Raw genomic sequence first — 56,102 nt, forward strand, 5'->3', positions numbered from 1 at the left:
CGGGTGCGTCGCCTCGAATTCCTTGACGTCGGCGTCGAACACGCCGCGTTCGAACGGCTGGCTGGTCGGCGGCTGACCGGTGACCGTGATGGTGACGGCGCCTCCGGCGGAGCTTCCCGGATCGCCTCCGCTCCCGCAGGCGGCGGTTCCGAGGACCAGGCCCGTCGCGGCGAGCACGGCGAACGTCCGGCGGGACACGGAGGGGGACCAGGGTCTGCTCATCTCAAGCCTCATCTCGCGGGAGAGCACAGAAGGTGACGGCGGTCACCCTAAAGCCGCGAGCGGCGGAGGCGCAAGAACTCGACGAAAATCTGAAACTTATGGACAGCAGAGAGGGGACAGTCAGGCAGTCCGGCGGGCAGTCGAGCCGCGCACCACCAGCTCCGGCGCGAACAGCAGTTCCTCCACCGCGACCTCGCCGCCGTTGATCCGCTTGACCAGCAGTTCGACCACCGCCCGGCCCATCGCCTCGATCGGCTGGCGCGTGGTCGTCAGCGGCGGGTCGGTGCAGTTCATCAGGGCCGAATCGTCGTAGCCGACCACCGAGATGTCGCCCGGCACGGACAGGCCTTGCCGCCGGGCCGCGCGGATCGCGCCCAGGGCCAGCGGGTCGCTCGCGCACAGCACCGCGGTGGCGCCGCGCGGGTACAGCCGCGCCGCGGCGGCGTGCCCGCCCTCGATGGAGAACATCCCGTGCTCCACCAGTTCGTCCAGCACCGGAAGGCCGAGCTTCGCGGCGTGCACCCGGAACGCCTCGAGCTTGCGCCGCGACGGCACGTGGTCCTTCGGCCCCAGGACCAGGCCGATCTTCTCGTGGCCGAGCGAGCTCAGATGCCCGACCGCCTGCTCGACGGCCACCGCGTCGTCGCACGAAACCTGCGGCAGGCCGAGGCGGTCGACCGCCGCGTTGATCAGCACCGTCGGCAGCCGCCGCTCCACCAGGCGGTGGTAGTGCGAGTGCACGGCGTCGGCCTGCGCGTACATCCCGCCGGCGAACACCACGCCGGAGACTTGCTGCTGCAGCAGCATCTCGACGTACTCCGCCTCCGACACCCCGCCCGCGGTCCGCGTGCACAGCACCGGCGTGAAGCCCTGCTGGGCCAGCGCGTTGCCCATGACCTCGGCCAGCGCCGGGAAAATCGGGTTCTGCAGCTCCGGCAGCACCAGCCCGACGAGCCGGGCCCGTTCGCCGCGCAGCTGGGTGGGCCGTTCGTAGCCCAGCACGTCCAGCGCGGTGAGCACGGCGGCCCGGGTGCTCGCGGACACCCCGGCCTTCCCGTTGAGCACCCGGCTGACCGTGGCTTCGCTGACCCCGACCTGGCGGGCGACTTCGGCAAGACGACGCGTCATAGGTGAAAGTTACCGCAAACCAGCGCAAAATTTCGACGGGACGCCCGCATGGCTTGCTCTCGCGGAGAAACCGCTGGTCGTGTGGCTGACTGATCGACGAGCGGCGTTGACTTCCCGGCGGCAGTCGGCTGTAATTCTTGAACGAATCAGTGAAAATACCTGACGAGATCCCGGGCAAACCCGGCAGCTGTCCCAGGGATCCGGCCGGCCTCAACGAAGAGGTGCCATGTCGACCGTTCCGCGCTGTTCTCGTGCGCCCCCGGACCGGGGTTCCCGCCGGTCCGCTCCCTGGTCCCTGCCGTCCCGCGCCACGCGGGGCGCTTCCGTTCGAGTCGTCTCCCTCCTCCCTGGATCAGAGGAAACCCATGAGAACGAAGCGACTGCTCGCGCGCGCCGCGATCGCCGCCCTGTCCCTGCTCCTGACCGCACCCGCCTGGCCGGCCAGCGGTGCGCCGGCCGGCCCCGCCGCCGCGCCGGCCGTCCGGCCCGCCGCGCAAGCCGCCACCGCGACGTACACCGCCAGCAGCCAGTTGCCCGGCTATCCCGTCGCCAACGTCGGCGACGGCAACCAGGCCACCTACTGGGAAAGCGCGAACAACCAGTTCCCCCAATGGATTCAGGCCGATCTGGGCGCGCCGGCGGATGTCGCGCAGCTCGTGCTCAAACTGCCCGCGAACTGGGAAGCCCGCACCGAAACCTTCGCCGTGCAGGGCAGCGCGAACGGCGCGAGCTTCAGCGACCTCGTGCCCTCGGCCGGCTACCGGTTCGACCCGGCGACCGGCAATACGGTCACCGTCAACCTCACCGGGAACACTCGCTACGTCCGGCTGAACATCACCGCCAACACCGGCTGGCCCGCCGCGCAGCTGGCGGAGTTCGAGGTGCACGGCCCGGCCGGCGGCGACCCGCAACCGCCGTCCGCGCCGGGCAATCTCGCCTACACCGAGCCCGCGAGCGGCCAGATCCGGCTGACCTGGTCGGCGTCCACCGACAACACCGGGGTCACCGGCTACGACGTGTACGCCAACGGCCAGCTCCGCGGCAGTGTCGCCGGGGATGTGCTGACCTACACCGACAACCAGCCGGCCAGCGCGAGCGTTTCGTACTACGTGCGCGCTCGCGACGCGGCGGGCAACCAGTCGGCGAACAGCAACACCGTGACCCGGAACGGCACCCAGAGCGGCACGAATCTCGCGCTGCACAAGCCGATCACGGCGTCGTCGACCCAGCAGACCTACGTCGCGGCGAACGCCGACGACGATTCGGTGACCACATACTGGGAGGGCAGCGGGGCGTATCCGAACCTGCTGACCGTGGCGCTCGGCTCGCACGCCGACCTCGACCGCGTCGTCGTGAAGCTCAACCCGGACCCAGCGTGGAGCGCGCGGACGCAGACGATCGCCGTCGAGGGCCGCGACCAGGGCGCGACCGACTTCGCCACGCTGGCGCCCGCGCAGACCTACAGTTTCGACCCGGCGAGCGGCAACACCGTGACCATCCCGGTCAGCGGCCGGGCCAGCGACGTCCGCCTGCGCTTCACCGCCAACTCCGGGGCGGGCGGCGGCCAGGCGGCGGAATTCCAGGTCTTCGGCGTGCCCGCGCCGAACCCGGACCTGACGGTTTCGGACGTGTCCTGGTCGCCGCAGAAGCCGGTGGAGACCGACGCGATCACCGTGTCGGCGACCGTCCGCAACGCCGGGACGGCGGCCTCGGGCGCGACCGACGTGAACCTCTACCTGGGCAAGACGAAGGTCGGCACAGCGGCGGTCGGCGCGCTCGCGGCCGGAGCGGCCACGACGGTGTCGGCGACCATCGGCGCCCGGGACGCGGGCAGCTATGACGTGACCGCGAAGGTCGACGAGGCCAACACCGTCATCGAAACGAACGAGGACAACAACTCCTACACCAGTGCGACGCCGCTGGTCGTCAATCCGGTGCAGAGTTCCGACCTCGTCGCGGCCACCGCTTGGTCGCCGAACAACCCCGCCGCGGGCAACACGGTTACCTTCACCGCGACCCTGCGCAACCAAGGCACTGTCGCGTCAGCGGACGGCGCGCACGGCGTCACGGCGACGATCGCCGACCAGAACGGCACAGTCGTCAAAACGCTGAGCGGTTCCGCTGCCGGGGTAATCGCGCCCGGAGCCACCGCCTCGGTGTCTCTCGGCTCCTGGACCGCAGCGAACGGCCGGTACACGGTGAAGACGGTCGTCGCGAACGATGCCAACGAGCTGCCCGCCAAGCAGGGCAACAACACCAGCACGCAATCGCTGTTCGTCGGCCGCGGCGCCAACATGCCGTACGACATGTACGAAGCCGAAGACGGCGTCGTCGCGGGCGGGGCGACGGTGATCGGTCCTAACCGGACGATCGGCGACCTCGCGGGCGAGGCGTCGGGCCGCAAGGCCGTCACGCTGAACTCGACGGGCTCCTCGGTCGAATTCACCACCCGCTCGGCGACCAACACGCTCGTCACCCGGTTCTCCATCCCGGACGCGCCGGGCGGCGGCGGGCAGAACGCGACGCTGAACGTGTACGTCGACGGAACGTTCCTCAAGGCCATCGACCTGACCTCGCACTACGCGTGGCTCTACGGCGCCGAAGCCTCTCCGGGCAACTCGCCGAGCGCCGGACCGGCCCGGCACGTCTACGACGAGGCCAGCATGCTGCTCGGCACGACCGTGCCCGCCGGCCACAAGATCAAATTGCAGAAGGACGCGGCGAACAGCTCGAACTACGCGATCGACTTCGTGAACTTCGAACTGGCCGCGGCGGCCGCGAACCCGGACCCCGCGCACTACGCGGTCCCGGCCGGGTTCAGCCAGCAGGACGTGCAGGCCGCGCTGGACAAGGTGCGCCAGGACCCGAACCTCACCGGCGTCTACCTCCCGGCCGGGCAGTACTCGATGACCGGCAAGGTCACCGTGTACGGCAAGCCGGTCACACTGCTCGGCGCCGGGCCGTGGTTCACCCAGTTCACCGCGCCGGCCGGGCAGGAGAACACCGACATCGGGTTCGACGCGCAGGCCAGCGCGAGCGGGTCGACCTTCAGCGGATTCGCCGTGTTCGGGAACTACACGTCCCGCATCGACGGACCCGGCAAGGTCTTCAACTTCACCGGCGTCACGAACATGACCATCGACAACATCTGGGTGGAGCACCAGGTGTGCCTGCTCTGGGCGACCAATGTGGACAACTCCACGGTGAAGAACTCCCGCATCCGCGACACCTTCGCCGACGGCGTCAACTTCACCAACGGCAGCACCGGCAACCACGTCACCAACAACGAGGCCCGGTCCACCGGTGACGACAGCTTCGCGTTGTTCGCCGCCACCGACATCAACCAGGGCAACCAGTACGACAACGTGTTCGAAAACCTGACCGCGCTGCTTCCGTGGCGGGCGGCGGGCATCGCGGTGTACGGCGGGTACAACAACACCTTCCGGAACCTCTACATCGCGGACACGCTGACGTATTCCGGGATCACGCTCAGCTCGCTCGACTTCGGCTATCCGTTCCTCGGGTTCGGGCCGCAGCCGACGACTGTGCAGAACGCCTCGCTGGTCCGCACCGGCGGCCATTTCTGGGGCAAGCAGACGTTCCCGGCGATCTGGATGTTCTCCGCGTCCAAGGAGTTCCGCGGCATCCGGGTGTCCGATGTGGACATCCAGAGCCCGACCTACAGCGGCGTCATGTTCCAGACCAAATACGACGGGAGCCAGCCGGAGAACCCGGTCCAGGACACGGTGCTGACCAACGTGTCGATCTCCGGGGCGCACCGCAGCGGCGACGAGTTCGACGCCAAGTCCGGGATCGGCGTCTGGGCGAACGAGCTGCCGGAACCCGGTCAGGGCCCGGCGGTCGGGTCGGCGACGTTCACCGGGCTCACGCTGAGCGACAACGACCAGGACATCCGGAACACGACGACCACGTTCACCATCAACCGCACCTGAGCACGCGGGCGCCCGCCGGACTCCCGGCGGGCGCCTCGTCCCCCTTTCCCCGCAGAGAAGAGAAGACGCCGTGACCCGTATGCGTTTGTCCTGTCTCGTCGCCGGTTTCCTCGCCGCCGGGCTTTTCGCGGCCGGCCTCACCCCGGCCGCCGCGGCCGGAGGCCCCTCGCCAGGCCCCGCTCCGAACGCGGCGGACGTGCCGTTGGCCCGAACAGTGTCCGCGAGCAGCGTGCAACCCGGATATCCGGTCGCCAACGCCTTCGACGGCAACCAGGCCACCTACTGGGAATCGGCCAACAACGCCTTCCCGCAATGGATCCAGGCGGACCTCGGCTCGGCCAAGCCGCTGTCGCGCATCGTGCTGAAGCTTCCGGCCGCGTGGGAATCCCGCACTCAGACGTTCACCGTGCGCGGCAGCACCGACGGCACCGCGTTCACCGACCTGGTCCGCTCGACCGGATACCAGTTCGTCGCCGGAACCAATACCGTCACGATCCCGATGACCGCGTCCGCCCGTTACGTGCGGCTGGACGTCACCGCGAACACCCAGTGGCCCGCCGCGCAGCTGTCGGAGTTCGAGCTGTACGGCCCGGACACGGGCGACACCCAGGCCCCGACCGCGCCCACGAACGTCACGCTGACCGAGCCCGCGTCCGGGCAGGTACGGCTGACCTGGTCGCCGTCGACCGACGATGTCGGCGTCACCGGCTACACCGTCTATCGCGACGGCACGCCCGTCACCACGGTCACCGGCACGACGTTCACCGAGAACCGGCCCGCGGGCACGCGGACCGAGTACTTCGTGCGCGCCAAGGACGCGGCCGGGAACGAGTCCGCGGACAGCAACCACGTCGTCCGGGCCGGGACGCAGACCGGCCAGAACCTCGCCGCGGGCAAGCCGATCGAGGCATCCTCGACGGTCGGCGCGTTCGCGGCCGCCAACGCGAACGACAACAACACCGGCACTTATTGGGAGTCCTCCGCGGGCTACCCGAACACCCTGACCGTCAAGCTAGGCGCCGACGCGGACCTCGATTCGGTCGTCGTCAAGCTCAACCCGGACCCGATCTGGAGCGCACGGACCCAGAATTTCGAGATCCTCGGCCGCGCGCAGGGCGCCGCGGAATTCACTCCGCTGTCCGCCCGGGCCGACTACCGCTTCGACCCGGCGGCGAACCAGAACACCGTGACGATCCCGGTCGCCGGCCGTGCCGCGGACGTGTGGCTGCGGTTCTTCGCCAACTCCGGCGCGCCCGGCGGCCAAGCGGCCGAGTTCCAGGTGTTCGGCACCCCCGCGCCCAACCCGGACCTGGTCGTCACCGGCATCGAGTGGACTCCGGCGAACCCGACCGAAGCCAGCGACCTGGCCGTGTCCGCGACAGTGCGAAACGCGGGTTCCGCCCCGGCGGCCGCGACCACAGTCGACGTGAGCGTCGGCGGCGCCGTCGTCGGGTCCGCGCCGGTCGGCGCGCTCGCGGCCGGAGCGTCAGCCAAGGCGACCGTCCCGGCGGGCAAGCGACCACAGGGCGCCTACCGCGTGGCGGCCACCGTCGACCCGGCCAACACTGTGTCCGAACAGGACGAAACCAACAACACGTTCACGTCGCCGACGCAGCTGGTGATCGCGCCGGCACCGGGACCGGACCTCGAGGTCACCGGCATCACGTCGAACCCGCCGAACCCGGCCGTCGGCGCGCCCGTGTCGTTCACCGTCGCCGTGCACAACCGCGGCACGAGCGGCGCGGGCGCCTCAGTGACCCGGCTGTCCGCCGGGAACACGACGCTGAACGCCGACACCCCCGCGATCGCGGCTGGCGCCACGGCGAACGTCGCGCTGCCCGGCACGTGGACCGCAGCGAACGCGACCCTCACCGCGACCGCCGACGCGACCGACGTCGTCGAGGAGACCAACGAAGCCAACAACGCGTTCTCGCAGGCGATGGTGGTCGGCCGAGGCGCCGCGCTGCCGTACGTCGAGTACGAAGCGGAAGCAGCGCAGTACCAAGGCCAGCTGCTGGAGACGGACCCGCTGCGCACCTTCGGGCACACGAACTTCGCGACCGAATCGTCCGGCCGGAAGTCCGTGCGACTGGCGAATCCGGGCCAGTACGTCGAATTCACCTCGGCGAACCAGGCGAACTCGATCGTGGTCCGCAATTCGATTCCGGACGCTCCCGGCGGCGGGGGACAGGACGCGACGATCAGCCTGTACATAAACGGGACCTTCGCACAGAAGCTCACTCTGTCGTCCAAGCACAGCTGGCTCTACGGCACCACCGACGACCCCGAAGGGTTGACGAACACGCCGGGCGCCGACGCGCGGCGGCTGTTCGACGAATCGCACGCGTTGCTCACGCAGTCGTACCCGCCGGGCACGAAGTTCAAGCTGCAGCGCGACAGCGGCGACACCGCGGCGTTCTACGTCATCGACCTGATCGACCTCGAACAGGTCGCGCCGGCCCTGCCGAAACCGCCCGAATGCACGTCGATCACCGACTACGGCGCCGTGCCCGACGACGGGATCGACGATTCGGAGGCGATCCAGCGCGCGGTCACCGACGACCAGAACGGCGTGATCAGCTGCGTCTGGATCCCGCCGGGCCAGTGGCGGCAGGAACGCAAGATCCTCACCGACGACCCGGACGTGCCCAACGGCGGCGGGCAGTACAACCAGGTCGGGATCTCGAACGCGGTGATCCGGGGTGCCGGGATGTGGTATTCGCAGCTGTACTCGCTGATCCAGCCGCAGGACGCGGGCGGCATCAACCATCCGCACGAGGGCAACTTCGGGTTCGACATCGACAAGAACGTCCAGATCTCCGACCTCGCGATCTTCGGCTCCGGCCGGATCCGCGGCGGCGACGGCGGCGCGGAAGGCGGCATCGGCCTCAACGGCCGGTTCGGCGCCGGCACGAAGATCTCGAACGTGTGGATCGAGCACGCGAACGTCGGGGTCTGGGTCGGCCGGGACTACAGCAACATCCCGGCGCGGTGGGGTCCGGCCGACGGACTGGAGTTCAGCGGCATGCGCATCCGCGACACCTACGCCGACGGCATCAACTTCGCCAACGGCACCCGGAATTCGCGGGTGGTGAACTCGTCGTTCCGGACGACCGGCGACGATTCGCTCGCGGTGTGGGCGAATCAGTACGTGAAGGATCCGGCGGTCGACATCGCGCACGACAACGTCTTCCGGAACAACACCGTGCAGCTGCCGTGGCGGGCCAACGGAATCGCGGTCTACGGCGGGTACGGGAACACCATCGAGAACAACCTGGTGTCCGACACGATGAACTACCCGGGCATCATGCTGGCGACCGACCACGACCCGTTGCCGTTCTCCGGGCAGACGCTGATCGCGGGCAACGCCCTCTACCGCTGCGGCGGGGCCTTCTGGGGCGAACAGCAGAAATTCGGCGCGATCACGTTCTTCGCCCAGGGCAAGGACATCCCCGGCATCGTGCTGCGGGACACGGAAATCCGCGATTCGACCTACGACGGAATCCAGTTCAAGACCGGCGGCGGCGCGATGCCGGACGCGAAAATCAGCAACGTGCGGATCGACAAGTCGAACAACGGCGCCGGAATCCTCGCGATGAGCGGCGCCCGCGGAAGCGCGACGCTGTCGGACGTGACGATCACGAACTCGGCGACGGGAGACATCGTCCGCGAGCCGGGATCGCAGTTCGTCGTCGCCGGCGGGCCAGCCCCGGCGGCGGCCGCTCGCGGCCGTCGCGGGACGCGTTAAGGGGAGAGCGGTCCGGTGCCGGGGCGGGTTCCGTCCCGGCACCGGGCTGTCGCCCTGAGCAATCGCCGGCAGGTTTCTCCGGCTGAGGACGGGTACCGTGTCGAAATCCCGCGCCCAGGTTCGTACCTCGAGGTGAAGGTCCACCCGAGACGAAGGAGAGTCCGATGGAGACCGGCGAACTCAACGAGGAATTCACCGCGACGCTGCGCAAGAGCCCGGCCAAGGGCGGCCACACCTACCTGGTCTGGCCCGGGTCGGCGGAGTTCTTCGGCACCCGCGGCCTGGTGAAGGTCCGCGGCACCGTCGACGGCGAGCCGTTCCGCAGCTCCTTCATGGCGCTCGGCGACGGCACGCACAAACTCCCGGTCAACGCGTCGCTGCGGAAAGCGATCGGCAAGGAGGCCGGGGACACGGTGACGGTCGTCCTGCTGGAACGCCTCGCCCGCTGAGCGGTTGGGCTTATCGGGTGGTCGTCCCGGCGCGGGGTAAACGCCCGGGCCCCGCCCGGGCGTTTACCCCAGCAGACGGGTGCGAGGCGACGCACCGTGAACTGCTGGGGGAGACATGGGGATCATCAGCGGCCGTCCGGCCTTGCCGATCACCGAAGCGCCCGAGCTGCCCGTGCGTCCGGCCACCGCATCGGGAACCGGAGCGTTCGATCCGCACCAGCGGTGGAGCAGGCTCGTCGGCGGCGGCGACGGAAACGTCTACGCCGTGCAGGCGGACGGCGCGCTCTACTGGTACCGGCACCGGGGCTGGCCCACCGCCGCGTTCGACTGGGCCAACCAGGGCTTCGGGGTGCTGATCGGGTCCGGCTGGCAGGACTTCGTCACTGTGCTCGGCGATCTGAACGGCGTCCTCTACGGCGTGCGCGCGGACGGGACGGTGCTGTACTACCAGCGTCTCGTGTCCAATGCGGATACCGGGGCGGGGACGTGGGCCAACAACGGCACCGGGGTCGTCGTCGGCACCGGGTTCACCGCGTTCCCGAGGATTTTCGGCGGTCCCGGCGGGGTGATCTGGTGTGTGGACGCGGCCGGAATCCTGTACCGGTCGCGGCGGATCAACGGCGTCTTCGAAACGCCCCAGCAACTCGGCGACGGATTCAACGTCGCGCGTTACCTGTTCTCCGACACCGCGAACGTCATTTACGCGGTCAGCGGCACCGGGGCGCTCACCTGGTTCCGCTACCGCGACGGCATCGGATGGGCGAACGGCGGGATGCCCGTCGCGATCGGCGACAACGACTGGTTCGAGCTGTTCCGCCGGGACCTGTTCGCCGGAGGCGGCAACGGGGCGGTCTATCTCATCCGGATCGACCACTCGACAGTGCCGGGCGACGACGGCGACCTCGTCGAACTGCGCCTCGCCAACCACGAGACAGTCGACACCGACGGTGGCCCGCGCTGGATCAACAACGCGACCGGTGTTGTCGTCGGGCACGGCTTCACCGTCGAACGCAGCGCCGGGCTGCAGGGTTATCCGCAGCAGCAGAGCGTGCCTGCCGGCGGCCGGGTGTCGATCGCGCTGTCGACGGCGTTCAGCTCGGTCACCGCGCAGCTCGTGCGCGTCGTACCCGGCGGGGACACGCCGGAGGCGGTCACCGCGACGACCACCGTCGCCGGCGGCCTCCAGATGGCGGCCGCGAACTACCGCTCCGCCGGATGCGGCTGGGCCGAGCGCTACGCCGCCGACATTCCCGCGTCCTGGCCGTCCGGGGTGTATGCCGCGCGGATGACCGGCCGGTTCGGCCGGGTGCAGCACATCCCGTTCGTGGTGCGGCCCGCCGCACCCGCGCAGAACATCGCCGTGGTGCTGCCGACCAACACCTACCACGCGTACAACGGCTGGGGCGGGCACGACCAGTACTCCGAGGGACAGGACGGCGTCCGGCGCGCCATCTCGTTCCTGCGGCCCAGCTACACCTGGCTGATCGCGCCGAAAGGCCAGTACGACGTGGAGTTGTACAGCGATCTGGAACTGCTGCGCTGGCTGAGCGCCGAGCAGATCGGGTTCGACTGCTACACCGACCACGACCTGCACACCGGCGGCTGGCTCCCGTCCTATTCCGCGATCGTGCTCGGCTCGCACCCGGAGTACTTCTCGATGGCCATGCGCGCCAATCTGGCGGACTATCTCGCGGCCGGGGGCAGCGTCATCGGCACCGGCGCCAACCAGATCTACGAGCGCGCGGAGTTCGACGCGGACGGCACGACGCTGACGTTCCGCGCCGCCGACGGCAGCCGCGACCTGTTCCTCGACCACTACGACCTGCCGGAGTCGCAGCTTCTCGGGGTGAATTTCGAGTACGAGGGCTGGATGACCTTCGCGCCGTACCGGGTGCTGCGCGACCACCCGTTCCTCGCCGGGACCGGCCTGGCGGTCGGCGGCGAGTTCGGCGCGCACGGGCGCAACGGCGCCGCGAGCGCGTGGGAATTCGACACTCTCCAGGGCCTCGACGGCGAGGTCCCGCCGAGCGCGGTCATCGCACAGGGCACGAACCCGACCGATCGCGCGGGCGCGGCGATGGCGTGCAAGGAGCTGCCTGGCGGCGGGTTCGTGTTCAGCGCGTCGTCGATGACCTTCACCGGGGCGATCCGGGTGGACCCGGTGGTGCGGCGGCTGCTGCGGAACGTGTTCGACCGGGCGCTCAGCCGTCCCGCGCCGGCGAGTCCGGACCCGGCGGCGGCCGCCGGGAATGCGCTCGGGTAGTTGAACGTTTGACGATGCGTGAAGAACATTGGCTTCCTCTCGTTCGGCCACTGGTCGCCGAGCCCGCACTCCGAGACGCGGTCGGCCGCCGACTTCCTGCACCAGTCGATCGACCTCGCGGTCGCGGCCGAGGAGCTGGGCGTCGACGGCGCGTACTTCCGCGTGCACCACTTCGCCCAGCAGGCGGGCAGCCCGTTCCCGCTGCTCGCGGCCATCGGCGCGCGGACGTCGAAGATCGAGATCGGCACCGGCGTGATCGACATGCGCTACGAGAACCCGCTGTACATGGTCGAGGACGCCGGCGCGGCCGACCTCATCTCCCGGGGCAGGCTCCAGCTCGGCGTGAGCCGGGGCTCCCCCGAGCAGGTGATCGACGGCTGGCGGTACTTCGGCTACGCCCCGGCCGAGGGCGAGACGGACGCGGACATGGCCCGCGACCGCGTCGAGGTCTTCCTGAAGCTGCTCGAGGGCGAGGGCTTCGCCAAGCCGAACCCGCGGCCGATGTTCCCCAACCCGCCGGGCCTGCTGCGGCTCGAACCGCACTCCGAGGGCCTGCGCGACCGCATCTGGTGGGGCTCGGGCTCGAACGCGACGGCCGTCTGGGCGGCGAAACTCGGCATGAACCTGCAGAGCTCGACGCTCAAGGACGACGAAACGGGCGAACCGCTGCACGTCCAGCAGCGCAAGCAGATCGAGGCGTACCGGCAGGCGTGGAAGGAAGCGGGCCACGAGCGCGAGCCGAGGGTGTCGGTGAGCCGCAGCATCTTCGCGCTGACCAACGACCTGGACCGCGCGTACTTCGGCCGCGACCGCCACTCGCGCGACCAGATCGGCATGATCGACGAGAACACCCGGGCGATCTTCGGCCGCTCGTACGCCGCCGAACCGGACGAACTGGTGCGGGAACTGAAGGAGGACGAGGCCGTCCAGGCCGCGGACACCCTGCTGCTGACCGTGCCGAACCAGCTGGGCGTGGACTACAACGCCCACGTGCTGGAAAGCATCCTGACCCACGTCGCCCCGGAGCTGGGCTGGCGCTGACCCGAGCCGGACGACGGGGCGGCAGGAATCGGCCGCCGCCCCTCGTCAGGTCTTCGAGCTGAACAACCGGGCGACGCCAGCCCCGGGATTCCTTGCGGTCAAGGCGAATCCGGCTCAGCCCAGGTCCACCAAGGAGGCTCGCACCGGCCCAGAGGCCGCACACGCGTGCGTACCGACGCCGAATCGAGCACCGGCAAGCCGTGCCCGGCGGCGAAGGCGGCAGCCTCGTCCGGGGCGGCCATCCGGGTCGGATCTTCCGGGCTGACCAGCGCGGCGAAGGCGGCGGCCGCGGGCCGTCCAGCCAGCAGGCACAGCTCGACGGCCGCTTCGGGGATCGCGGGCCTGCTCAGAATCCCCCGCGGGCGGACGGCGTACGGAAGCACGTGACCCGGCCGGCAGAGGTCTTCCGGCCGGGTGCCGCGGTCGGCGAGGCGGCGGATCGTTTCCGCCCGGTCCGCAGCCGAGATTCCGGTCGAGACACCGGTCGCGGCGTCGACCGCGACGCACCAGCCGAGGTCTCCACCACGGCGGAAGCTCGGCCGCATGGGCGGCAAGCCGAGGGCGTCGCACCGGTCGGCGGGCAGTGCGACGCCCAAGAACCCAGACGTATGCCGCACGACGAACGCGAGTGCGGCGGTCGCAGCTTCCGCTGCGGGCAGGACCAACGCCGCGTCGCCGACTCCGGTGAGCACGACCGGCCGGCCGTGCGCGAAGGAGTCGAGAAGAGCGTCGATCGGGCGTGCGTCGAGCGTCCCCGTCATGCGACCGTCCGGATCTCCGCGGTCGCGAACTGGGCTACTTGTTCGGCGACGGTCGCGAGTTGGGCGGCGAGTTTCCGATCGGTGACACGGCCGTCGACGGCGAACGGCTGAGCGGCCGAGTCGACCACGACGCCGAGCGGAGTCGGCCAGCCGCGCAGGGCGTGCACGGTCGAGCGCAGTGACGTCAACGTCGTGACCCCGGCCTGCGGCCCGTACGCGCTGACGATGCAGCCGACCGCGCGTTCGTGCAGGTAAGGACGGTCGTCGTCGGCAAGGTCCTGCAGATAGTCCAGGGCGTTTTTGAGCAGTCCGGACAGCCCGCCGTGGTATCCGGGGGTCGAGATCAGCACGCCGTCGGCGCGGCGGACGGCGTCGAGGAAGGCGGTCGCGGACGGGGAACGGCTCGCGAGATCCGGCTCGTACATGGCGAAGGCCAGGTCTCGGGCGGTGAACAGTTCGGTGCGGGCCCCGTGTTCGCGCACGTGGTCGAGCGCCGCGCGGAGGGCTCGTTCGGAGGAGGAGTCGGGGCGGACGGTGCCGCCGATGCCGACGATCAGCGGCGGACGGTGGGGGTGCATGGCGAACCGGCTTCCTGGGACGAGGGGCTGCTGGGTTGTCGAGTCCGGGCGGAGCCGGGGAAGTCGAAGCGAGCGACTTCGCCGAGCTGATCGGCCAGGGTGGCGACCATCGCCTTGAACCCGCTCGCGCCCGCCTCGGCGCTGGCCAACGTCGGGTCGCCGAGGTAGCCCTCGGCGCCGAAATCGTCGGCCAGCCAGCCGAAACTGACGCTGCCGCCGAAGCGGGCGTGCACGTTGTCCGCCATCCGCGCGGGGATCCGCCGTTCCGCCGAAGCGAGGTCGACCAGATCGGGGCGCAGGTGCAGCATCAGGGACGTTTCCGCCGCACCGCCGTGGATCCCGAGCCCGTTTTCGCTCGCCGCCCAGGCCGGGTCGTGCTCCTCGGGGAGGAAAACGTTGACGGCGAAGGTCAGGAGACCGTAGGCCAAGCGAAGATCTCGCAGCGCGGTCTGAATCTCGGACACGTTCCCGCCGTGCCCGTTCACCAGGACGATCCGGCGGATCCCCGCGGCGGCGACCGAACGTCCGAGGTCGTCGAGCACCGCGGCGAAAGTCGTGGTGGACAAGGAAAGCGTTCCTGCCGCCCAGGTGTGCTCGACGGACCGGCCGTAGCTGATCGTCGGCAGGAGCCACAGGTCGAGGTCTTCGCCGTGGGCGGCAACGACTTCCTTCGACACTGCTTCGGCGACGAGCGCGTCGGTGGCCAGCGGGAGGTGCGGGCCGTGCTGTTCGATGGCGCCGACCGGCAGCACCGCGACCGAGGACGGCCCGCAGGCGGCTTGGACCTGGGAGGCCCGCAACTCGGCGAAAAACCGCGAGGTCATCAAGAATTCTCCTTCCGGTTCAGGAACCGAGACAGGCGACGACCCGGATCTCGACCCGCATCTCGGGGGTGGCCAGCGGGGGATAGATCAGCAGGGACGCGTACGAACGCTCGGCCAGCAGCTTCGGCGCGTGCTGGGCCAGCCAGTCGTCGCGCACCCGCATGTACTCCGCGCGGTCGGCCGGATCGGCGAGGAACTGGTCGAATTGCACGACGTCCTCGAACTCGGCGCCCGCGTCGGCGAGCAGCCGGCGCACTCGGTCGAGCGTGACCAGGGTCTGCGCGGCGACGCCGCGGGCGGGCCGGCCGTGTTCGTCGGTCACGCCGTCGATTCCGCTGAGGAAGACGAAGCCGCCGGCCGCGGCTCCTCTGCCCCAGGGCTGGACCGTGGCGCCGTATTTCAACGGGCCAAGCGCTTGCTTCGTCACACGTCGGCCTTTCGGTAGCGTCGGATGAGGTAGTAGGCCAGGGCGGCGACCGCGCCCGCGACCCACGGGGTGAGGTCGCCGAACTGCGGGAAGCGGGCGGCGAACGCGCCGGTGTAGAGGCTTTGGTCCATAAACGGGACGGAGACCGCGATCGCGATCACGAACGCCGCGAGTCCGGGGCGGAACCGCCGGGCGCGGTCGAAATACCGCCGCGGGTCGATCTCCTCGCGGCCGAAGACCACGGCGTCCACGACGACGATCCCGAGCCACGGGCCGATCCAGTACCCCATCAGGAAGAGGAAATTCTGGAAGGTGCCGAAGACGGATCCGGCGTTGTGCCCGGCGACGAAGCCGACCGCGGTGCCCAGGACGCCGATGATGACCGCGGAGATCCAGCGGCGCACCTTGGCGCCGACCATCAGCAGGCCCAGCGAGGCCGTGTAGATGTCCAGCACGCTGCCGGAAATCGAGGCCGCCAGCAGCGCGACCAGGATCACCGCGGCCAGGCCGGCCGGGATCAGCTTCGCCACCAGGTCGGTCGGACTGTCCACAGTGATCACGGTGCCGATCGCGGCCCCGACGACCGCCATCCACAGCCCGGCCAGCGAGGCGCCGGAGAACGCCGCGAACAGCACGCGCCGCCGGGAGGTGCCGCGCGGCAGGTAGCGGGTGTAGTCCGAACCGCCGATCGACCAGCCGAACGTTCTGGTCGAAGCCAGCGCGACGGTGGTCAGCATGCCTCCGGCGACCCCGCCCGCGCCGCGGTGCAGGACGTCGCCGGACGCGGCGAGATCGCCTTTCGCCAGGCCGTACCAGGTGAGGATCAGGAACAGCACGGACGCGACGATCGCGAGGAAGCGTTCGGCCTGGTGCACCAGGTCGTGTCCGACGATCGCGATGACGATCTGCACCGCCGCCACCGCGACGAGCGAAGGCAGGAACGGCAGTCCGAACAGCTCGCGGACGATGTACGCGCCGAGCACGGTGTTCACCGCGAAGTAGCCGAGGCCGGTCAAGCAGAGGAGAAGCACCGGCAGGAAATTTCCGTAGTAGCCGAACGGAATCCGCGATTGGATCATCTGCGGCACGCCGGCTCGCGGCCCCATCGAAGCGGCGAAGCCCAGCAGCACGCTGCCGATCAGGATGCCGATGGCCAGGGAGAGGACGGCCGCGCCGAAGCCGAGGCCGAGGAACGCGGTGGGGATGGCGCCGACCGCGAGCGCCGAGTACTGCAGATTTCCCGCGAACCACAGGGAAAACGCGGAGCGCGGCGAACCGTGGCGCTGGTCGTCGGGAATCCTTTCGATGCCGTGGTGCTCGACGGATACGGCGGGTGGGCGGACTGCGTGGGCGTCTTTGACCATCTGTCCTCCAGCGGAAGAGCCCCCTGCGGCGGAGTGTTGATATAGGTAACACGGCTGGCACAGCCTGCGCTGCGCTGTCCGGAGATGTCAAGAGGGTGTTGAGGTCTTGACACTCTGCAGGTCGCGCCGCACAGTGTTGATATTACTTACATTTGCTGGCGACCCGGCCGAGCCCGGGCGGGATGGAGGCGCTGTGCGGCACGGAGTGTTTTTCTTCGGCTCGGTCGAGATGCCGGACGTGCTGGCCGGGAACCCGGTGCCGGCCGCGCGGCGCCGGGCCACTCGCGAGCAGGTGTGGCACGCGCACGAGCGGCTGGTCGAGATGGGCGTGGTGGCAGAGGAGCTGGGATACGACAGCTATTGGCTGGCCGAGCACCATTTCCAGCACGAGGGCTACGAGGTCGTGCCCAACGCGATGATGCTGGAAGCGCATCTGGCCGCGCGGACTTCGCGGATCCGGCTGGGGTCGATGTTCAGCATCGTCCCGCAGTGGAATCCGCTTCGGTTGGCCGAGGATTTCAGCAGCCTGCTCAATCTCTCCGGCGGACGCGCGGTGCTCGGCGTCGGCCGGGGCACGGTGTCGCGCGAACTGCGCAGCCTCACCGCGCACCAAGCGGACATCGGCGTGCTGTCGTCCGCTGAGGAACGCAAGGTCATCGACGCGCACAACCGCGAGGTCTTCGCCGAGTACATGGACATCGTGCGCACGGCGTTGAATCAGGAAACTTTCTCCTACAACGGGAAGTTCTTCGAACTGCCGCCACCGGACAACCGCGACCCCGAGCACGATGCCGACACGCTGACGCTGGTGCCGGGTCCGTTGCATCCGGTCGAGATCTGGCAGGCCGTCACGAGTCCGCCCACTTTGGACTACGCGGCCGAGGTCGGGCACGGCTGTGTCTGGTGGAACCAGTACCACGGATACATCCGCCAGCAGTGGGAACGCTACGCCGAACTGTACGACCAGCGCCACGGCGTCCGGTTGGCTCCGGGGCAGAACCGTATTCTCGTGCTGCCGGTGCATATCGCCGACACGCACGAAGAGGCTTGGCGCACCGGGCGGATCGGGCACGACGAGTTCTGGAACCTGCTCGCGCCGTTCGGCTGGAGCAGCGGTTACCGAGGCGACGACGGCAACCGCGCGCCGGCCGGGCTGGTGCCGACCCTGGAGCAGTCCACGCAGCAGAAGTGCTGGGCGGTCGGCACGCCGGAAGAGGTCGCCGAGATCGTGCAGCACCACAAGGACACGCTCGGACTGGAACAGCTCGTGGTGTTCCCGCATTTCCCCGGGCACACCTACGACATGGCCGCCGAGCAGATGCGGCGGTTCGCCGAGCAGGTCGTGCCGCTGCTGCGCTGAGCTGCTTCCGGGCCGCGCGGCTGCCTCGGGCCGCGCGGCCCGCCGTCATTCTCCGGCGTTGATCAGCAGGACCCGGACGGGTTCGTCGCCCAGCCGGCGCCAGCGATGCGGCCGCGACCCCGGATAGGTCGCCACGTCGGCCTCGCCCAGCTGCTCGCGCCGCCCGTCGGCGAAATCCAGCTCGATCCGCCCGGTCACGACGTACAGCATCTCCTGCCCGACGTGCTCGAAATACTCGCCGAACTCCGCCGGGCCGCCGGTGTATTCGATGGGCTGCACCGGAAAACCGGCCCGCGACAGCGCCCGCGCGGTGGAACCGGTCGGGATTTCCGCACCGGGCATCACCATTCCCTCGTCGGCGCGCAGCAATCCGACGCCCTGCTCCGCGGGCCCGGCGAGCAGCGCCGACACGGTGGTGTCCAGCGCGAACGCGATCCGCTGCAGGGTGGCGACGCTCGCGGCGGCCAGCCCGCGCTCGAACTGGCTGAGAAACGCGTGCGACAGGCGGGAAACCTCGCCGACCTGCTTCAGCGTGAGCCCGCGCCCGCGGCGGAGTTCGCGCACCCGTGCCCCGAGTATTCGCGCCGGGTCCGGAGCGGATCCGGAATCGGGGGAGGGAGGGGTTCGCATTGGCCCGAGTATACCGGAGCGGGGCGTTCCGAAGTGGACTCCGCGGGGAAACGCGGCGACGCGCAAGGGAAAGTCTTCGGGAGCCGCTCCCGATGCGGAGCCGCGAGTTCACCAGCAGGCGCCGGAATGGATGCGGCCGCTTCGGTAGACGCGTTCGAAAGCCTTGATCGAACTGCAGAAGCCGTCGAGAACGTCGGTGTTGACGGCGTCTTCGACGCTCGCGCCGTCCTGCAGCGCGGTCCAAACACCTGGGGCGAGCTGGACGGCTCGAGTAGTGCCTTGCATCTGGAACCAATTGCGCACCTGATCAGGCAGTGAGGAGACCTTCACGACCTTGGGGTAGCCCGCCGGGAACGGCGCGGCGGGGAGTGTGGTGGTCAGCGCTTCGGCAGTGGTCGGGAAAGCCGTCGGGTCCGACGGCGGGCTGGCGGTCGACGGGGTGCTGGACGCCGTCGCGGACGAGGGAGGCGGGCTGGCCGAACTCGTTGTTTGGCCGGCGGGGCTGGTGCACGCGGCGCTGGCCAGAGCGACGAGCGCGGTGAGGAGGAGGCGCTTGCCGGGTCGTTTTCGCGGTGTCATCGCGGGTCAGCCTCCTCGGCCGTCCAGAGGCGGATCGGCCGTTCGCTGAGCGCCCGACCGGTCCAGGTAGTGCCCATCGGGTCGGCGGAGGCGAGCTGGTTGTTACTCGATCGGCGAAGCTCGTCGCCGAAAAGTGACCCTGGAACGTCGGCCCGAACCGCTCGGTCTCGCGGAGCGGTTCCCCGGCCGGGGCAGCACCGCCGCGTCGAACGAGACCCGGGCGATGAGCCCGGCCGCGACGCGCAGCCCACCCACGCGGGGGAGCGGTTCAGTGCGGCGAATTTTCCCCAGGCTTTTCTTCGTCACGTTACGCAATACGTGCGAGCGGCTTTTCGGCAACGCTCCGCCGAAGGGTCGGCCGGGGATCACCGAACCGCTCAAGCCCTTCGCGATCGTCGTGGTCAGCGTCGCGGAATCCCTCAACACCGGGACTTCGTCCAGCAGTTCCTGGAGAATGCCGGGGATCGCCGCGCTGACGTCTTTCTTGCTCTGTATTCCACCTTGCTGGTAATGCTGTTCATGAACCGCCGCATCAACGGTTCGGCGAGGTCGCCCCGAGTTCGCTGCACTCGTGCTCGACCCGGGCCGCCGCGGCGGAGCGTCGCTTCCGCTGGGGGATTCGCGCCGGGACTGGCCGGAAAGCGAAACGCGGGACCCCGCCCTGGTGGCAGAGGCCCCGCGTTCCAGAGGAGAAAGTCAGTCTTTCTTCAACGCGTTCTTGACTTTGCCGGCGGCGTCGCCGAGCGCGTCTTTCACGTTTTCGGCGGCTTCCTTGATGCCGGCCTTCGCCTGGTCGGCTTTGCCTTCGTTCTCCAGCTTCTGGTCGCCGGTCAGCGAACCGGCGGCTTCCTTGGCCTTGCCGCCGAAGTCGTCTGCTTTGGCGCCGATCTTGTCGCCCATCGACACGGGTTTCCTCCTTCATTGCCGAACAACGAACGCGGGAATGCGTCAGAGTGAACGACAATGCGGATCCCGAAACGTCACTCACCCGATGATGTGATCGTCGCCACTCGTTCGGGGCGTGAGTTTTGCGTGGCGGCGGAGTCGAACCGATGAACACAGCAACGGGAACCGACTGGAGGAGAACCGATGGCTTCGACGACTGACCCGGCGGCCAAGTCCCAGGACATGGAGAAGGTCAACGCGGGTCCGCTGACCAGCTCGCAGGGGACGACCACCGTCGCGGACGTGGTGGTGCAGAAGATCGCCGGGCTGGCGACGCGGGAGATCCCGGGCGTGTACGACCTGGGCGGGGGCGCGGCGCGGGCGTTTTCGGCGCTGCGGGAGCGGATCCCGGGCGCGACGGCGTCGGCCGGACAGGGCGTTTCGGTCGAGGTGGGGGAGAAGCAGGCCGCGGTGGACCTGCAGATCGTGGTCGAGTACGGGGTGTCGATCGCGGACGTGGCGCGTTCGATCCGGCGGAATGTGATCAGCGCGGTCGAGGGGATGACCGGGCTGGAGGTCGTCGAGGTGAACATCAATGTCGGCGACTTGCACCTGCCGTCGGACGAGGAGGAGGACGGCTCGGGCGACAGCGGCCGGGTGCAGTGAGCGCGCTCGCGGCGCGGCCGCCGGCAGCGGCGGCCGCGCCCGGCGCACCGGGTGACCGGGTCGTGTGTGCGGTGAACTCGCTGGTCGGGGCCAGCCGGATCGTCGCTGCGGGGCAGCGGTTGCCGGTAGTGGCGGCCGCGTCCGGCGGGCGGGGCGGTCGTGTCGTGCGGCGATGGGCGGGGGTGCGATGAACCCGTTGGAGGAGGCCCGCCGGATCGTGGCCGCGGTGCGGGAGCTGCCGGAGGTGGCGGACGTGCACAGCGGGTCGTTCGGCCGGGTCGCGACGCTCGGGGCGGGCGGCCGGGTCGGTGGGGTGCGGGTGACCGAGGAAGACGTCACGGTCGGGGTGACGGTGCGGACGCCGTTCTCGGCGGACGAGGTGGCGGCCGCGGTGCGCGCGGCCGTCGCAGCGGGCGGCCGGCCGGTGCATGTGGTCATCGCCGACGTGGAGGAGCCCGGCGGGGCGGAAACCGGGTCGGGAACCGGGTCGGACAACCAGAAGGAGACAGTGTCGTGAACGCAACTGGATTGGGGCTGATCACCGGCCTCGCGCTGGGGCTCGCCGCCGCGATCGGCGGGTTCGGCGCGTTCCTGCTGGTCCTCGTGCTGGGCGCGGTGGGGCTGCTGGTCGGGCGCCTGCTCGACGGGAAGCTCGACCTTTCCCAGCTCACCGGCCGCGACCGGGGGTGAGCCGTGAATGTCGCAGCGGAGGCCCGGACCGCTCCGGACGAGCGCGGGAGCCTCACGATCAGCGAGCACGTGCTCGAACGGCTGGCCGCCCACGCGGCCGGCGAGATCGACCGGGTGGGCGGGTCGGCCGGGCGGACGCTCGGGATCAGCCTCGGCGGTGAGGCGCTGGACCGGTCGGCGAAAACGTCGGCGCGGATCGCGGGCGGCGAGGTCGAGCTGGACGTGCGGATCTCGCTGGAGTACCCGGCTCCGGTGGGCGCGACGACCGAGCGCGTGCGCGGGCACCTGCGCGAGCGCGTCGAGGACCTGACCGGGATGCCGGTGCGCCGCGTCGGGATCACGGTGACCGCATTGCACGTCGAACCCGCCGGGCGAAGGAGGATCGAGTGAAACGCCGGACCCGCCGGTCTTTTCCGGCGAGCGTGACCGCGGTCGTGGTGCTGGCGGTGTGCGTGCTGGCCGCCGTCGCGGCGATCCAGCGGCTGACCGGGCACCAGCCGTGGCTGGACTACCGCGCGGTCGCCGCGGCCGTGCACGGCGCGCAGTGGACCGATCTCGTCCCCGCGCTGGTCTCGGGCGCGGTCGCGGTGCTCGGGCTCGTGCTGCTGTGGGCGGCGCTGCTGCCGGGCAAGCGCCGGATCCTCCCGTTGACGGGCACCCCGGATTCCGGGGCCGATGCCACCGGCTACCGGACCGCGTTGCGCACCGCCGCGGCCGAGGTGGACGGGGTCGACCGGGCCCAGGTCGCGACCGGGGCGCGCAAGATCAAGGTGCGGGTGAAGACGGCCCGCACCCGGACCGACGGGCTGGCCGACGCGGTCCGTGCGGCCGTCGAGTCCCGCCTGGACCGCATCTCGCCGGTCCGGCGGCCCGCGGTGTCGGTGCGGGTCCGCGCTACGAGGGAGTCGTCATGAACCGTCCGGCCGCGCTCAATCGCTTCCTGCTCGCGGTGATCGGCCTCGTGCTGCTCGCCGCCGGCGGCTTCGGCCTGGCCACGCACTTCCGCGTGCTGCGGGTCCTCGATCCGCAGGCGCCGCTGGTGCCGGGCACCGGCGAGCCGCCCACGTGGGTGTTCTACGTGATCGCCGCGGCGGCGGTCGTCGTCGGGCTGCTCGCCCTGCGCTGGCTGCTCGCCCAGCTCGCGCACCGGCCGCGCACCGGCGTCTGGCGCTTCGAAACCGATCCCGCCTACGGCCGCACCGAACTGCGCGCCGACGACGCGGTCGCCCCGTTCGTCGAGGAACTGCGCGGATATCCGGGAGTGCACAAGGCGAGCGCGTCGCTCGCCGGAACCCGGGAAACCCCGTCGCTGGCGCTGATCGTCACCTGCGAGCAGGACGCGGACCTCGCCGACATCCGCCAGCGCATCACCGAGGAAGGCCTTCCGCGGCTCAAGGAAGCACTGGAGCTGGACGACCTTCCGGTCGAGATCGAGTTCCGGTTCACCGCCCGGGCGACCGCCCGCGTCGGGTGAGCAGCAGGCGGTTTCGCCGCCGCGACGACCCAGTCAGCGCGGAGTGAGCACCACGACCGGAATTTCGCGGTCCGTCCAGTCTTGGTACTTCTGGAAATCCGCGTACAGCTCGACCAGCCGCGGCCAGAGGTCGCGGCGTTCGTCCGCCGACGCGACGCGCGCGGTGACCGGGACGTCGCGGCGGCCCTTGAGACGGACGCGGGTTTCCGGTTCCGCGCGCAGGTTGAAGTACCACTGCGGATGATGGGGCAGTCCGCCCTGAGAGGCGACGACGACCAGGTCGTCCCCGGACCGCAGATACAGCAGCGGGGTGGTGAACAGCCGCCCGGACTTGCGGCCGCGGTGGTCCAGCAGCAGCGTCGGGACGGGTTTGCGGAAACCCGCTCCGACGCGCCAGTTGTGGCCGACCCGGCCGTCGGTCAAGGTGAAGAGCTTGACCTGGATTCTGGCCAGGTACTTCATCAGCGCCGCCGTCACCGGCGAGTCCAGGCCTTTCGGTGCTTCTGCGGGCAGCGAAAAACGTCCCATCGCGACCTCCTCGGAGCGCGTCAGCGGGCAAGCGGGGGCGAGCAGTGCTCGGCAGTCGATCCGGCGAGCGGCATCGGGCCGAGACCGAGTTTGCGGTGATCCCAGGAACGGATCCGCGCCACGTCGACGCGGACCGCGACCCGTTTGCGGAGCATGAATTCCACCATCGGCTTCGCCTCGTCGGTGTATTCGCCGTGGTAACGCTCCCAGATGTCGACCCCGACCGCCCAGAGCGCCTCCGGGTCGTCGACGACCTCGGCTCGCCCTTCCAGCGAGACGCCGCGCAGCACGTCGTAGGTCAGGCCGTCTTCGATCAGCACGGTGACCCGCGGGTCGCGGCGGAGGTTGACTGCCTTCTGCGCCTTGGCTTTCGTCTCGAACCACAGCACGCCGTCGAGGACCGCGTACCACATCGCGACCGCGTGCGGATGCCCGCCGGGACCCAGCGAAACCAGCGTCGCGGTGCGCTGGGAAGCGAGGTAGGCCGACACCTCCTCGGAGGTCATCTCGATCTGCGCTCGCTGGTTCGTTCCCATCGGTTCCTCACTTCCTGCGGCGGGCCACGGGCGGGCCGGCGAGTATCGAGGCGACGACGTCGACGAGGTCCTCGACGATCTGCTCAGCGGTCCAGTCCGCCGCGTTCGGGCCGTGCAGGCGGCGGATGCGGCCGACATCGCCGAGGACGTCGAGGGTCACGGTCATCGCTTGGGACAGCCGGAAATCGAGCGTCCGGCGGGGGACGCCGGGGCTCGTCCGGTCCAGCAGTTCGACGAACGCGGCGTTGCGCTCGAAGAACGACTCGGCGACCGCGTCCAGTCCTTCGCCGCCGGTCGCCAGCAGCTGCCCGACCAGCCGGATCCAGCATTCGCCGCCCGATTCGAGCACCGCGACCACCGGCTGGACGTACGCGCGGGCCAATTCGCGTGCGGTGACGTGCTTTCCGGGCAATTCGCGCAGTACCGCAGTGCGCTCGCCGGTCACCTGGCCCAGGCGGCTGCGCAGGACCGCGTCGAGCAAGCCTTCCTTGGATCCGAAGTGGTAGTGGATCGCCGCGACGTTCGTCTGCGCCGCTTGCATGACGGTCCGCAACGACACCGCTCCGACGCCGTGCTCGGCGAACAGCCGTTCCGCGGCGGCGATCAGGCGCTGCTCGGTCGCCGCCCCGCGACTGGCGGGGAGCCGCGCGGCTTCGGTGTCCATGGCGTGGACTCTATCAGCCGATTCAATCAGTTGATAGAACGAGGCGGCGCGGTTCGAGCGCTGAAGGCGGGGTCCTCCAGCGCTCGAACCTCAGTTTCAGGGAATGAGCACGGTCTTCCCAGCCAGCCTTCCCGCGGCCGCTTCGTCGTGAACGGCCGGGAGATCGGCCAGCGGCCGACGGTCGGCGACGGTGATCCGCAGCGTCCCCGCGTCGACGCGCTCGACGAGTTCCGCCAGTTGCCCGGCGTTGCTGACGACGAACACCCGGGCCGTCCGGATCCCGCGGCCAGGGTTCTCCGGCGGGGGAGTGGTGGTGCTGACCAGCGCTCCGCCGTCCGCGACCAGATCGGCGAGCGCGGCGTTCTCCTCCGGAGTGGTGGGCACGAGGTTGAGCACGACGTCGAACGGTGCTCCGTCGACCGCGTCGGAAGCGAAGTCGAGGTGCCCGATGATCCGGTCGGCTCCGTATGCGCGGAGGCGTTCTTCGGTGCGAGAACTCGACGTCGCGGTCACGGTCGCGCCTGCCTGATGCGCGAGCTGAACGGCGAAGCTGCCGACCGCCCCGCCGGCGCCGTTGATCAGGATCGTCTGGCCAGCTTGCAGGCGGGCGTCGTCGAAGAGGGACTGCCAAGCGGTCAACCCGGCGACCGGAAGCGCGGCGGCATCGGGCAGTTCGACCGTCTTCGGGGCTGCGGCCAGCGCCTCTGCAGGAACGAGGGCGTACTCGGCGGACGCACCGTCGGCGTTCATCGGCAGGAAGGCCACCACCGCGTCGCCGACCTGGTGGCCGTCTGCTCCGGGGTCCAGCTCGGCAATCGTCCCGGCGGCCTCGATGCCCGGGATGTGCGGGAAGGCCAAGGGAAACACCTCCTGCAGACCGCCCGCGCGGATCCCGGCGTCGACCGGGTTGAAGGAGGTGGCGGCCACCCGCACGAGGACCTGTCCCTCGGCAGGCGTCGGACGCTCGGCGTCTTCCAGCGTCAAGACTTCGCTTCCGCCGTAGCGGTGGTAGCGCACTGCTTTCATGACATCCTCCGTAATCTGCTTCGAAATCGAAGCACTCTGCGGCCGAGTATGCTTCGACCTCGAAGCAAAGTCTCGGCGACGTGAGGACTGCCACAATGATTCGACTTCGAAGCATCTAGACTGGCGGCATGGCGGACGCGCTGGAGCCCAAGCAGCTCACCACCTATTTCGCGCTGATGGAGGCGGTGAGCCTGCTGCAGCACGCCGTCAGCCAGCAGTTGCGGGCCGAGGGCGGCCTCAGCTACGTGCAGTTCGAACTGCTGGCCCGGCTCGCCGACTCCGCCGAGCCGCTGACCATGACCGAGCTGGCCGACGGCGTCGTCTACAGCCGCAGCGGCCTCACGCATCAGGCGGGGCTGCTCGAAAAGGCCGGCCTGGTCACCCGTGGTCCCAGTGCGGACGACCAGCGGGCTACCGTCGTCGGCATCACCGACGCTGGGCGGGAGCTGGTCGCGAAGGTGCTCCCGGGGCACATCGACGCCGTTCGCCGGCTGCTGTTCGCCCCACTGTCCACTTCGGACCTTGACGCACTGGGCGGCATCATGACCCGCGTCCGCGACCACATGCGCGCCGAGCCGCCGCGGTCGGCCGCGACGCGCCGGAGTGCGAAGGGGAGCGGCGTCCTCTAACGCATATCGCCGTTGTTCTTAGACTGGCGGCGTGGAAGACATCGAGGCGATCGCCGTCCTGCAGGATCCCGTGCGGCGGCGGCTGTACGACTACGTGGTTTCCCAGGACCACGACGTGAGCCGGAACGAGGCCGCCGAGGGGGCCGGGATCCAGCGCACGCTCGCCGCCTTCCATCTCGACAAACTCGTCGACGCGGGATTGCTGGAGACGGAAAGCAAGCGGCTGAGCGGACGTTCCGGCCCGGGCGCCGGCCGTCCGGCGAAGCTGTACCGGCGGTCTGAGGCGGAACGTCAGTTCTCCGTTCCGGCTCGCGACTACCGGACCGCCGCCGATCTGCTCGCCGAAGTCGCCGAAGTCGCCCGCCTCGACAACGAACTGCAAGCTGCCGCCCGACGCGAGGGTCGCGCCGCCGCGTGCCCCGTCGAAGACCTCGCCGCCGCGAAGGAACTGCTGGCCGCGCGCGGTTACGAGCCCCGGCTGGACGACGACGTCCTGCGGCTCGTCAACTGCCCCTTCCATGTGCTCTCGCAGCGGCATCCGGGACTGGTGTGCGGGATGAACCTGGCGCTGCTGGAAGGGCTGCTCGAGGAGGCCGAGGGTCTGCGGCCGCGCATGGATCCGCGCCCCGGGCTGTGCTGTGTGATCGTCGAGCGTTCTAAAAATAATGAGAGTTGACATAGAAGGCCCGGCGATGGTGAGGTGAAGGCGTGACGGAACATCACCTCGCCCAGCTCAACGTGGGCATCCTGAGACATCCCCTGGAAGACCCCCGGATGCACGGCTTCACGTCGATGCTCGACACCCTCAACGAGGTCGCCGACAACGCGCCCGGCTTCGTCTGGCGCCTGGTCGGGGACGGCGGCAACGACGCCACCTCGATCCGGTCCTCGCTCGGCGGCGACGTCCTGGTCAACATGTCGGTCTGGGAAAACCGCGACGCCCTGTGGGACTACGTCTACCGCAGCGGGCACCTGGACATGCTGCGCCGGCGGTCGGAATGGTTCGAACTGCCGAAGGCCCCGTTCCAGGTGCTGTGGTGGGTTCCCGCCGGGCACATTCCGACGGTCGAGGAGGCCGTCGAGCGCCTGGAACTGCTGCGGGAGAAGGGGTCCTCGCCGCGCGCGTTCGGTTTCCGGGACAGCTACCTGCCCGAAGGCGCCGCCTCGGCGCCGTGACGTCCGCCCCTGTTCGGCGACACGTCCGGCGGGTCGCCCGGACCCGCCCGCGGGATGGCTAGGGTGTCCGGCGTGGCGAACATGTCCCGTTGGTCGGATGAGAATGGCGGCTTGGACTTCGGTCTGCTGGTGCTGCGGCTGATGCTCGCGGTCGCGATGGGGGCGCACGGGCTGATGCAGGTGTTCGGCCTGTTCGGCGGCGCGGGCATGGCGCGCTTCGAGAACCTGTTGCGCGGCTACGGATTCAGCCACAACATCGAATTCCTGACCTGGCTGACCGGGATCACCGAGGTCGGCGGGGCGGTCCTGCTGGTGCTGGGCCTGCTGACCCCGCTGGCCGCGGCCGGCCTGCTGGGCGTGGCGATCAGCGCGGTCCGGGTGAAGTGGGAAGGCGGCCTGTTCGGCGACCGCGGCCCGGGCTTCGAACTGGAACTGACGCTCGCCGCGATGGCCTTGGCGCTGCTGCTGACCGGCCCGGGCTGGTACGCCCTGGACCGGCACACGGCGTGGCGGCAGAAACCCCTGGGCTTCGGGGTGGGCGGACTCTTCCTGTCGATCTGCGCGGCGGTCGGGGTGGGCTCGCTGTTCTGATCCCGAACGGGCGACGGAAAGCTCTGAAAAGCTGGCCTGCGCGTTGTGCGGCGACGAGTTCCCGCTGGAGTTCCTGGTCGCCGCGCACGTGAAAAAGCGGTCGCCTGCACGGACGACGAACGGCGGAACCTCCGCGACACCACCATGCTCGCCTGCAGTTTCGCCTGCGACGTGCGGTACGAATCGGGCTGGATGACCGTCGACGAAACCGGCTGCATCCGGGCCGTCGAACTCGACCGGCTTCCCGCCGGGAGCCTGACGCTGCGCATGCGCCAGCTGGCCGGCCGCCGCTGCGGAGCTAATCGGGACGCCTCCGAACCGTACTTCGCCTGGCATCGCACGACCACGTTCCTGGGGAAGCTGGCCGGCTGAGCCGCGACTCGCCCCGGCGACGCGTAGCGCGCCCGACCCATCCCTGCTATCGTCCCTGACTGCTTGCACTTCGCAATCACCCCGGGAGGCCCGTCGTGCCGGACACCACCTGTCACATGTCGATGTCGCTGGACGGTTTCGTCGCCGGGCCAGCGCAGAGCCGGGAGGATCCGCTGGGGAAACGCGGGCGGGAGCTGCACGGCTGGCACCTCGGCGACCCCCGGGCGACCGACGCCGACAAGGCCGCCAGCGAATGGCTCATGCGGCCTCGCGGCGCGTACGTGATGGGGCGGAACATGTTCGGTCCCGTCCGCGGCGAGTGGGACGAGGACTGGTCGGGGTGGTGGGGTGCCGAACCGCCGTATCACGCGCCGGTTTTCGTGCTTACGCACCATCCGCACGAGCCCATCGAGATGGTGGGCGGGACGACGTTCTACTTCGTCACCGAAGGCTTCGACGCGGCTTACGCGGCAGCTCGCGAGGTCGCCGGGGACAAGGGCGTCGACATCGCCGGCGGAGCTTCGACGGTCCGGCAGGCACTCCAGGCCGGGGTGATCGACGAGTTCACTCTCGACATCGCGCCCGTCTTGCTCGGGTCCGGCGAGAGCATGTTCGACGGGGTGGAAACCTTTGGCTTCGAGCCGGTCGAGGTGCTGCATTCGCCGCTGGCCACGCACATCCGCTACCGCCGCGTCAGCTGATCGGCACTGCGCGTCCCGGAGATCATCACCGAGCGACTGCGGCAGGCCCACGGACGCCGGCACGGAACCGTCCAAAGCGGACGGCACCTCGTCGCGGATGACCGGCGGTCCGGTTTCGACCGTCCGATATGGACTTAGCGAGCGCCGTCAGCCGCGGTACCTCGGCGGAGCCTGGAGCGGTTCGAGCACGTCGTCGACGCTCGCCGGCGACCTCGTCAGCTGAAGGCGCTTCACGCCGACCGGCGGCCGTCCCACCCACAGCACCGCCTGCGGGGTGTGGCCGAGCGTGACACGTTCCGCGAGCGTGTCGCGTACCCGTCGGCTGGCCGGGCTCAACCGGCCGGACGCGAGACCGTCCCCGGTAGCGGTCAGCAGCACCGAACTCAGCGCCTCTCCCGCGCGCAGCCAGGCGAGGGGGTCGTCGCCGGGCGTACTGAGCACGATCAGCGACGCGCCGTCGCTTCGAGACTCCGCTTCGCCGAGCGGGAGCCGCTTTCCCGCCGCGGCGCGGACGAGAACGCCCTGCGGAGCGACGAGAGACGCGCTTCTCGCATACACCTCTTCGCGCCGCAGCTGGCCGGGAATCCGTGCGGCTTCGCCGATCGCGGTCATGACGTACCTGTGCACCGTGCGGTCTTCCACCGGATGCAGCACCGCGCCTTCGCGGGCGGCGGCTTGCGAGAGCCGGTCAAGGCAGTCCGGCGGCACGGGCCGTCCGCCGCACGGACGCAAGTCCTCGCGGCGGCGGGGAATCGCCGTCGCCAAAGCGGCTTCGGCGGCGGCCGGTTCGCCCGGCCGCGGCGTCACGACAGCCAGGTGGTCCGGTTCCGCCGGGCACGGGACCCGGTCCACCGAGCAGGCCCAGCCGAGACCGGCGAGCGCGATCCGGAGGTGGTGCAGGGCCGCGCCGCTGTTGACCGTCTGCCATCGGCGCGCGGGGTCTCCGGCCGCGCGCCGCCGGGCCGGGTCCGCGTACAGGTGGAGGGCGCGGTACCCGGTGCGCCATCGCCAGAACGGGGCGTCTGAGCGCCCGGGAGCGAGCAGTGCCGCGGCCACCGCGCTCTCGACGGCGGCGGGGCTGGGAACCCGCGAATTCGGCAGTGAATTCGGCATTGTTGCTTCCCGCTCGAGTTGGGGGAGTGAGTCCGGTCGGTGCCAGGCTCCATGGTGCGCCCCCGCGCGGGCCCGCGATAGGGGCCGAGGTTCATCAATTCGGAGCGATCTTCGGCGGCGGTCCCGCGAAGCTCGCGGTTCGCGCATTCGGGACGACCGGCCGACTGCCCGACCGCAGGCCCGCCCGTGGCGACCGGATCGCCGCGTCGACCTGGTCCACCGCGGCTGCCCGCGCCGGGTACGGAGGCGATCGCCTTCCACCGCGGCTGCCGGCCCTCCACTGCCCTGCCGCTTCGCGCTGCCCGGGAGTTTGCCCGCCCCGCCCGGGGGAATCCGGCGGAAAACGAGGAGGAGACGCATGGTCGAAGTGAGCCGGACGGTCCCCGCGCCGCCGGAAGCGGTGTTCGAGGTGCTGGCGGACGGCTGGTCGTATTCGGGGTGGGTCGTGGGCAGTTGCCACATCCGCGACGTCGACGCGAGCTGGCCGCAGGTGGGCGCGCGCATTCACCACAGCTTCGGGGGATGGCCGCTGCAGCTGGACGACACCACGGCGGTGGTGGCGGTCGAGCCCGGGGTTTCCCTGGAACTGGAAGCTCGCGGAGGTGCTCTCGGCACGGCGAAGATCGAGCTTTCGCTGGTCCCGGACGGGGCGGGCGAGACCACGGTCCGGATGGCGGAGCGGGTGACCGGCGGGGTGGGCAGTTTGCTGCCGGAGAGCGTGCAGGCGTTGGTGCTGGGCCCGCGCAACCGGGAGTCGCTGGCGCGGTTGGCGGCGTTGGCGCTGGGACGCTGGCGGGGGACCGGAGAGCCGGGTCAGCGGTAGACGGCCCGGTTCGCCGCACGGATCACCGCAGCGTACCCGGAGCCCAGCAGGCGGTCGCGGGCCAGCGCGGCGCGGGCGGCGTTCGCGCCTGGCCCGCCGTGCACCGCGCCGCCGGGATGGGCCGCGGCACCGGCGAGGTAAAGCCGGTCCACCGGCGTGTCGGCGCGGCCGAGACCCGGCACCGGACGGAAGAACAGCTGCTGGTGGATCGCCGTCGTGCCGCTGTTGATCGCGCCGCCGACGAGGTTCGCGTCGTGGCCGGCCAGCTCCGCCGGGCCCTGCACGCGCCGGGCCAGGATCAGGTCGCGGAAGCCGGGTGCGTTGCGCTCCACGGTCGCTTCGACGCGTTCGGCCTGCCGGCGCACCGTGTCGGGGTCGCTTCCGCGGGGGAGGTGCGTGTAAGCCCACACGGACTCAGTGCCCGCCGGCGAGCGGGTCGAGTCCGCCGTCGTCATCTGGCCCAGCAACAGAAACGGCTGCTCGGGCACGCGATCCCGCGCCAGTTCCGCGCCGAAAGCGGACAATCCGTCCTCGTCGCAGCCCAAATGCACGGTTCCCGCGCCGCGGGCGTCCTTGGCGGTCCACGGGATCGGTTCGGACAACGCCCAGTCGAGCTTCACCGTCGCGCTGTCCCATTCGAAGACCTGGAGATCCGCCAGCAACCGGGCCGGCAGCCATTCCGGGGCGACGAACTTGCCGTACAACATCTCCGCGGTGACGTCGGCCAGCACCGCCTTGCGAGCCCGGATCGGCTCGCCGTCCGCGCACCGCACCCCCACCGCCTTGCCGCGCGCCACCAGCACCTCGGTCACCGAGACTCCACAGTGGACAGCGCCGCCCTTCGCCCGCAGCCGCCGGGTCAGCGCCGCCGCCAGTTCGCTCGCGCCGCCCTCGGGCACCGGGAAACCGACGTCCTGGGCCAGCATCCCCAGCAGCCAGCCAAAAACCGCGCTTCCGGCGTTGTCGACGGAAAGGTCGCTGTGCGCGGCGTTTCCGGACAACAGCAACCGGGCGCCTTCGCCGGCGAAGCGTTCGCGGGCGAACCGGCGGGCGGGCAGCGTGAGCATCCGCGCGAGCCGCAGCGATTCGGCCGTTCCGGTCCGGCGCAGGAACCGGGCACCGGCCCGCAGCGGAGGGAACGGGGTGAACAACGCGTCGAGGAATTCGTCGCGGAACCCTTGCCATTGCGAGAAAAGCTCGCGCCACGATTTCGCGTCCCCGGCAGCGAACCGGGCGACCGATTCCGCGGTGCGGTCCAGGTCGCGGGAAAGGACGGCGCAGCGGTCGTCCGGGAAAACGTGCGCGAGCGCGTCCGGCGCGTGGAGCCAGCGCAGGCCGTGCTCGGCCAGGCCGAGGCCGCGGAGCACCGGGGAGGCCGCGCCGAGCGGGAAGAACGCGGCGCACAGGTCCGAACGGAATCCCGGCGCGGTGATTTCCTCGGTGCGCAAGGCCCCGCCGGGGACGGGTTGTTCTTCCAGGACGACGACGTCCCAGCCCGCATCGGCGAGCAGGTTGGCCGCGACGAGGCCGTTGTGCCCGGCCCCGATGACGATCGCGTCGGCGGTGTGCACGGGCTCAGGCCTGCGACTGGCGCGTCGGGCGGCCCCTGCCCAGCGTCCGCGCGCGGTCGAGCAGGCCGGGCCGCGCGGAGGCGAGCGGGGCCGACGGCGCGCCGTCCTTGCGGCGCATCCCGGCGACCAGGTCCCGGACGGTTTCGGCCGAGCTGTGCCGCGGCGTCCAGCCGAGCACGAGCCGTGCCCGCGAGGTGTCGACCAGCGCGGCGCGGTCGGCGAGTTCGAGCCAGCCCGGGTGCAACGGCTGGAGCCCGGCGAGCCAGGCCGCGCGCGCGACCGTCCGCGCGGCCGGCTTCGGCACGGCGACCCGGGTGCCGCCGATCGCGTGGGCGAACGCGGCGGCGTCGAGCACGTCGTCGGCGGCGAGGTTGAACGGGCCGACCGCTCGCTGGTCAAGGGCGAGCCGGAACGCTTCGGCGACGTCGTCGGTGTGCACCGCCTGCAGCCGCAAGCCCTGCCACAACGGCACCGGCGAGAACCGGCCGCCGACCAAGCGGGGCGGAAGGACCGGCGGGAGCAGCCACCGGGTGAATTCGCCTGCCGCACGCCGCTGCAGGATCGCGCACGGCCGCATCCAGGCGACGGCGATGTCCGGATGCGTGGACGTGAACAGGCTCAGCGCCTCTTCCAGATCCGCCTTGCCCCGGCTGTAAGCGCTGGACGCGATCCCGCGGCACGGCCAGTCTTCGGAGACTTTTTCGTCGTTCGGCTCCGGCGCGTAGGCGGCCGCCGAAGAAGCGCAGACCAGATGTCCGACGCCTGCCTTGTCGACGGCCTTCAGCACGTTCGCGGTCCCGCCCTCGTTGGTGCGGGCCATCGGCGGGTCGCTCCACACCGGGGAGATGGCCCAGGCCAGGTGCACGACCGCGTCCGCGCTGGCGAAGATCTCGGTCAGCAGTTCGTCGGCGCCCGGCGCGCCGATGTCCGCCGAATGCCACTCCGCGCGCGAGTACGGCTCGGCGGCGCGGTCCGGCACCCGGCGGGCGACGCCGACGAGTTCGTGGCCGGGGTCGAGGGCACGCAGCAGCGCGGTGCCGACGTTGCCGCTGGCGCCTGTGAGCACGATCCGCATGCGGGCCGCATACCCGCTCCGCGCTGGCGGAAACGTTCAGCCGGCTCCGCTGGCCAGCGTCGCGAGGTCGCGGCCTTCCGGACGCCTGGCGGACAGCATCGCGCACCCGCGAGACCCGCGTCACGGGCTGTTCAGTCCAATTTGACTTCCCAGGCGAACACATGTTCGACTGCTGCTCTGGGCCGCCGAGAGCCGGGACGGCCCGGAGCGGGGAAGCGAGCAGGTGAGCCAGAGGTGAGCGAGTGGCCGTCGTCGGTGCGGAAAGTGGATCCGCCGATTCCGGTGTGGGTGGGCGTGCGGAAGCTGCTCGTGCTGGGCACCGAGATCCTCGCGCCGCGCGACCGTGCCGGGCTGCGGATCGAGACCGAGCATCCCGGGCTGCTGTTCGAATGGGCGCGCCGCGAGGACGGCGGGCTGCTCGGCTGGGTCACCTACCAGCTCGTCACCGCCGACGACCGCTGGTCGCGGCCGGTCAGCCACTACGTGCCGGCACATTTGCTGCGCCGCCGGGGTCCCGCCCGGCGGCACCGGTACGGCGACTACCGGCCCCGGACGCACGGGTGAAGGGCCCTGCGGGGAAACCGCCGCCCGGGTAGTAACTTCCCCTAGCGGACGAGGGGAGCGGACGACGGTGGCACGTCTTCATGTCGGCTGCGCGATGTGGACGCACAAGGCGTGGCCGGGGCGGTTCCTGCCGCAGTCGCTGCCGGCGAAGGAGCGTCTGCGGGCCTACGCGAGCTGGTGCAACGCGGTCGAAGGCAACACCACCTTCTACGCGACGCCCGCCCGGTCCACCGTCGAGACGTGGGCGCAGCAGACCGGCCCCGACTTCCGGTTCGTGGTCAAGGTGCCCAAGGCGGTGACGCACGAGCGCCGGTTCGCCGGGGTCGAGACCGAGATGCGGGCATTCCTGGACGCGCTCGAACCCCTCGGCGAGCGCGCCGTGCTGTGGACCCAGGTGCCCGGCTCGTTCGGACCAGCGGACGTCGACGTCCTCGGCCGCTTTCTGCGCCGTCTTCCGGCCCATCTCCGGCGTGCGGTCGAGGTGCGGCATCCCGAGTTCTTCGCCGACGCCAAAGCGACGTCGCTGTTGGAAGGGACGCTCGCCACCGCGTCAGCCGAGTGGGTGCCGTTCGACACCACGGTCTTCTTCCAGCGCCCGCCGGCCAGCGAGGCCGAACAGGACGCCTGGGCGAAGAAACCGCGGCTGCCGCGCCGGACGCGAGCGCTGACCGACCGCCCGGTCGTCCGCTACCTGGGCCGGGACTCGGTGGAGGAGACGGTCGCCGGTTGGCAGCCGTGGACCGAGGTCGTCGCCGGCTGGCTGCGGGAAGGCCGCTCGCCGACGGTTTTCCTGCACACTCCGGACAACGACGAAGCACCGGCGCTGGCCCGCCGGTTCCACGCCGACGTGCGCGCGTTGGTGCCGAGCCTGGAGGCACTGCCGGAACCGGAGCCGGTGGAGCCCGCGACGCTGTTCTGAGCGGTTGACGAGCGGAACTGATCGCGACGGTGGCGGGCCCTCCTGTGTCCCGTTCGGTTGCCGAGGGCTGGCTACTCCGCCGGGACGAGCGTGATCAGCCGCTGCTGAGGATTGTCGACGACCTGCAGCACCACCTGGTCCACCGTCTCCTCGTTGCCGTCCGGAAGACGCAGCCGCACCCGCAGATGGGTATGCGGCCGCACGACGTCGTTGCGTTCCCAGAGAGCCTTGAACGCGGGGTCCGTGCGCAGCAGCTCGTCGATCCAGTCCCCGGTCGGCGGGCCCGCCGGGGTGCTCGCGCGCACGATGCCGATCGTGGTGCGCCGCATGGCTTCCAGGTCGGCGAAGCGGCTCTGGAGCACCGGATCGGTGAACAGCAGCTGCGCGTACCGGCGGCGTTCCGGCGGCACCGCGCCGAAATCGGTCAGCAGCCGCGCCGCCGCGGGGTTCCAGGCCAGCACCGAGGTCGCCGGGCCGACGAGGACCGCGGGCACCTCGCCCATCCGGTCGACCAGGCGGCGCAGCGGATCGCTCGGCTCGGGGTTCTCCGGCGGGGCGTCCGTCGTCGCGACGAGATCCAGGGCGTACCGCGTCTGGTCGGCGTCGAGCCCGAGCGCGGCGGCGATCCGGCGGATCACGTCGGTGCTCGGCACGACCCGGCCCTGTTCGATCCTCCTGTAGTACTCGTCGCTGACGAAGGCCAGCGCCGCGACCTCGCCGCGCCGGAGGCCGGGCACCTGCCGCCGCCCCGATTTCGCGGCGGCGGGCGGCGGTGCTTCGTCGCGGCGGGCGTGCAGGAACGCTCCGAGCTGGGCGAGCCGCGGGTCGCGCGCCATCAGCGAGGGCTCCGGGGGAGGGGGATCGGATTCTGCCCCTCCCGCGCCCGGCTCCGGCCGCGCACGGTGGAGGCATGATCGACCGCGAACGCATCGACGTCCACACCCACCTGGTCCCTCCGTTCTGGGGCGAGGCACTCGCAGCGCACGGCGGCGACCCGTCGGGCTGGTCGGTTCCGCCGTGGACGCCGGACGACCACCTGAAATTCATGGACGCCAACGGCGTCGCCACGAGCGTACTGTCGCTCACCGCCCCGAGCGTGACGGGCTGGTCCGGCCCGGCGCGTCGCGAGACGGCCCGCCGCGTCAACGAATACACCGCCGACCTGGTGCGGGAACGCCCGGACCGGTTCGGGCTGTTCGCCACCGTCCCGCTGCCCGACGTCGAAGGCGCGGTCGGGGAGGTGGACCACGCGTTCGGCGCGCTCCAGGCCGACGGCGTGGTCCTGCTGTCCAACTACTCCGGAAGCTATCTGGGCGACGACCGCTACGCGCCGCTGTGGGAGACACTGGACCGGCATCGCGCGGTGGTCTTCGTCCATCCCGCGCACCCACTCGTCCCGTTGCTTCCCGAGGTTCCGGGACCGCTGGTGGACTATCCGTTCGACACCACGCGCAACGCGGTGCACATGGTGTTCCACGGCATCACCGAGCGGTACCCGAACGTGCGGATCATCCTTTCGCACGCGGGCGGTTTCGTGCCCTTCGCGGCGTTGCGGTTCTGTCAGATCCAGGCCGCGCTGGAGCCCGCCGGGCCCACCGCGGACGACTTCCTGGCGCGGTTCCGCAGCTTCTACTGGGACACCGCGCTCTCGTCCGGGGAATACGCCTTCGGCGCGCTCGCCCGGTTCGCCGATCCGGCCCGGATTCTCTACGGCAGCGACTTCCCTTACGCCCCGCCGGAAGTGGGCACGCGGTTCACCGAAATCCTGGACACCGAAAGCGGACTGACCGCCGAACAAAGCCGAGCGATCGACTCCGGGAACGCCCGGGCGCTTTTCCCTCGGCTGCGCTGAGCGGGAATCGCGCCGTGCTGAACCGCGGCGCGATTCCTCCTCAGGACACTGGCGAGTACGCCGTCGCGTGGTGCCGCGCTCCGTCGACGCGGGTGCCGCATCCGGGCGGCGAACCGGAGCGGATCCTGGCCGGGACGGCATCGCGGCTGCGGGAATTCCGGCGCGGCCAGCAGCGCGGTCGGGCTCCGCGTCGCCAGCGGTAGCTGGGTCGGCCCGGACACCGGCGTGCTCGTGGAGCATTCCTCGCTGGGCTGGTAGGCCGTGCCCGCCGGGCCGATCCCTGGCGGAGCGGTCCGGCCTGCCCGCCGGCCCGACGGCTCTGGCACGGCTCAGGCTCTGCAGCGGACACTGTCGCGCGTCTCCCGCTCCCCGCGCCGGACTCCCGCTGCTCCGGCGGCCGATCCGGCCGTCTCGAAGCCGATGAGGCCGAAAGGACGGCCCGCGGTGGCCGACAGTCCATTGTGGATGTTAGCGGGGCGGCCGCGTCGATGCGGCGGGCCGGGTGCTTCCGGTGAGTTCCCCGGTGGCCACTAGCTGGGCGTGGCCGCCGGGTGGATGCAGCTGCACGCGATCTACCCGCACCCGCATGTGGTTCCCGTCTAGCGGACTTCCGCGAGTTTTCCGGTGGCGAGGTCGAAACGAACCGCGGGCCTCGGGCGCGAGCCGGAACCCGAACGGTTGAAGCTGTCGCGTTCGCTCGCCGCCCGCAACCGCTCGCCGCGTCCGCGCGGCCCGGATCGGTGCCGGAAGGCCGCGGCGGCCCACACGTCCAGCGGATCCGGCCGTCGCCGGTCGTGGCCGGCCGCGCACCCTTCGGCGGCCGCCATCCACAGTCCAAAGTGGCCGGTCACGAAGGTCCGGCACGCCATCCCGTGCTCTCGGCACGGGCCGATCTAGCGGCGAAGGGGAGTGGTCGCCGAAAAGAACGTAGCGGCTCGGCGGTTGCCGGAGCGAAGACGGCGGCATGGGTTGCTCGTGGGTGGCGAGGTCGATCGGCCGCAGCCGCGAGACCACCTTCGGGGTCGGCGAGGCTGAGAGCGTCGTGCCCGAACGGCGGCGGGACATTGCCGCTTCGGTGAACAGCTGCCGCGCCACCATTATCGGGTCGAACGCTGATTCGCCAGAGGAGGGGAGGAAGCGTCGAGATAGCTCGTTCCACGTGCCTGGTCCGGACGCGCGTCCGCGACACCGGCGAGGACCATCGCGCCGTAGCTGTGGCCGACGAGGGCGGCCTGGCCTCGTCGGCGTGCTGCAGCAAGCCGCGACCGGCGAGCGTGGGCGCGGAAACGGTGCGTCCGGCCTCGGGCGACCGCGTCGGGATCCGGTCCCATGCCCCGGCGCCGTGCGCCAAAACGCAGTGGCTTACTGCGCGGGCACTTTCGTGACGACGTCGACCTCGACCAGCACCTCGGGGGCGAACAGCGCCGCGACCCCGACCAGCGTGCTCGCCGGAGCCGCGGGCACCCCTTCGCGCAGCGGAGCGAAGAGTCCGGGGAGCAGCTCGGGGCGGTAGTCCGCCACGTAAACGGTTTCCTTGACGACGTCTTCGCGTCCGCAGCCAGCCGCGGCGAGCGCGACGTCGAGGTTCCGCGCGATCCGCCGCATTTGGGTCACGTGGTCCTCGCCGCAGAGGTTCCCGTGCTCGTCCCAAGCTACTTGCCCGGAGAGGAAAACGAGGCCGTCCACTCGTACGACCGGCGTGAAGGCTCCCGGAATGCGGTGCAGCCCGGGAGGCGTCAGGTATTCGGTCATCGCCGCACCGCCGCGTGCTTCGGGGCGCCGAGCCATGCCGTGAGCGCGGCTTCCCGCCGCGCGGGGTCCGGCGGATCGGTTTCGCGGCGCACCCAGGCGATGTGCCCGTCCGGCCGGATCAGGACTTCGCGAAGATTCCCGGGCCGGGTGCTCTCCGCGGTGATCCGGTCTTCCCAGGCCTCGGCGACCTGCGCCGCGCCGTCCCCGAGGTAGCCGAAAGTGCCGCTGCGCACCAAGTCCGCGCCTTCCGATCGAGGCATCCGGGCGCCGACGAGCGGGTCGCCGTCCGGTGCCGGATAGGACGTCGACAAGGCGGACACCAGGCCGGCCAGCCGGGCGTTGACCTCGGGGATCTCCAGCAGCGAATCCAGCAGCGCGCGCAGCGCGGCCACCGGGCGCTGGTACTCGGGGACGAGTGTGAGTTCCAGCAGCAGCGTCTGGGCCTGGGTGTTGTCGGTGACCAACTGCCCCACGGGGAATCGCTCGGCGTGGTAGGTGTCGAGCAGCCCCGGCGGTGCCCAGCCGTTGATCTCGGCGGCGAGTTTCCAGCCGAGATTCATCGCGTCCTGCAAGCCGGTGTTGAGGCCCTGGCCCGCCGCGGGGAAATGGATGTGCGCCGCGTCGCCCGCGAGGAAAACGCGACCGGACCGGTAGTTCTCGGCCAGCCGCGTGGCATTGCCGAACCGCGACAGCCAATGCGGCTCCGCGATCCCGAAGGACGTACCCGTCAGTTCCACCAGCGTTTCGCGGAACTCCTCGAAGGTCACGGGTTCCGTTGCCGGGACCCGCATTCGCCGCGGACTGGTGACCACGAGCCGGGTCACGCTTCCGGAAAGCGGTGCGATCAGCACCGGACCCCGTCGGGCGGCAGCGATCTCGTCCTGGTCGACGACGGCGAAGTCGCCGAGCATCGAACTCATCGTGCCGTCCGAACCCGGGAATCCGATGCCGGCGGACTCCCGCACCTTGCTCCGTCCGCCGTCGCAGCCGACGACATAGGCCGCGCGAAGCCGGAAGTCTCCGTCCGGTCCGATCCCTGCGACCTCAACCCCGGCCTCGTCCTGGGTCAGCGACACGAATTCGTGCTCGTAGGAGATTTCGACGCCCAGTTCCCGCGCGCGTTCTTCGAGCAGTTCCTCGGTCCGCGCCTGCTCCAGGAACAGGGTGTAGCCGTGGCGGGTGTCGAGCACGGAGAAGTCGAGTTCTCGGGAGAGCCCGGCGAAATGCCAGCTCGGGACGGTGCGGCCCAGCGCGAGAAACCGGTCGGCGATACCGCGCAGTTCGAGGATCTCGATGCTGCGCGGATGCAGCGTGAGAGCGCGGGACTGCCCGTGCCGCTTCCGCTGCCGCTCGAGAATCCGGACACGCACTCCGGCCAGCGCCAGTTCGGCGCCGAGGAGCAACCCGGTCGGGCCCGCTCCGCTGATCACGACATCGGGGTCCATCGTCGCCTCCACTATTTTCCGAACAACGTTCATTTAAGACTGCCGCCAGTGTCCTGAGGAAGGGCGAAGCTGTCAAACACGCTGGTAGGCTCGCCTCGACATGACCGCGCACCAGCCCCGCACCCGAGGCCGCCCGCCCGCCGCCGACCGGGCCCACGTCACCGCCGCCGCGCTCCGGCTGCTCGACGAAGAAGGCCTCGACGCGCTCACCATGCGGAAGCTGGCCGCCGCGGTCGGCGTCCAGGTGGGGACGCTCTACGGCTACTTCCCGACGAAAACGGCCTTGCTGACCGCCATGGCCGAAGCGATGCTGGACGGCTGCCACGCCGCGGCCGACGGAATCGCCGAGCCCCGGGAGCGGGTACTGGCCCTCGCGAGGACCCTGCGCACCGCACTTCTGTCTTATCGCGACGGCGCCCGGGTCTACGCGGGCACGCATGCCACCGGGCCGAACACCCTGGGCTTTGCCGAAGCCCTCAACGCCGCCCTGCGCGAGACCGGGCTCGATGCCGAGGCCGCGATGAAGACCGCGCTGCTGGTCCTGCACTTCGCGACCGGTCACGTCCTCGAGGAGCAAGCCGCGCTTCAGTCCGGTCCGAACCTGCCCGCCGACATCGGCCAGCTGCGCCAGGCCATCCAGGACGGCGACTACCCGCACCTCGCCGAAGCTCAGGACCACCTGACCGGAACGGACCTGAACGCACTCTTCGAGCAGGGCCTGCGCTTGCTCACCGCGGACCTGCCTTGAGCGTTTCCCCGCGCGGCAAGGGTTTCTCGATCGTGCGCGGGAACGGAGCCGTGCGGCCGCGCCTTTCCTGTGCTTGACCAGCGGCCGCCGTCTCGGCCCGTCCCACGACCCGGTGAGCGGTCTGGCGTGCTCGACTTTCCGGGCGAATAGTTCATGAGCAGCAAGAAATGCTCCGCCCCGAACAGAGGCGATGTCCGGGCGGTGGGCGTTCTTGCGCGCCGCCGGGCGGAATCGGGATCCTGGTCTCACCGAGGTGCGGGGGAGGAGCTGGGCGATGGACGACGTGGAGCTGACGCATCGCGAATGCGTCCGGCTGCTCCGGTCACCCGAACGGGGCCGTCGCGGGATTGTCGCGATCGACGGGCTGAAGCCGGTTCCGCGGGTCTGCCTACTCCTCGACGCGGGCGACGTGCTGATCCCGACCGGCCCGGACAGCGGGCTGGTGCGCTTGGCGGCGCTGCGCCCGGTTTCGCTGGAGTTCACCGAACAGGACAAGGACGGGCGGTTGCGGTGGACAGTCCGCGGAATCGGCCTCGCACGGCCGATGACCGGGCTCGACGTTCCGCATCCGGTGCCGCGCAGCACGGTTCTCGCCGCGACGGCGGACGCGTTCCGCAACGGTGTCCGGGTCGTGGTGGCCCGCTATCGCGGCAACCGGTCCGCAGTCGTGATCCCCGCCCAGCGGGACGGCTGAGCGGGTTTTCCCGCGGCCACGCCCTGCTCTCGGCGCTCGATCGCCAGGAGCGGGTCGCCGCGCGATCTTTGGTAACCGTTCGGAGACACTGCTGCGGAACCTCGCCGGGGTGGTGATGACCGGATACAATGCTTTTGCCTGAAATCGGTTGTTCCTGCGTTTCGTTCGCTGTTCGTGCCTGTCCGGCGGCTGTCGGCCGGGCCGGAGGTGCGTGACCCGGGCGGCTGGGTGAACAGGAGGGGGACTGCGAGGCGAAGGCGGTGCTGTCACACAGCGCCGGGCCGCCGAGCGGAGGCGTCATTCACCGGAAGGGGTCAGGAGATTACCGCGGACATTACGAGAGCCACCGTCAGACGTTTGACCGTGACTGCGGGCTGGCTGATCGTTGGCGGGGACCTGCTGCTGAGCGCGGGGGCCCTGATGGCGATCGCCGAGCCGTCCGGGCCCGGCTTCAATTTCGGCGCGGCCGGCTCCCTTTTCTTCGGGATGTGCGCGGCGGGGGCGGGTCTGCTGGTCGCCCTGACGGCGGCGCTGGCTTGGCTGCGGGCCAACAGGGGCGATTGGCCTCCGCCTGCCGGACTCCTGCCCTGGGAAACGCGGCTGAAGCGCTTGACAGCGGCCGCGATCGTCCTGAGCGCAGTCGGGGCGATCGTGCTGGGCGTGGGTCCCCTTTTCTTCGACGGGCCGCCAGGCAGTGGTTTCGCGAGCGATATCCCGGCCTTCGTGGTCGGCCTCTGCATTTCCGGCGCCGGAGTGCTGAGCGGCCTTGCCCCCGCGTTGTACTGGTGGAGCACTGCTCCCCGCTTCTCGCCTAACGCATAGCGATCAGGGAGGCGGCATCGTCCGCTCGGTCTCCCAGAATGTGCGCACCGTACTCCGCTTCGTCATCCAGCGGACGAGCACGCACCCGGCCTCGCCGAGCCGAGGCGTCATTCAGCCGGAAGGAATCATGAGAACCACTGTCAAGACGTTGATGCTCGTCGCGATCTGGATCACCGTTGCCGGGGTCGTCCTGCAAGGGCTGGGATACCTCTCCTTCGTCTTGCAGCCGCCGAACACCGGAGCCAATATCGGCGGCGGCGGAGCTCTCTTGTTCGGGATGGCGGCAATCGCCGGGGGCCTGCTGGTCGGCGCGGCAGCGGGAGTGGCTTGGCTGCGGGTCCCGAAGACCGAACGGCGCTCCGCGGTTCCGCTGCTGCCCTGGCAAAAACGTCTCCGGCGCCTGACCGCGGCCGCGATGGCGCTGATCGGTGTCGGGGCCGCCGTGCAGTTCGCGGGTGCCGTCAGTCTCATGCACGAAACCGCGTTCTCCGATTGGAGCGACACTTACGCGATCGCCGTGACCGGCCTCGGCATTTCCGCTCTGGGTTTGCTCGCCGCGGTTCCGTACGTCGTGTACTGGGTGTCCTGGCGTCGAACTGCCGCCCGTCTTTCGCGTCGCACATGGCTGTCAGGCGGTCCGCATGGTGCGCTCGACCTCCCAGAAGGCGCGCACCGCGACGACCTGCCCTGACCGGTCCACCCGGTACCCGAACACTCCCTCGGCCCGGAGCGCTTGTCCGCCGGGCTCGATTGTCTTGCCGACCCGGCGGTGTGAAATAGCTCAAGCGGGTCGCTTGTCAATAATTTTCCCTTGGTGAATCAGTCTGCCGGAGAACGTAACGTGCGGACTTTTCTTTTCGACTACGAGGCAGCTCGAGCGGTATTTGCTGCCTCGAAATGATCAGTCGAACGAATCCCGGGGATGGGAAGCGCATGGCGGCCGAAAATGATCTCCTGCTCGAAGACGCGGACCTGCCGGCGCTCGAACCGCGGCGACGGGTGCGGTGGCCGCTGCTGACGGTGACCGCCGTGGTCGGGCTGGGCTTGTTCTCCTGGTGGCTCGGCCCGGTCGCGCTCGTGGCGCCCTGGGACAATTTCATCCTGCTGGACGGCGGCTACCGGATCGCGCAAGGCCAGGTGCCCGGCACTGATTTCTCGAACGCCATCGGGCCCCTCGTTTATGCGCTCACGTCGCTCGGCATGCAGCTGCAGGCGGTTCCGTCGTTCGCCGCGGTGACGTACGGCTGTTTGCTCTTTCTCCCGGTCGCCGCGGTGCTCGCCGGATATGTCGCGCACCGGCGGTTGCCCGGCGGGTACGCGACAGGATTCACCGTCTTCATGGCATTGCTCGTCATTTCCGTCCGGCCGCCGGGTTACTCTCCGGGCACGACGACGTACGCGATGCTCTACAACAAGTTCGGCTGGCTCCTTTACTCGACGCTTTTGCTCGCCGCGTTGGTCCGTCCGCGCACCCGGCGTCCGCTGACCGACGGCGCCGCGATCGGCCTGCTGCTCGGTTTGCTCGCCTATGACAAGGCCAACTTCTTCCTGATGGCCGTGCTCGCCGTCGTCCTCGGATTGATCCTGCGGACCCTCGCCGCACGCGCGGTCGCCGGCGCGGTCGCCGGTTTCGGGCTGATCGTCGTGGTGTTCTGGCTGGGTTTCGGGATCGGTCCGGCCGGCTACGCGAAAGATGTCGTGACGGCGTTTGCCGCGCAAGGAACCGCGAAACGCCTGAACCTGCTGGTGCACAGCATCGCGTACAACGCCCCGGCAGGTGTGCTCGCCTTGCTTGTCGTCGCCGGTCTTTTCTGGCTTGCGAGACGCCGCGGCGAACCGGCGCGGCCGTGGCGGCTGCTCGTGCTCACCCTGTTCGTGCTCGGGTCGAGCGTCGTGATCTCCGCCGCCGACAGCCCGGAGAAGTCCGATCTCGCCGCTCTTGTCGTCATTCCGCTCGTGCTGGTAGCCGCCCTGAAACCAGAGCTGCCGCGCTGGACCGGGGGAGACGGCCGCGGCCGGATGCCGGTGCCGCTGCTCGCCGGGCTTGTTCTGCTGCTCGTCGCGACAACCGCGCCGATCGCCGGGAAGGACGCGTTGGCGCTCGGCATCAGCGCGGCTCGCCGCGAGGTCGTCGCCGCACCGCCGCCGGCGCAACGGATCACAAGCCCGCACCTCGGCGACTTCGTCGTCCCAGCGGACTCGACGTGGCAGACGGCCTACCGCACCGCATCGGCGGTCCCGGCAATGCTCGACGACGGGTTAGCCTTGCTGCGCCGCCACATCCGGCCCGGTGATCGCGTGGTCAGCATGTCCTTGGCCAACCCCTTCGCATTCGCGCTGGACCTGACGCCGGCAACCGGCGGCCCGCTCTGGTGGGACCTGGAGATCAGCTTCGACGAGCAGACGCACCCGGCGGCCGAACAGGTTTTCGGGGACGCGGAGTGGGTCATGGTGCCCAAGCTGCGGAGCGGGCAAGGCTGCTGCCAGGACACCGTCGAGGCGATGAACCGCATCTACGGCGGCTACCTGGCACAGCGGTTCCGGATGGTCGAGTCCACCGAGGATTGGACGCTTCTGGCGCGAGGTTGACCTGCTCCTCATCCCCGGAAGGTGACGCTGCGCGGGCCAAGCGACGCGCCCGCGGCTGGTCAACGAGAACTGGCTGACTGGGCGAGTCGGCGCGGAAGCCGCGTGGCGGTCAACCGGACGAATCCGGGGCGGGCGGCCACCAGTCCGCACGCGAGTTCGGGCACCAGCAGCAGGATCAGCAGCCAGATCGGTGCTTTCCACCCGTCCGTGAGGGTGTGCAGCAATCCGAAGGCGAGCGGGCCGCACGCGGCGAGGAGGTAGCCGCCGGACTGGGCCATGCCCGAGAGCCGCGCCGTGACCTGGTGGGTGGCTGAACGCAAGTTGAGGAGGGTCAACGCGATCGGGAACGCGGCGCCGGTAGCGACTCCGAAGACCGCGATCCAGAGCCAACCGGCCTGTGGGGCGAGCAGCAGGCCGCCGAGTCCGACGGCCATCAGGGCCACGACTCCGACGACAAGCGGTCGCTGGTCGCGCAATCGGGCGGCGATGACCGGCACGACGAAGCCGAGCGGGATGCCGATGACGATGACGACCGAGTTCATCGTCCCGGCGGTGGCGGCGGAGAAGCCCTGGCCTTGCATGATCTCGGGAAGCCACGACGTCAGCGTGTAGAACATCAACGACGTCATCCCCATGAAGACCATCACGCACCACGCCAGCGGCGAGCGCAGCAGCGACCCCGCCGCGCGCCCGGCAGAGGGCGTGCGTTCCCGCCGTCGGGTGCGGAGGCTGAGCGGGCCCCAGACCAGAGCGGCAAGCGCGGCCGGGATCGCCCACGCGGCCAGCGCCCACTGCCAGCCGCCCAGGTGTTCCAGCGGGACGGCCAGGCCCGCTCCGGCAGCGCCGCCGACGGACAGCAGCATCATCGACAAGCCAGTCAACGGTCCAATGCGGTCGGGGAAGAAGCGCTTGATGACCGCCGGGAGCAGGACGTTGCCGACCGCGATTCCCGCTGCGGCCAGCACAGTGCCCGCGAACAGCGCGGCCGGCACGGAAACCACTCGCAGCAGCAGTCCGATCGTGATCGCGACTAGAGCCGCGGCGATCGCCGTCTCGGTGCCGATCCGGCGCGCGAGCACGGGGGCGAGCGCGGAAAAGATGCCGACGCACAGTTCCGGCACCGCGGTGAGCACGCTGACTCCGAGTCCGGACAGTCCGAACTCGTGCTGGAGTTCGCTCAGGACCGGGGGAACGCCCGTGATCGCTGCCCGCAGGTTCAGGGCCAGCAACACCAGGCCGACGAGGGTCCAGGCCGCGGCGCTCCGGCGTGGTCTCGCGCCCGGGCCCGGCCAGCGTGCCGACCAGCGGGCCAATCCGGCCGCGACCCCCGTTACCACCACGGCTTCGGCGAACAGCGACAGCCACACCGTGCCCATCAGGACTCCCTTCTCCGCTGATCTTCGTCCAGCGTGGTGCGCCGAACCCGACAGGTCCAGGTTGTCTTTCCGGACCGAACCGTGAAGAATTGTCTAAATGATTGACCTGCGTCGCCTTCACGTGCTGCGAGCGGTGGACCATTACGGCACCGTGACCGCCGCGGCGCGGGCGCTGCACTTCACGCCGTCCGCGGCGTCCCAGCAGATCCGGCAGCTGGGCCGGGAACTCGGCGTGGCCCTCCTCGAACCGCAGGGCCGCCGGGTGCGGCTCACCCCTGCGGCGCAACGGCTTCTGGCACACGCGGACGACATCCAGGCGCGCTGGGAACTGGCCGAACTGGACCTGCGCGCCGACGGCGACGAGCCGGCCGGAGTGCTGCGCCTCGCCGGGTTTCCGGTCGCGGTGGGCGCTTTGCTCGCCCCGGCCGCCGCCGCGCTCGCCGCGCGCCATCCCCGGCTCGTCCCGAAGATCAGCGAGGCCGAGGCCGCCGAGTGCTTCGACCGGCTGTTCGACGGCGACGCCGACCTGGCCGTCGTGGAGGCCGCCCCGGACGAGCCGCCGCGCGACCGCGCCCGGTTCGACCAGCGGCCCCTGCTGGACGACCCGTTCGACCTGGTGGTCTCCGCCGGCCACCGGCTGGCCGGACGCGCTCGGGTCGAGCTCGCGGAGGCCGCCGGCGAGCCGTGGATCGTGCCGAGCGCTACGTGCACGTGCCGCACGCACGTCCTGTCCGCCTGCGGTGCGGCCGGATTCACCCCGGACGTCGCCCACGACGCGCTGAACTGGAACGCCACCTTCGCCTTGGTCTCCCACGGGCTCGGCGTCGCGCTCGTGCCGCGGACGGCGCAGGCGCCCGCTGACTCCGCCGTGGTCCGCCTGCCTTGTGCCGGCGAGCCGCGGCGGAAGATTCTCACCGTCACCCGGCCTGGCGGGCGCAGCAATCCCGCGGTCGCTGCCGCGCTCGACGAACTGGAGAGCCTCGTTCCCGCTCTGCTTGCCAGCTGAAGCATTCGGCCACGTCCGCTCCTGGGAAGACAGTCAGTGGAGGGCGCGAAATGGTACTGATCAGTGCCGGAACTGGAACGACTGGCGGACGCCCGCGGCGTCGAAAATCAACCGGGGCCAACGCCAGCGACCCGCCGGACGGTCAGCGTCGGCTCGGGCTGGCGTCGGGGTCGGCGGACGGTATCGGGTCGAGCGGAACGAGTCGGCTCCCCGTCCAGTGGTAGCGGACCGTCGCGGCGTTGGCAGTGGGGCAGCACAGCGGGTCTTCGACGTTGTACAGCTCGTAGGAGAGCGCGACAGTGGTGCCGGTGGACCACGCCTCTTGGATGCCGGCGCTGTCGATTGAGGTGTCGGTGCCGAGATATTTGCCGTCGTAGAAGAAGAACGCCCGGTTCGCGTAGCCGTCGCCCGACTCGGCGATGGTCGCGACGATGACCTGCAAACCGCTGACCGATTGCCACGACGTGCCCGGATGCGGGACGTATCCCTTTGCCCGGACGACGGCTTCGGCGCCTGCGAAGGTCCGGTCCGGAACAGGTGGTGGCGAGGAGTCCTCCGTGGCAGACGGTTTGCTGGGCTGCGGGGTGCTGGACTCCGGGGCGCTGGGGGAAGGGGACGGAAGGACGGGCTCCGGGGCCGAGGGCGCGGCCGGGGTCGGCGTCGGCGCGGCTGGCGCGCTGTCCGCCGCGGCGGGGTTGACCCGGTCGACGTCGGTGGCGGAGGTCAATCCCAGCGCGGCGACCACGATGGCGACCGTGCACGCGAGGCTGGAGAAGACGGTACGGCCGGAGCCGCGCGGCCGCCGGTCGGCAGGCTGCGGCACGATCGCGCCGACGAGCATGAAGAGCGCCCCTGCTACGCCGACCCAGGGGCCCAGCCCGAGGTGTACGAAATCGCCGGTGCCGGACAGACCGCTCAAGAGACTGAAGAGGAGCAGCCCACCGAGCACTCCGGATACGCCGAAAAGGACGAAACCAGTCGCTCGGGCCGCGACACCGTCTCGCAGGACGACCGCCGCGAGGACCGCGGCAACGCCGCAGACGACCAGCGCGACGGGAAGGAGGACGAGCGGCAGGATCCCGCCGTGTGCCAGCTGGGCGGCGTCGAACAGGCTCGCGTTCCCCAGCAGCGGCACCTGAACCCACGGCAGCACCGGCGACATCCCGACCAGCACGCCGCCCGCGGCCAGCCCGATCGCCGCGGCGAACCGTCGGCCCGCTTCGCCCGAGGTGCCGGTGGGAACCAATCGGGTCCCGCATCGCCAGCACTGCACAGCGCCGGCCTGGACGGGTTGTGCGCAGTACGGGCAAGGGAACGCGGCGCGTGGCGCGCCCGGCCACGGTGCGGGCCCGCCGGAAAGGGGTTCGGTCATGGCGTGGGCTCCTCGTTCGTACCAAGACAGACGATGGGATCCCGGATCGCGTTACTGAAACTTGAATTGTTTGCTGGTCGGCGGCAGGGGCCCAGCTTCGCCAGCGGCCGAAACCGTGCTGACGGACGAACGGATCAAGACTGGTCCGGGATCAGGGATACACCGGTCCGTAAACCCTGGGAAACGGGTGATCGACCGGTGTAGCAGCATTTCGCGGTAGCCAGCAGCGTGCTTCGGTTTCACCTCGGCCGGAAACTTGTCAATGGCTGGCGGATGCACGGTCGAAGCGTCGCCGGGTTGGCCGTGCGATGAAGAATCGCGCGACCGGCCTAGGAAGGCCAGCAAACAAATTGTCGACGATGATCGCAGCGGGAAGCGGGTCGCATATTCGACCACTCCCATTTTGTCGGGCAGTACTTCAGGGCAGCTATCGCGCGGCTTCGGTTTGGGATCTCGACTGCTTGCGCCGACCATCGATCGCCGAACGGTCGGGTCAGGAGAAGAGCCTGATGATCGCGCCGACGATGCCGACGAGCAACAACGCGATCACGCCGAAACCGAAGAGGATCAAGAGTTCCTGCCACCGGAGCACCGGCGATCGGGTGCGCGGGCGGGTCGAGCCGAAGGAAGTCGCCGTGTCGCCCCTAGGTTCGGCGCACCGTGCCGCGGCGGCACCATGGACACCGGCTTCCGGCTCGTACCCTCCTGGCCACCGAATGAATGATGCCAGTATGAGCGCGCGCCCATCACGGCGTTTCGGGCGTGACGCCAGTGCGCTCATCTAGTCGAAGTGCTGACGGAACGAGGTCGCGCCCGGCAACCGGGTGAACCTCGCCGGGGGATCGTCCTGCGTCCGCTGCGGAATCAAGAATCACCGGCACGGGGAGGTGCCGGTTCCGCTCACAAGCGCTCTGCCGACCCGTCCGAGCTGCGCGGCAGCCGGGATCTGCGACGATGGGGGCGATCGTGTCGACGACGGGAGCGCTGATGGACGAGTCGAGCCGCCACGAGGTGTGGCGCCCGGGTCAGGACTGCCAGGCGGTGGCCACGGCCCGGGCGCTGGGGCAGGACGTGGACAAGATCCACGGGGACGCCTGGGGCGTCGTGGGCACCTTGGGGGACAGCGTCTGCTACCTCGGCGTCACGGACAAGGTCACCGCGATCCACGAAGCCCTGGCGCGCCGGATCCGCGAGCGCGACCTGCCCGTCCGGCTGCTGGCGCCCAACTACTCCGGCGGGATCTCGGACGGCCAGCGCAACGGCACGCCGCAGATGCGGTACTCGCTGATCGGGCGCGAGACGACGAACGACGGGCTGTCGCTGCATTTCGAGGGCAGCGAGATCCAGGGCATCGTCGCGGTGGTGGCCTGCGACAAGCCTCCGGTCGGCGCCACGGCGGCGATCCTGGAGCGCGACGTGCCCGCGGTGGTGGTTTCCGACGGTTCGATCCGGCCGGGCACGGATCCCGAAACCGGGGAACGGATCGACCTGGTCAGCTGCTTCCAGGTCGCCGGGGACCCGGACGCGGCCAAACGCGAGCGGTGGGCGCGCAACGCGTGCCCCGGGCACGGCAGCTGCGGCGGGATCTTCACCTACAACACGATGCAGTCCTTCATCGCCGTGCTGGGGCTGGAGCCGCTGCACCTGGTTTCACCCGCGTCCGAGGATCCGCGCCGGGTCGAGGAATTCCCCGAGCAGATCGTGGACTGCCTGGAGATCATGACGCGGCGCGGGATCACGCCCCGCCGGCTGGCCACGCCGGCCGCGTTCCGCAACGCCGCGGTCGTGGCGATCGCGCTGGGCGGCTCGACGAACGTGGTCCTGCACGCGCCGGAAATCGCCCGCGCGGCCGGCCTCGACTTCTGGTCGCAGGTCATGACGCAACAGGAGTTCAACCAGCTCTCCCGGACCGTCCCGGTGCTCGTCGACGCCCGGCCGTTCGGGCAGTACAGCATGGTGGACATCGACGCCGCCGGCGGCCTGCAGGCGGTGGTCCGGGAACTGCTCCGGCACGACCTGCTCGACGGCTCCGCCCTGACCTGCACCGGCGAGACGCTCGCCGAACAGGTCGAACGGCTCGATCCGCCCGCCCCGGACAGCCAGGTCATCTTCCCGGTCACCGAACCGTTCAAGCCCACCGGCGGCCTGCGGCTGCTGTCGGGCAACCTCGCCCCCGACGGCGGCGCGGTGATCAAGCTGGCCGGCGTCGAGACCGGCGTGGTCGACGGCCGGTTCGAGGGACGGGCGCGCGTCTTCGACAGCGAACAGGCCCTGCTGCGCGCGCTCGTCGAGACCCCGGACGAGTTCGCGGACCGGGACATGGTCGTCATCCGCTACGAAGGCCCGCGGGGCGCTCCGGGCATGCCGGAAATGCTCGACCCGACCTCCCGCATCACCGCACTGTGCCGGAGGAAGGGCATCTCCGTCGCGCTGATGACCGACGCCCGGTTCTCCGGCGGATCGGTCGGGCTGGTCATCGGCCACGTCGGACCGGAAGCCGCTCTCGGCGGCCCCATCGCCCTCGTCGAGGACGGCGACACGATCACGGTCGACCTGAACACCGACAGCCTGGAGTGCGCCGAACTGGCCGACCCCGCCGTCCACCAAGCCCGGCTCGCGAAGTGGCAGCAGGCCGCCGACGCGAACGGCGGGGTCCATCCGCTGGTCCGCCCGGTGACGTCCCGGCTGCTCCGCCGCATGCGCGCACTCGCCGCTTCCGCGATCGAAGGCGGGGGGATGGCGGAGATCGCTCCCTGACCGGGGCCGGGGAACGACCCGGCGCGGGCTTGAGTCCTTTGTGGACGAACACTCGGCAGGGCGGTTCGCTCGCCGGTTCACGCCAGCGAACCCGCGCGGCGGCCGAACACCACCCCGGCCGCCAGCCCCGAACCGCCGGGGTAGTTGCCGGAGAAGAGGCCGCCGAGCATTTCGCCGCAGGCGTAGAGCCCGGGGATCCAGCGGTCGCGTTCGTCGAGGACCCTTCCGTGCGGGTCGCCTTTCAGCCCGCCGAAGGTGAAGGTGATGCCGCAGGTCACGGCATACGCGAAGAACGGCCCGGCGGTGAGCGGAGTCGCCCAGTTGCTCTTCGGCGGCATCGTGTCGGCTCGGCGGCCGTCTTTCACCGTGGGGTCGAACGGGATCGACACGTCGATCGATCGGTTGTAGTCGTTGACCGTCTTGGCCAGGCGTTCGGAGTCGACCCCGATCCGCTCGGCCAGTTCTTCGACGCTGTCGGCGCTCGTCACGGACACCCCGGGCATGTCGTATTCCTCGGAGCGCAGCATCGGGCGGAGACCGGCGTCGAAGAGCTGGTAGGCGACGGAGCCGGGTTGCTCGAGGATTTCCTTGCCGTACTTGGCATAGGTGTAGTTCCGGAAGTCCGCTCCTTCGTCCAGGAACCGCTCGCCGTCGCGGTTGACGAGGATGCCGAGCGGGTAGCTCTGCCGGGTCAGCCGGTTGGTCAGGGCCCGGTTGGATTCGTTGCCGGGCGCGAAGGCGTCCCACTGGGTGGAGTGGCACGAGTGCCAGTCCCCGCCCTTGGCCGCTCCGAGCGCGAGCGCGGCGGCGAGCATCCGGCCGGTGTTGAAGGGCGTGCCCCGCACCTTGGCGTTTTCCCAGCCCGGGCCGAGATGTGCTCGCCGCAGCTCCCGGTTCGCTTCGAAGCCGCCCGCGGCGAGGACGACGGACTCCGCTCGCAGTTCCTGGACGATCCCGTTGTCCTGCCGGACTTTCACTCCCGTCACGGAACCGTTCTCGGTCAGCAGATCGACCACATCCTGGCCGTAGCGGACTTCCGTGCCGAGCCGGTCGGCGACCCGGAGGTGGTCGTGCATGAGACCCTCTCCGCCGCCGACGTTCCCGACGTGCAGCCCGCCCCAGAACAGATAACTGCCGTCGGCGCGTTCGTAGGCCTGCCGCTCGTACATCAGCCGGTACTTCAGCCCGAGAGAGTGCAGCCAGCGCAAGCCGGGCCCGGCTTCGTTGACGAGTGCTTCGGTGAGACCGGGGTCGTTGCGGCCGTTCGTGACCTTCGCTAGGTCCTGGGCGTAATCGGCGGGCGAATACGGCGGCACGTGGGTGACGGCACGGCGCTCGTCCGGCTCGATGAAGTCGAGCAGATCCGGGAGACCGCGGTGGGCGATCCGGGTGGCGCCCGCGGTGTAGTAGCTGTTCCCGCCGAACTGCTCGCGAGGAGCCTTTTCGAGAAGCAGCACGCGGCGGCCCCGCACCGCGGCGGCGTGCGCGGCGGTGAATGCGGCGTTGCCGCCGCCGACGACGATGACGTCGGCGGCTTTTTCCGGAGAGGCGTTCACCGAACAATCCCTTCGACGTTGGTGTGCACCGGGCCTTCGGCGGCGGTTTCCGCTCGGGCCGCGGTGCCGGTTCGTGCGGACAGCGTTTCCAGCGGCCGTTTCCCGGTGCGCGGCCCGAAGAGCGCGATCGCCAGCGCGACGATCAGCCAGCAGGCCGCGATGTACACGAACACCGCTTGGTACCCGAGCCCGGCGAAGATCGACGCGACGAGCATCGGGCCGAAGATGTTGGCCAGCCGCCCGGTTCCGTACACCAGCCCGTGCCCGGCGTTGCGCAGCGCGGTCGGGAAAAGCTCGGGGCTGTAGGCGTAGAGCAGCGTGGCGAAGGTCTGGATCAGGAGGTTGACGCAGAACCCGAAGACGACGATGGCCACCGGATTGAAGGTCAGCCCGTAGGCCAGCCCGCTCGCCGCGGTGGCCAGTGCCACGACCACGAGCGGAAGCTTGCGTCCCAGCCGGTCGGTCACCGGCCAGGCGAGCAGCGCCCCGGGGATGGCGCCGATCGTGGTGAGGGCGGAGAAGCCGAGGGATTTGGCGACGCTGAAGCCGTGCTGTGTCAGGAGAGTCGGCACCCAGGCGACGAAACCGTAGAAGCCGAGGGTCTGGAAAATCCAGACGACCGCGAGGAACAGCGTGGTGCGGCCGTGCGGGCTGGTGAACAGCTGCCGGTAGCCGGTGGGCCGCGCCGGCGCGGTCGGCCCGGCGGGGACGTCGGCGATCGGGGGCAGCGGCCCGGCCTGCCGTTCCAGCTTCGCGAGGACGGCCTCGGCCGCGGGCAGGCGGTCCTGGTGGACGAGCCAGCGCGGGCTCTCCGGCAGGGCCGCGAGCGCCGGAAGAGCGAGCAGCGCCGCGGAGCCGAGCACGAAGACCAGCCGCCAGGCGCCGGATCCGAGCGGGACGATGCCGCGTGCCGAGAACGACATGAACGGGATGCCGGCGAGACCGACCGCCATGACCGCCGATTGCATCCGCCCGCGCCGCGCGGCGGGCATGACCTCGGAGATGTAGGTGGTCGCGGCGACCACCATCGCCGACAGGCCGACTCCGGTCAGGAAGCGGAAGACGACGAAGGCCGGCACGGTGGACCCGGCCGCGTTGACCAGCGAGAAGACCGAGAACAGCGAGGTCGAGCAGAGCAGCGCCCGTTTGCGGCCGACGAGGTCGGAAACCCGCCCGCCGAACGCCGCGCCGACCGCCATCCCCAGGAACGCGGCCGAGGTGACGACCGCGATGTCGGACACGGAGAATCCGAGGTGCTTCACCAGCGCCGGCGCGACGTAGGCGAAGGTGTTGAGGTCGCCGAATTCGAACAGGAACACGAAGGCCAAGGTGGCCAGGGCGAATTTGTGGGCTCTGGTGATCGGGAGACGGTCCAGGCGTGCGGCCGTCGTGAAGGGGGTGAGCACTTCTATCCTCCTTGATAGACGTGGCGTTCCGGGCCGGAGGAGCGGGCGGCCGCGGGCGCGCTGTTCAGCGTGACACCGCGAGTTCCGCGGCGACAGCGGGACGAATTTCCGGCCGGTGCCGCGGGCGGCCCAGCGGCAGGTGGACGACGGCGGTGGCGAGCCGGCGCGCCGCGCGGTGCAGGGAGACCGCCTCGACCGCTCCGGCGGGGGACCGGGTCCAGCTGACCTCGACCACCCCGGCGAGGGTTCCGATGCGCAGGGACTGCCGGTCGCCGCCGACCAGGGCGTGCACGACGCTTCCGCGCGTCGCGGCCGCGGTCGCGACAGCCACGGCTGAGGTCAGCCCGATCGCGGGGTGCGCGGCGTGCATGGAAAGCATGCGCACTGCCACGTCGTAGTCCTGCGCCCGGATCAGTTTTCCGTTGGCCGTCCGGTAATCCGCCGCGGGGCCGACCACTCCGGTCTTCGGCACCGCATTGGGCGCCGGGCGGCCGGGCGGCACCAACCCGTGCAGAACAGCGCCGGCCGCGCGGAAGGCGGTGAGCGTCGGCAGCCGTTCGGCGATCTCGTCGGCGGTTTCGGTCGCGGTCATCGCCAGGCCGTGCGCGTCGATCAGGATCGCGGGCGCACCAGCGTTCACGACGCTCGCTTCGGCGGTCGCTCCGCCAGCGCTGACCAGCTGGCGTGCGCGGCGAGTGGGGAAGGAGCGATCCAGATCGAACGGTCCGCCGAACGTCAGCTCCACCGGCACGCCGCCGGCTTCGACGCCCGGCACGACGGTGTCCCCGCTCCGCGGCACTCGGCCGCCCGGGGTGGCGACCGCGGTCTGCAGGACAGCGCCGGTGTTGAGGTTGCGCAGCCGCACGGCCGTCACCTCGCCGTCGACCGGGACGAGTCCTTCCTGCACCGCGTAAAGGCCGACCGCCGTGGCGCAGTTTCCGCAGTTGCTGCCCCACTCGACCACCCGCTCGGCGATGCCGACCTGGCCGAAGAGGTAGTCGACGTCGGCGTCCGGCGCCGTAGAACGCGAGACGACCGCTGCTTTCGACGTGGTCGACGTGGCTCCGCCGACGCCGTCGATCTGCCGGAGGTCGCCCGAGCCGAGCGCATTCGCGAGCACGACGTCGAGATCGAGCGGCACTGCCGCGACCGCGTCGGCGGCGAAGATCCAGCACTTGCTCGTGCCGCCCCGGACCCACGCGCCCGTCAGGTCGGCCGTGCCCGCTGTGGGATTCACCTCGAACTCCTTTGGTTGCTGGCTTCCCGGCAAGCGTGCGCGATCGCGTCGGTTCAAACCAGCTAAAGTTCCTCAAGGTGGCTTAAGCTGAGCTGTAAGCTGGCGGGATGCGGATGGACATCCGGCGGATGCTCGTGCTGGTCGAGGTCTCCCGCGCGGG

Annotated in this window: 56 protein-coding genes (2 of these 56 running past the window's edge); 30 read left to right on the forward strand and 26 right to left on the reverse strand. The window is 70.4% G+C overall.

Annotated features, from left to right (window positions below; all coding sequences use genetic code 11):
* Both L942_RS40245 and L942_RS40250 read right to left on the reverse strand, forming a co-directional pair.
* Positions 1–222, reverse strand: partial view of an ABC transporter substrate-binding protein gene (locus L942_RS40245; RefSeq protein ID WP_037370591.1) — the 5' portion only. It extends 1,158 nt beyond the left edge of the window; only the first 222 of its 1,380 coding nucleotides appear in the window; its start codon is at positions 220–222; its stop codon lies off the left edge, out of view.
* A gap of 120 nt (positions 223–342) precedes the next feature.
* Positions 343–1,350 carry a LacI family DNA-binding transcriptional regulator gene (locus L942_RS40250; protein ID WP_037370592.1) on the reverse strand — a complete coding sequence of 336 codons (1,008 nt, stop codon included), beginning with the start codon at positions 1,348–1,350 and terminating at the stop codon, positions 343–345.
* Positions 1,351–1,715: 365 nt separating this feature from the next.
* Between L942_RS40250 and L942_RS40255 the strand changes: the two genes are divergently transcribed.
* From L942_RS40255 to L942_RS40275, 5 genes are all read left to right on the forward strand, one after another.
* A complete protein-coding gene (locus L942_RS40255) occupies positions 1,716–5,303 on the forward strand; it encodes a CARDB domain-containing protein (protein ID WP_037370593.1) in 3,588 nt (1,195 codons plus the stop codon).
* 79 nt (positions 5,304–5,382) lie between these two features.
* Positions 5,383–9,051 carry a CARDB domain-containing protein gene (locus L942_RS40260; RefSeq protein ID WP_037370594.1) on the forward strand — a complete coding sequence of 1,223 codons (3,669 nt, stop codon included), beginning with the start codon at positions 5,383–5,385 and terminating at the stop codon, positions 9,049–9,051.
* A 164-nt stretch (positions 9,052–9,215) separates the two neighbouring features.
* Positions 9,216–9,500 carry a DUF1905 domain-containing protein gene (locus tag L942_RS40265; protein ID WP_037370595.1) on the forward strand — a complete coding sequence of 95 codons (285 nt, stop codon included), beginning with the start codon at positions 9,216–9,218 and terminating at the stop codon, positions 9,498–9,500.
* A 115-nt stretch (positions 9,501–9,615) separates the two neighbouring features.
* On the forward strand, positions 9,616–11,763 hold the full coding sequence (locus L942_RS40270) for a N,N-dimethylformamidase beta subunit family domain-containing protein (protein WP_051166570.1): 2,148 nt from the start codon (positions 9,616–9,618) through the stop codon (positions 11,761–11,763).
* Between the two features lie 18 nt (positions 11,764–11,781).
* On the forward strand, positions 11,782–12,804 hold the full coding sequence (locus L942_RS40275) for an LLM class flavin-dependent oxidoreductase (RefSeq protein WP_037370596.1): 1,023 nt from the start codon (positions 11,782–11,784) through the stop codon (positions 12,802–12,804).
* A gap of 98 nt (positions 12,805–12,902) precedes the next feature.
* Here the strand turns inward: L942_RS40275 and L942_RS40280 are convergent, their stop codons facing one another.
* From L942_RS40280 to L942_RS40300, 5 genes are read right to left on the reverse strand one after another with little or no spacing between them, the layout of a single operon-like run.
* The gene (locus L942_RS40280) at positions 12,903–13,565 is read right to left on the reverse strand and encodes a 3,4-dihydroxy-2-butanone-4-phosphate synthase (protein WP_051166571.1); all 663 of its coding nucleotides are present in this window, start codon (positions 13,563–13,565) and stop codon (positions 12,903–12,905) included.
* Positions 13,562–14,143, reverse strand: a complete 582-nt coding sequence (locus tag L942_RS40285; RefSeq protein ID WP_037370597.1) for an NADPH-dependent FMN reductase — start codon at positions 14,141–14,143, stop codon at positions 13,562–13,564. The genes L942_RS40280 and L942_RS40285 overlap by 4 nt, the downstream gene beginning before the upstream one ends.
* Positions 14,119–14,967, reverse strand: coding sequence for a creatininase family protein (locus L942_RS40290; RefSeq protein ID WP_063695848.1), 849 nt, complete (start codon positions 14,965–14,967; stop codon positions 14,119–14,121). The genes L942_RS40285 and L942_RS40290 overlap by 25 nt, the downstream gene beginning before the upstream one ends.
* A 19-nt stretch (positions 14,968–14,986) precedes the next feature.
* Positions 14,987–15,394, reverse strand: coding sequence for a RidA family protein (locus L942_RS40295; RefSeq protein ID WP_037370599.1), 408 nt, complete (start codon positions 15,392–15,394; stop codon positions 14,987–14,989).
* Positions 15,391–16,758 carry a purine-cytosine permease family protein gene (locus L942_RS40300; RefSeq protein ID WP_037370600.1) on the reverse strand — a complete coding sequence of 456 codons (1,368 nt, stop codon included), beginning with the start codon at positions 16,756–16,758 and terminating at the stop codon, positions 15,391–15,393. Before L942_RS40300 ends, L942_RS40295 begins: the two co-directional genes overlap by 4 nt.
* A gap of 193 nt (positions 16,759–16,951) precedes the next feature.
* Between L942_RS40300 and L942_RS40305 the strand changes: the two genes are divergently transcribed.
* Positions 16,952–18,118, forward strand: a complete 1,167-nt coding sequence (locus tag L942_RS40305) for an LLM class flavin-dependent oxidoreductase (RefSeq protein ID WP_037370601.1) — start codon at positions 16,952–16,954, stop codon at positions 18,116–18,118.
* Between the two features lie 45 nt (positions 18,119–18,163).
* On the opposite strand, the gene L942_RS40310 is transcribed toward L942_RS40305, so the two are convergent.
* The 3 genes from L942_RS40310 to L942_RS40320 all read right to left on the reverse strand — a co-directional run bounded on the left by L942_RS40310 (position 18,164) and on the right by L942_RS40320 (position 20,227).
* Positions 18,164–18,748: a helix-turn-helix domain-containing protein gene (locus tag L942_RS40310; protein ID WP_063695849.1), complete on the reverse strand. Its 585-nt coding sequence runs from the start codon at positions 18,746–18,748 to the stop codon at positions 18,164–18,166.
* Positions 18,749–18,856: 108 nt separating this feature from the next.
* Positions 18,857–19,327, reverse strand: coding sequence for a hypothetical protein (locus tag L942_RS40315; RefSeq protein ID WP_037370602.1), 471 nt, complete (start codon positions 19,325–19,327; stop codon positions 18,857–18,859).
* 696 nt (positions 19,328–20,023) lie between these two features.
* The gene (locus L942_RS40320) at positions 20,024–20,227 is read right to left on the reverse strand and encodes a CsbD family protein (protein WP_440201371.1); all 204 of its coding nucleotides are present in this window, start codon (positions 20,225–20,227) and stop codon (positions 20,024–20,026) included.
* Positions 20,228–20,416: 189 nt separating this feature from the next.
* Between L942_RS40320 and L942_RS40325 the strand changes: the two genes are divergently transcribed.
* From L942_RS40325 to L942_RS40350, 6 genes are all read left to right on the forward strand, one after another.
* Positions 20,417–20,878 carry an Asp23/Gls24 family envelope stress response protein gene (locus L942_RS40325; RefSeq protein WP_037370605.1) on the forward strand — a complete coding sequence of 154 codons (462 nt, stop codon included), beginning with the start codon at positions 20,417–20,419 and terminating at the stop codon, positions 20,876–20,878.
* A gap of 187 nt (positions 20,879–21,065) precedes the next feature.
* Complete coding sequence (locus tag L942_RS40330) at positions 21,066–21,395, forward strand: hypothetical protein (RefSeq protein ID WP_051166573.1); 330 nt, start codon at positions 21,066–21,068, stop codon at positions 21,393–21,395.
* Entirely contained in the window at positions 21,392–21,568 is a 177-nt protein-coding gene (locus L942_RS45150; protein WP_037370607.1) for a hypothetical protein, read from the forward strand. The genes L942_RS40330 and L942_RS45150 overlap by 4 nt, the downstream gene beginning before the upstream one ends.
* Positions 21,569–21,571: 3 nt before the next feature.
* Positions 21,572–21,958 (forward strand): Asp23/Gls24 family envelope stress response protein, encoded by a 387-nt coding sequence (locus tag L942_RS40340; RefSeq protein ID WP_037370608.1) that lies wholly within the window; start codon positions 21,572–21,574, stop codon positions 21,956–21,958.
* Complete coding sequence (locus L942_RS40345) at positions 21,955–22,482, forward strand: DUF6286 domain-containing protein (RefSeq protein ID WP_037370609.1); 528 nt, start codon at positions 21,955–21,957, stop codon at positions 22,480–22,482. Before L942_RS40340 ends, L942_RS40345 begins: the two co-directional genes overlap by 4 nt.
* Positions 22,479–23,042 (forward strand): hypothetical protein, encoded by a 564-nt coding sequence (locus tag L942_RS40350; RefSeq protein ID WP_037370610.1) that lies wholly within the window; start codon positions 22,479–22,481, stop codon positions 23,040–23,042. Before L942_RS40345 ends, L942_RS40350 begins: the two co-directional genes overlap by 4 nt.
* A gap of 33 nt (positions 23,043–23,075) precedes the next feature.
* On the opposite strand, the gene L942_RS40355 is transcribed toward L942_RS40350, so the two are convergent.
* The 4 genes from L942_RS40355 to L942_RS40370 form a co-directional block, all read right to left on the reverse strand.
* Positions 23,076–23,570, reverse strand: coding sequence for a nitroreductase family deazaflavin-dependent oxidoreductase (locus L942_RS40355; RefSeq protein WP_037370612.1), 495 nt, complete (start codon positions 23,568–23,570; stop codon positions 23,076–23,078).
* 20 nt (positions 23,571–23,590) lie between these two features.
* The gene (locus L942_RS40360; RefSeq protein WP_037370613.1) at positions 23,591–24,106 is read right to left on the reverse strand and encodes a pyridoxamine 5'-phosphate oxidase family protein; all 516 of its coding nucleotides are present in this window, start codon (positions 24,104–24,106) and stop codon (positions 23,591–23,593) included.
* Between the two features lie 7 nt (positions 24,107–24,113).
* Positions 24,114–24,770, reverse strand: a complete 657-nt coding sequence (locus tag L942_RS40365) for a TetR/AcrR family transcriptional regulator (protein WP_037370614.1) — start codon at positions 24,768–24,770, stop codon at positions 24,114–24,116.
* A 96-nt stretch (positions 24,771–24,866) separates the two neighbouring features.
* Positions 24,867–25,796 carry an NADP-dependent oxidoreductase gene (locus L942_RS40370; RefSeq protein WP_037370616.1) on the reverse strand — a complete coding sequence of 310 codons (930 nt, stop codon included), beginning with the start codon at positions 25,794–25,796 and terminating at the stop codon, positions 24,867–24,869.
* Between the two features lie 128 nt (positions 25,797–25,924).
* Here L942_RS40370 and L942_RS40375 point away from each other — a divergent pair, with 128 nt between their 5' ends.
* The 6 genes from L942_RS40375 to L942_RS40400 all read left to right on the forward strand — a co-directional run bounded on the left by L942_RS40375 (position 25,925) and on the right by L942_RS40400 (position 29,265).
* Complete coding sequence (locus tag L942_RS40375) at positions 25,925–26,425, forward strand: MarR family winged helix-turn-helix transcriptional regulator (protein WP_037370618.1); 501 nt, start codon at positions 25,925–25,927, stop codon at positions 26,423–26,425.
* A gap of 31 nt (positions 26,426–26,456) precedes the next feature.
* Positions 26,457–27,101: a helix-turn-helix transcriptional regulator gene (locus L942_RS40380; protein WP_037370619.1), complete on the forward strand. Its 645-nt coding sequence runs from the start codon at positions 26,457–26,459 to the stop codon at positions 27,099–27,101.
* A gap of 32 nt (positions 27,102–27,133) precedes the next feature.
* On the forward strand, positions 27,134–27,601 hold the full coding sequence (locus L942_RS40385; protein WP_037370621.1) for a DUF3291 domain-containing protein: 468 nt from the start codon (positions 27,134–27,136) through the stop codon (positions 27,599–27,601).
* A gap of 111 nt (positions 27,602–27,712) precedes the next feature.
* A complete protein-coding gene (locus L942_RS40390; protein ID WP_200863080.1) occupies positions 27,713–28,192 on the forward strand; it encodes a DoxX family protein in 480 nt (159 codons plus the stop codon).
* A gap of 144 nt (positions 28,193–28,336) precedes the next feature.
* Positions 28,337–28,564 carry a hypothetical protein gene (locus L942_RS40395; RefSeq protein WP_037370623.1) on the forward strand — a complete coding sequence of 76 codons (228 nt, stop codon included), beginning with the start codon at positions 28,337–28,339 and terminating at the stop codon, positions 28,562–28,564.
* A gap of 116 nt (positions 28,565–28,680) precedes the next feature.
* Positions 28,681–29,265, forward strand: a complete 585-nt coding sequence (locus L942_RS40400; RefSeq protein WP_200863090.1) for a dihydrofolate reductase family protein — start codon at positions 28,681–28,683, stop codon at positions 29,263–29,265.
* Positions 29,266–29,412: 147 nt separating this feature from the next.
* On the opposite strand, the gene L942_RS40405 is transcribed toward L942_RS40400, so the two are convergent.
* Entirely contained in the window at positions 29,413–30,378 is a 966-nt protein-coding gene (locus L942_RS40405; RefSeq protein WP_051166574.1) for a hypothetical protein, read from the reverse strand.
* A 358-nt stretch (positions 30,379–30,736) separates the two neighbouring features.
* On the opposite strand from L942_RS40405, the gene L942_RS40410 reads away from it, so the two are divergent.
* Positions 30,737–31,201, forward strand: coding sequence for an SRPBCC family protein (locus tag L942_RS40410; protein ID WP_037370627.1), 465 nt, complete (start codon positions 30,737–30,739; stop codon positions 31,199–31,201).
* Here the strand turns inward: L942_RS40410 and L942_RS40415 are convergent.
* Both L942_RS40415 and L942_RS40420 read right to left on the reverse strand, forming a co-directional pair.
* Positions 31,192–32,772: a phytoene desaturase family protein gene (locus L942_RS40415; RefSeq protein ID WP_037370629.1), complete on the reverse strand. Its 1,581-nt coding sequence runs from the start codon at positions 32,770–32,772 to the stop codon at positions 31,192–31,194. The two genes, L942_RS40410 and L942_RS40415, sit on opposite strands and share 10 nt — an antisense overlap.
* Before the next feature lie 4 nt (positions 32,773–32,776).
* On the reverse strand, positions 32,777–33,847 hold the full coding sequence (locus tag L942_RS40420; protein ID WP_037370631.1) for an NAD-dependent epimerase/dehydratase family protein: 1,071 nt from the start codon (positions 33,845–33,847) through the stop codon (positions 32,777–32,779).
* A 234-nt stretch (positions 33,848–34,081) separates the two neighbouring features.
* Between L942_RS40420 and L942_RS42415 the strand changes: the two genes are divergently transcribed.
* Positions 34,082–34,411: a hypothetical protein gene (locus L942_RS42415; protein ID WP_051166575.1), complete on the forward strand. Its 330-nt coding sequence runs from the start codon at positions 34,082–34,084 to the stop codon at positions 34,409–34,411.
* Between the two features lie 94 nt (positions 34,412–34,505).
* Complete coding sequence (locus L942_RS40430) at positions 34,506–35,330, forward strand: DUF72 domain-containing protein (RefSeq protein WP_037370632.1); 825 nt, start codon at positions 34,506–34,508, stop codon at positions 35,328–35,330.
* 71 nt (positions 35,331–35,401) lie between these two features.
* Here the strand turns inward: L942_RS40430 and L942_RS42420 are convergent, their stop codons facing one another.
* Positions 35,402–36,166 (reverse strand): helix-turn-helix domain-containing protein, encoded by a 765-nt coding sequence (locus L942_RS42420; RefSeq protein ID WP_051166576.1) that lies wholly within the window; start codon positions 36,164–36,166, stop codon positions 35,402–35,404.
* 74 nt (positions 36,167–36,240) lie between these two features.
* Between L942_RS42420 and L942_RS40440 the strand changes: the two genes are divergently transcribed.
* Positions 36,241–37,182, forward strand: coding sequence for an amidohydrolase family protein (locus L942_RS40440; RefSeq protein WP_037370633.1), 942 nt, complete (start codon positions 36,241–36,243; stop codon positions 37,180–37,182).
* Between the two features lie 599 nt (positions 37,183–37,781).
* Here the strand turns inward: L942_RS40440 and L942_RS40450 are convergent.
* From L942_RS40450 to L942_RS40460, 3 genes are all read right to left on the reverse strand, one after another.
* Positions 37,782–38,033, reverse strand: coding sequence for a hypothetical protein (locus L942_RS40450; RefSeq protein WP_158684608.1), 252 nt, complete (start codon positions 38,031–38,033; stop codon positions 37,782–37,784).
* Positions 38,034–38,544: 511 nt separating this feature from the next.
* The gene (locus L942_RS40455) at positions 38,545–38,934 is read right to left on the reverse strand and encodes a RidA family protein (protein ID WP_037370885.1); all 390 of its coding nucleotides are present in this window, start codon (positions 38,932–38,934) and stop codon (positions 38,545–38,547) included.
* Positions 38,931–40,379, reverse strand: coding sequence for an FAD-dependent monooxygenase (locus L942_RS40460; protein ID WP_037370636.1), 1,449 nt, complete (start codon positions 40,377–40,379; stop codon positions 38,931–38,933). Before L942_RS40460 ends, L942_RS40455 begins: the two co-directional genes overlap by 4 nt.
* Before the next feature lie 100 nt (positions 40,380–40,479).
* On the opposite strand from L942_RS40460, the gene L942_RS40465 reads away from it, so the two are divergent.
* The 5 genes from L942_RS40465 (at position 40,480) to L942_RS40485 (ending at position 45,232) form a co-directional block, all read left to right on the forward strand.
* Complete coding sequence (locus tag L942_RS40465) at positions 40,480–41,127, forward strand: TetR/AcrR family transcriptional regulator (RefSeq protein WP_037370637.1); 648 nt, start codon at positions 40,480–40,482, stop codon at positions 41,125–41,127.
* A 274-nt stretch (positions 41,128–41,401) separates the two neighbouring features.
* Positions 41,402–41,821: a hypothetical protein gene (locus L942_RS40470; RefSeq protein ID WP_037370638.1), complete on the forward strand. Its 420-nt coding sequence runs from the start codon at positions 41,402–41,404 to the stop codon at positions 41,819–41,821.
* A 357-nt stretch (positions 41,822–42,178) separates the two neighbouring features.
* Positions 42,179–42,643 (forward strand): hypothetical protein, encoded by a 465-nt coding sequence (locus L942_RS40475; RefSeq protein WP_037370640.1) that lies wholly within the window; start codon positions 42,179–42,181, stop codon positions 42,641–42,643.
* 127 nt (positions 42,644–42,770) lie between these two features.
* On the forward strand, positions 42,771–43,334 hold the full coding sequence (locus L942_RS44735) for a hypothetical protein (protein ID WP_158684609.1): 564 nt from the start codon (positions 42,771–42,773) through the stop codon (positions 43,332–43,334).
* A gap of 242 nt (positions 43,335–43,576) precedes the next feature.
* Positions 43,577–45,232, forward strand: coding sequence for a hypothetical protein (locus L942_RS40485; RefSeq protein ID WP_037370643.1), 1,656 nt, complete (start codon positions 43,577–43,579; stop codon positions 45,230–45,232).
* A 59-nt stretch (positions 45,233–45,291) separates the two neighbouring features.
* On the opposite strand, the gene L942_RS40490 is transcribed toward L942_RS40485, so the two are convergent.
* Positions 45,292–46,608, reverse strand: a complete 1,317-nt coding sequence (locus L942_RS40490; protein WP_081655425.1) for a CynX/NimT family MFS transporter — start codon at positions 46,606–46,608, stop codon at positions 45,292–45,294.
* A 97-nt stretch (positions 46,609–46,705) separates the two neighbouring features.
* Here L942_RS40490 and L942_RS40495 point away from each other — a divergent pair, with 97 nt between their 5' ends.
* Positions 46,706–47,614 carry a LysR family transcriptional regulator gene (locus L942_RS40495; RefSeq protein WP_037370644.1) on the forward strand — a complete coding sequence of 303 codons (909 nt, stop codon included), beginning with the start codon at positions 46,706–46,708 and terminating at the stop codon, positions 47,612–47,614.
* A 142-nt stretch (positions 47,615–47,756) separates the two neighbouring features.
* Here L942_RS40495 and L942_RS43540 read toward each other — a convergent pair whose 3' ends face one another.
* The gene (locus tag L942_RS43540) at positions 47,757–48,986 is read right to left on the reverse strand and encodes an LppP/LprE family lipoprotein (RefSeq protein ID WP_158684610.1); all 1,230 of its coding nucleotides are present in this window, start codon (positions 48,984–48,986) and stop codon (positions 47,757–47,759) included.
* Between the two features lie 966 nt (positions 48,987–49,952).
* Here L942_RS43540 and L942_RS40505 point away from each other — a divergent pair.
* Positions 49,953–51,743 (forward strand): dihydroxy-acid dehydratase domain-containing protein, encoded by a 1,791-nt coding sequence (locus L942_RS40505; RefSeq protein ID WP_235079652.1) that lies wholly within the window; start codon positions 49,953–49,955, stop codon positions 51,741–51,743.
* Positions 51,744–51,820: 77 nt separating this feature from the next.
* On the opposite strand, the gene tcuA is transcribed toward L942_RS40505, so the two are convergent.
* The 3 genes from tcuA to L942_RS40520 all read right to left on the reverse strand — a co-directional run bounded on the left by tcuA (position 51,821) and on the right by L942_RS40520 (position 55,942).
* Entirely contained in the window at positions 51,821–53,299 is a 1,479-nt protein-coding gene (gene tcuA / locus L942_RS40510) for an FAD-dependent tricarballylate dehydrogenase TcuA (protein WP_037370646.1), read from the reverse strand.
* Positions 53,296–54,705: an MFS transporter gene (locus tag L942_RS40515; RefSeq protein WP_037370648.1), complete on the reverse strand. Its 1,410-nt coding sequence runs from the start codon at positions 54,703–54,705 to the stop codon at positions 53,296–53,298. The genes tcuA and L942_RS40515 overlap by 4 nt, the downstream gene beginning before the upstream one ends.
* 64 nt (positions 54,706–54,769) lie before the next feature.
* Complete coding sequence (locus tag L942_RS40520) at positions 54,770–55,942, reverse strand: PrpF domain-containing protein (RefSeq protein WP_063695850.1); 1,173 nt, start codon at positions 55,940–55,942, stop codon at positions 54,770–54,772.
* Between the two features lie 107 nt (positions 55,943–56,049).
* Here L942_RS40520 and L942_RS40525 point away from each other — a divergent pair, with 107 nt between their 5' ends.
* Positions 56,050–56,102, forward strand: the 5' end (the start) of a protein-coding gene (locus L942_RS40525; RefSeq protein WP_037370650.1) for a LysR family transcriptional regulator. It continues 862 nt past the right edge of the window; the window shows 53 of its 915 coding nt (coding positions 1–53); its start codon is at positions 56,050–56,052; its stop codon lies beyond the right edge, outside the window.

The organism is Amycolatopsis orientalis DSM 43388, assembly GCF_000411975.1.
Lineage (GTDB): Bacteria > Actinomycetota > Actinomycetes > Mycobacteriales > Pseudonocardiaceae > Amycolatopsis > Amycolatopsis orientalis_D.

Excerpts from the sequence above, each read along its gene's own strand:
- L942_RS40270 (WP_051166570.1), top strand. The coding sequence starts at position 9,616 with ATGGGGATCATCAGCGGCCGTCCGGCCTTGCCGATCACCGAAGCGCCC.
- L942_RS40290 (WP_063695848.1), bottom strand. The coding sequence starts at position 14,967 with ATGACCTCGCGGTTTTTCGCCGAGTTGCGGGCCTCCCAGGTCCAAGCC.
- L942_RS40260 (WP_037370594.1), top strand. The coding sequence starts at position 5,383 with ATGCGTTTGTCCTGTCTCGTCGCCGGTTTCCTCGCCGCCGGGCTTTTC.
- L942_RS40310 (WP_063695849.1), bottom strand. The coding sequence starts at position 18,748 with ATGCGAACCCCTCCCTCCCCCGATTCCGGATCCGCTCCGGACCCGGCG.
- L942_RS40470 (WP_037370638.1), top strand. The coding sequence starts at position 41,402 with ATGGACGACGTGGAGCTGACGCATCGCGAATGCGTCCGGCTGCTCCGG.
- L942_RS40430 (WP_037370632.1), top strand. The coding sequence starts at position 34,506 with ATGTGGACGCACAAGGCGTGGCCGGGGCGGTTCCTGCCGCAGTCGCTG.
- L942_RS40360 (WP_037370613.1), bottom strand. The coding sequence starts at position 24,106 with ATGGGAACGAACCAGCGAGCGCAGATCGAGATGACCTCCGAGGAGGTG.
- L942_RS40370 (WP_037370616.1), bottom strand. The coding sequence starts at position 25,796 with ATGAAAGCAGTGCGCTACCACCGCTACGGCGGAAGCGAAGTCTTGACG.
- L942_RS40320 (WP_440201371.1), bottom strand. The coding sequence starts at position 20,227 with ATGGGCGACAAGATCGGCGCCAAAGCAGACGACTTCGGCGGCAAGGCC.
- L942_RS40395 (WP_037370623.1), top strand. The coding sequence starts at position 28,337 with ATGCTCGCCTGCAGTTTCGCCTGCGACGTGCGGTACGAATCGGGCTGG.
- L942_RS40455 (WP_037370885.1), bottom strand. The coding sequence starts at position 38,934 with ATGACCGAATACCTGACGCCTCCCGGGCTGCACCGCATTCCGGGAGCC.
- L942_RS40265 (WP_037370595.1), top strand. The coding sequence starts at position 9,216 with ATGGAGACCGGCGAACTCAACGAGGAATTCACCGCGACGCTGCGCAAG.
- L942_RS40300 (WP_037370600.1), bottom strand. The coding sequence starts at position 16,758 with ATGGTCAAAGACGCCCACGCAGTCCGCCCACCCGCCGTATCCGTCGAG.
- L942_RS40465 (WP_037370637.1), top strand. The coding sequence starts at position 40,480 with ATGACCGCGCACCAGCCCCGCACCCGAGGCCGCCCGCCCGCCGCCGAC.
- L942_RS40460 (WP_037370636.1), bottom strand. The coding sequence starts at position 40,379 with ATGGACCCCGATGTCGTGATCAGCGGAGCGGGCCCGACCGGGTTGCTC.
- L942_RS40490 (WP_081655425.1), bottom strand. The coding sequence starts at position 46,608 with ATGGGCACGGTGTGGCTGTCGCTGTTCGCCGAAGCCGTGGTGGTAACG.
- L942_RS44735 (WP_158684609.1), top strand. The coding sequence starts at position 42,771 with ATGAGAACCACTGTCAAGACGTTGATGCTCGTCGCGATCTGGATCACC.
- L942_RS40280 (WP_051166571.1), bottom strand. The coding sequence starts at position 13,565 with ATGACGGGGACGCTCGACGCACGCCCGATCGACGCTCTTCTCGACTCC.
- L942_RS40485 (WP_037370643.1), top strand. The coding sequence starts at position 43,577 with ATGGCGGCCGAAAATGATCTCCTGCTCGAAGACGCGGACCTGCCGGCG.
- L942_RS40250 (WP_037370592.1), bottom strand. The coding sequence starts at position 1,350 with ATGACGCGTCGTCTTGCCGAAGTCGCCCGCCAGGTCGGGGTCAGCGAA.
- L942_RS40365 (WP_037370614.1), bottom strand. The coding sequence starts at position 24,770 with ATGGACACCGAAGCCGCGCGGCTCCCCGCCAGTCGCGGGGCGGCGACC.
- L942_RS40420 (WP_037370631.1), bottom strand. The coding sequence starts at position 33,847 with ATGCGGATCGTGCTCACAGGCGCCAGCGGCAACGTCGGCACCGCGCTG.
- L942_RS40315 (WP_037370602.1), bottom strand. The coding sequence starts at position 19,327 with ATGACACCGCGAAAACGACCCGGCAAGCGCCTCCTCCTCACCGCGCTC.
- L942_RS40410 (WP_037370627.1), top strand. The coding sequence starts at position 30,737 with ATGGTCGAAGTGAGCCGGACGGTCCCCGCGCCGCCGGAAGCGGTGTTC.
- L942_RS40350 (WP_037370610.1), top strand. The coding sequence starts at position 22,479 with ATGAACCGTCCGGCCGCGCTCAATCGCTTCCTGCTCGCGGTGATCGGC.
- L942_RS40325 (WP_037370605.1), top strand. The coding sequence starts at position 20,417 with ATGGCTTCGACGACTGACCCGGCGGCCAAGTCCCAGGACATGGAGAAG.
- L942_RS42420 (WP_051166576.1), bottom strand. The coding sequence starts at position 36,166 with ATGGCGCGCGACCCGCGGCTCGCCCAGCTCGGAGCGTTCCTGCACGCC.
- L942_RS40375 (WP_037370618.1), top strand. The coding sequence starts at position 25,925 with ATGGCGGACGCGCTGGAGCCCAAGCAGCTCACCACCTATTTCGCGCTG.
- L942_RS40440 (WP_037370633.1), top strand. The coding sequence starts at position 36,241 with ATGATCGACCGCGAACGCATCGACGTCCACACCCACCTGGTCCCTCCG.
- L942_RS40355 (WP_037370612.1), bottom strand. The coding sequence starts at position 23,570 with ATGGGACGTTTTTCGCTGCCCGCAGAAGCACCGAAAGGCCTGGACTCG.
- L942_RS40255 (WP_037370593.1), top strand. The coding sequence starts at position 1,716 with ATGAGAACGAAGCGACTGCTCGCGCGCGCCGCGATCGCCGCCCTGTCC.
- L942_RS40495 (WP_037370644.1), top strand. The coding sequence starts at position 46,706 with ATGATTGACCTGCGTCGCCTTCACGTGCTGCGAGCGGTGGACCATTAC.
- L942_RS40405 (WP_051166574.1), bottom strand. The coding sequence starts at position 30,378 with ATGCCGAATTCACTGCCGAATTCGCGGGTTCCCAGCCCCGCCGCCGTC.
- L942_RS40330 (WP_051166573.1), top strand. The coding sequence starts at position 21,066 with ATGAACCCGTTGGAGGAGGCCCGCCGGATCGTGGCCGCGGTGCGGGAG.
- L942_RS40400 (WP_200863090.1), top strand. The coding sequence starts at position 28,681 with ATGTCGATGTCGCTGGACGGTTTCGTCGCCGGGCCAGCGCAGAGCCGG.
- L942_RS43540 (WP_158684610.1), bottom strand. The coding sequence starts at position 48,986 with ATGACCGAACCCCTTTCCGGCGGGCCCGCACCGTGGCCGGGCGCGCCA.
- L942_RS40285 (WP_037370597.1), bottom strand. The coding sequence starts at position 14,143 with ATGCACCCCCACCGTCCGCCGCTGATCGTCGGCATCGGCGGCACCGTC.